General features: G+C 35.2%; 58 protein-coding genes (2 of these 58 cut by a window edge). 40 read left to right on the top strand and 18 right to left on the bottom strand.

The window, feature by feature from the left end; translation table 11 throughout:
* From EVJ48_00940 to maf, 6 genes are all read left to right on the top strand, one after another.
* Positions 1 to 949: the 3' portion of a hypothetical protein gene (locus EVJ48_00940; GenBank protein RZV40518.1), read on the top strand. The gene continues 113 nt to the left of window position 1, outside the view; the window shows 949 of its 1,062 coding nt (coding positions 114–1,062); the start codon falls outside the window, past its left edge; it ends in the stop codon at positions 947 to 949.
* On the top strand, positions 946 to 3,282 hold the full coding sequence (topA, locus tag EVJ48_00935) for a type I DNA topoisomerase (GenBank protein ID RZV40517.1): 2,337 nt from the start codon (positions 946 to 948) through the stop codon (positions 3,280 to 3,282). Before EVJ48_00940 ends, topA begins: the two co-directional genes overlap by 4 nt.
* A gap of 80 nt (positions 3,283 to 3,362) precedes the next feature.
* Complete coding sequence (locus EVJ48_00930; GenBank protein RZV40516.1) at positions 3,363 to 3,833, top strand: hypothetical protein; 471 nt, start codon at positions 3,363 to 3,365, stop codon at positions 3,831 to 3,833.
* The gene (locus EVJ48_00925; protein RZV40515.1) at positions 3,830 to 4,174 is read left to right on the top strand and encodes a HAMP domain-containing protein; all 345 of its coding nucleotides are present in this window, start codon (positions 3,830 to 3,832) and stop codon (positions 4,172 to 4,174) included. The genes EVJ48_00930 and EVJ48_00925 overlap by 4 nt, the downstream gene beginning before the upstream one ends.
* A complete protein-coding gene (locus EVJ48_00920; GenBank protein RZV40514.1) occupies positions 4,171 to 4,878 on the top strand; it encodes a YggS family pyridoxal phosphate-dependent enzyme in 708 nt (235 codons plus the stop codon). The genes EVJ48_00925 and EVJ48_00920 overlap by 4 nt, the downstream gene beginning before the upstream one ends.
* Positions 4,879 to 4,886: 8 nt before the next feature.
* A complete protein-coding gene (gene maf / locus EVJ48_00915) occupies positions 4,887 to 5,489 on the top strand; it encodes a septum formation protein Maf (GenBank protein RZV40513.1) in 603 nt (200 codons plus the stop codon).
* Here maf and proC read toward each other — a convergent pair.
* Together proC and EVJ48_00905 are read right to left on the bottom strand one after the other, a co-directional pair.
* Positions 5,486 to 6,340 carry a pyrroline-5-carboxylate reductase gene (gene proC, locus EVJ48_00910; GenBank protein RZV40512.1) on the bottom strand — a complete coding sequence of 285 codons (855 nt, stop codon included), beginning with the start codon at positions 6,338 to 6,340 and terminating at the stop codon, positions 5,486 to 5,488. The genes maf and proC overlap by 4 nt on opposite strands.
* Positions 6,341 to 6,378: 38 nt before the next feature.
* A complete protein-coding gene (locus EVJ48_00905; GenBank protein RZV40511.1) occupies positions 6,379 to 7,587 on the bottom strand; it encodes an MFS transporter in 1,209 nt (402 codons plus the stop codon).
* Positions 7,588 to 7,753: 166 nt separating this feature from the next.
* Between EVJ48_00905 and EVJ48_00900 the strand changes: the two genes are divergently transcribed.
* The 11 genes from EVJ48_00900 to nth all read left to right on the top strand — a co-directional run bounded on the left by EVJ48_00900 (position 7,754) and on the right by nth (position 16,514).
* A complete protein-coding gene (locus EVJ48_00900) occupies positions 7,754 to 8,782 on the top strand; it encodes a cation transporter (protein RZV40510.1) in 1,029 nt (342 codons plus the stop codon).
* An 85-nt stretch (positions 8,783 to 8,867) separates the two neighbouring features.
* Positions 8,868 to 9,707 carry a fumarate hydratase gene (locus EVJ48_00895; GenBank protein ID RZV40509.1) on the top strand — a complete coding sequence of 280 codons (840 nt, stop codon included), beginning with the start codon at positions 8,868 to 8,870 and terminating at the stop codon, positions 9,705 to 9,707.
* Between the two features lie 43 nt (positions 9,708 to 9,750).
* Positions 9,751 to 10,311, top strand: a complete 561-nt coding sequence (locus EVJ48_00890; GenBank protein ID RZV40508.1) for a Fe-S-containing hydro-lyase — start codon at positions 9,751 to 9,753, stop codon at positions 10,309 to 10,311.
* A gap of 42 nt (positions 10,312 to 10,353) precedes the next feature.
* Complete coding sequence (locus EVJ48_00885; protein ID RZV40507.1) at positions 10,354 to 11,517, top strand: ADP-forming succinate--CoA ligase subunit beta; 1,164 nt, start codon at positions 10,354 to 10,356, stop codon at positions 11,515 to 11,517.
* Between the two features lie 45 nt (positions 11,518 to 11,562).
* Positions 11,563 to 12,438 carry a succinate--CoA ligase subunit alpha gene (gene sucD, locus EVJ48_00880; GenBank protein RZV40506.1) on the top strand — a complete coding sequence of 292 codons (876 nt, stop codon included), beginning with the start codon at positions 11,563 to 11,565 and terminating at the stop codon, positions 12,436 to 12,438.
* A gap of 160 nt (positions 12,439 to 12,598) precedes the next feature.
* A complete protein-coding gene (locus EVJ48_00875; protein ID RZV40577.1) occupies positions 12,599 to 12,811 on the top strand; it encodes a 4Fe-4S dicluster domain-containing protein in 213 nt (70 codons plus the stop codon).
* A gap of 31 nt (positions 12,812 to 12,842) precedes the next feature.
* Positions 12,843 to 13,979, top strand: coding sequence for a 2-oxoacid:acceptor oxidoreductase subunit alpha (locus tag EVJ48_00870; protein ID RZV40505.1), 1,137 nt, complete (start codon positions 12,843 to 12,845; stop codon positions 13,977 to 13,979).
* A 26-nt stretch (positions 13,980 to 14,005) separates the two neighbouring features.
* On the top strand, positions 14,006 to 14,833 hold the full coding sequence (locus tag EVJ48_00865) for a 2-oxoacid:ferredoxin oxidoreductase subunit beta (protein ID RZV40504.1): 828 nt from the start codon (positions 14,006 to 14,008) through the stop codon (positions 14,831 to 14,833).
* 23 nt (positions 14,834 to 14,856) lie between these two features.
* The gene (locus EVJ48_00860; protein ID RZV40503.1) at positions 14,857 to 15,408 is read left to right on the top strand and encodes a 2-oxoacid:ferredoxin oxidoreductase subunit gamma; all 552 of its coding nucleotides are present in this window, start codon (positions 14,857 to 14,859) and stop codon (positions 15,406 to 15,408) included.
* Between the two features lie 35 nt (positions 15,409 to 15,443).
* Positions 15,444 to 15,857, top strand: coding sequence for a nucleoside-diphosphate kinase (locus EVJ48_00855; GenBank protein ID RZV40576.1), 414 nt, complete (start codon positions 15,444 to 15,446; stop codon positions 15,855 to 15,857).
* 12 nt (positions 15,858 to 15,869) lie between these two features.
* Positions 15,870 to 16,514 (top strand): endonuclease III, encoded by a 645-nt coding sequence (gene nth / locus EVJ48_00850; protein RZV40502.1) that lies wholly within the window; start codon positions 15,870 to 15,872, stop codon positions 16,512 to 16,514.
* Between the two features lie 78 nt (positions 16,515 to 16,592).
* Here nth and EVJ48_00845 read toward each other — a convergent pair whose 3' ends face one another.
* Positions 16,593 to 17,228, bottom strand: coding sequence for a 4Fe-4S cluster-binding domain-containing protein (locus tag EVJ48_00845; GenBank protein ID RZV40501.1), 636 nt, complete (start codon positions 17,226 to 17,228; stop codon positions 16,593 to 16,595).
* Positions 17,229 to 17,383: 155 nt separating this feature from the next.
* On the opposite strand from EVJ48_00845, the gene tatA reads away from it, so the two are divergent.
* Positions 17,384 to 17,752: a twin-arginine translocase TatA/TatE family subunit gene (gene tatA, locus EVJ48_00840; protein RZV40500.1), complete on the top strand. Its 369-nt coding sequence runs from the start codon at positions 17,384 to 17,386 to the stop codon at positions 17,750 to 17,752.
* Positions 17,753 to 17,757: 5 nt separating this feature from the next.
* Here the strand turns inward: tatA and gyrB are convergent, their stop codons facing one another.
* The 3 genes from gyrB to dnaA all read right to left on the bottom strand — a co-directional run bounded on the left by gyrB (position 17,758) and on the right by dnaA (position 23,051).
* Entirely contained in the window at positions 17,758 to 20,202 is a 2,445-nt protein-coding gene (gyrB, locus tag EVJ48_00835; GenBank protein RZV40499.1) for a DNA topoisomerase (ATP-hydrolyzing) subunit B, read from the bottom strand.
* A 22-nt stretch (positions 20,203 to 20,224) separates the two neighbouring features.
* Entirely contained in the window at positions 20,225 to 21,445 is a 1,221-nt protein-coding gene (dnaN, locus tag EVJ48_00830) for a DNA polymerase III subunit beta (protein RZV40498.1), read from the bottom strand.
* Positions 21,446 to 21,659: 214 nt separating this feature from the next.
* Positions 21,660 to 23,051, bottom strand: coding sequence for a chromosomal replication initiator protein DnaA (dnaA, locus tag EVJ48_00825; protein RZV40497.1), 1,392 nt, complete (start codon positions 23,049 to 23,051; stop codon positions 21,660 to 21,662).
* A gap of 368 nt (positions 23,052 to 23,419) precedes the next feature.
* Between dnaA and EVJ48_00820 the strand changes: the two genes are divergently transcribed.
* From EVJ48_00820 to EVJ48_00735, 18 genes are all read left to right on the top strand, one after another.
* The gene (locus EVJ48_00820; protein RZV40496.1) at positions 23,420 to 23,569 is read left to right on the top strand and encodes a 50S ribosomal protein L34; all 150 of its coding nucleotides are present in this window, start codon (positions 23,420 to 23,422) and stop codon (positions 23,567 to 23,569) included.
* 26 nt (positions 23,570 to 23,595) lie between these two features.
* A complete protein-coding gene (gene rnpA / locus EVJ48_00815) occupies positions 23,596 to 23,934 on the top strand; it encodes a ribonuclease P protein component (GenBank protein ID RZV40495.1) in 339 nt (112 codons plus the stop codon).
* Entirely contained in the window at positions 23,924 to 24,148 is a 225-nt protein-coding gene (gene yidD, locus EVJ48_00810; GenBank protein RZV40575.1) for a membrane protein insertion efficiency factor YidD, read from the top strand. Before rnpA ends, yidD begins: the two co-directional genes overlap by 11 nt.
* 71 nt (positions 24,149 to 24,219) lie before the next feature.
* Entirely contained in the window at positions 24,220 to 25,788 is a 1,569-nt protein-coding gene (locus EVJ48_00805) for a membrane protein insertase YidC (protein ID RZV40494.1), read from the top strand.
* Between the two features lie 18 nt (positions 25,789 to 25,806).
* Positions 25,807 to 27,210, top strand: a complete 1,404-nt coding sequence (mnmE, locus tag EVJ48_00800; GenBank protein ID RZV40493.1) for a tRNA uridine-5-carboxymethylaminomethyl(34) synthesis GTPase MnmE — start codon at positions 25,807 to 25,809, stop codon at positions 27,208 to 27,210.
* Between the two features lie 116 nt (positions 27,211 to 27,326).
* The gene (gene mnmG, locus EVJ48_00795) at positions 27,327 to 29,114 is read left to right on the top strand and encodes a tRNA uridine-5-carboxymethylaminomethyl(34) synthesis enzyme MnmG (protein RZV40492.1); all 1,788 of its coding nucleotides are present in this window, start codon (positions 27,327 to 27,329) and stop codon (positions 29,112 to 29,114) included.
* 326 nt (positions 29,115 to 29,440) lie between these two features.
* Positions 29,441 to 30,790 carry a divalent metal cation transporter gene (locus EVJ48_00790; GenBank protein RZV40491.1) on the top strand — a complete coding sequence of 450 codons (1,350 nt, stop codon included), beginning with the start codon at positions 29,441 to 29,443 and terminating at the stop codon, positions 30,788 to 30,790.
* Positions 30,791 to 30,846: 56 nt separating this feature from the next.
* Positions 30,847 to 31,056, top strand: coding sequence for a hypothetical protein (locus tag EVJ48_00785; GenBank protein RZV40490.1), 210 nt, complete (start codon positions 30,847 to 30,849; stop codon positions 31,054 to 31,056).
* Between the two features lie 10 nt (positions 31,057 to 31,066).
* Positions 31,067 to 33,127, top strand: a complete 2,061-nt coding sequence (locus EVJ48_00780; GenBank protein ID RZV40489.1) for a molybdopterin oxidoreductase family protein — start codon at positions 31,067 to 31,069, stop codon at positions 33,125 to 33,127.
* Positions 33,128 to 33,218: 91 nt separating this feature from the next.
* Positions 33,219 to 35,138 carry a hydantoin racemase gene (locus EVJ48_00775; protein ID RZV40488.1) on the top strand — a complete coding sequence of 640 codons (1,920 nt, stop codon included), beginning with the start codon at positions 33,219 to 33,221 and terminating at the stop codon, positions 35,136 to 35,138.
* 20 nt (positions 35,139 to 35,158) lie between these two features.
* Complete coding sequence (locus tag EVJ48_00770) at positions 35,159 to 36,133, top strand: formate hydrogenlyase (protein ID RZV40487.1); 975 nt, start codon at positions 35,159 to 35,161, stop codon at positions 36,131 to 36,133.
* A gap of 8 nt (positions 36,134 to 36,141) precedes the next feature.
* The gene (locus EVJ48_00765) at positions 36,142 to 36,753 is read left to right on the top strand and encodes a hydrogenase (protein ID RZV40486.1); all 612 of its coding nucleotides are present in this window, start codon (positions 36,142 to 36,144) and stop codon (positions 36,751 to 36,753) included.
* Positions 36,743 to 38,269 carry a hydantoin racemase gene (locus tag EVJ48_00760; protein RZV40485.1) on the top strand — a complete coding sequence of 509 codons (1,527 nt, stop codon included), beginning with the start codon at positions 36,743 to 36,745 and terminating at the stop codon, positions 38,267 to 38,269. The genes EVJ48_00765 and EVJ48_00760 overlap by 11 nt, the downstream gene beginning before the upstream one ends.
* 5 nt (positions 38,270 to 38,274) lie before the next feature.
* Positions 38,275 to 39,774: a proton-conducting membrane transporter gene (locus EVJ48_00755; protein RZV40574.1), complete on the top strand. Its 1,500-nt coding sequence runs from the start codon at positions 38,275 to 38,277 to the stop codon at positions 39,772 to 39,774.
* Positions 39,775 to 39,923: 149 nt separating this feature from the next.
* Positions 39,924 to 40,448: an NADH-quinone oxidoreductase subunit NuoB gene (gene nuoB, locus EVJ48_00750; protein ID RZV40484.1), complete on the top strand. Its 525-nt coding sequence runs from the start codon at positions 39,924 to 39,926 to the stop codon at positions 40,446 to 40,448.
* A 93-nt stretch (positions 40,449 to 40,541) separates the two neighbouring features.
* Positions 40,542 to 42,242, top strand: coding sequence for a mercury(II) reductase (merA, locus tag EVJ48_00745; GenBank protein RZV40483.1), 1,701 nt, complete (start codon positions 40,542 to 40,544; stop codon positions 42,240 to 42,242).
* Between the two features lie 258 nt (positions 42,243 to 42,500).
* The gene (locus EVJ48_00740) at positions 42,501 to 44,279 is read left to right on the top strand and encodes a formate dehydrogenase (protein ID RZV40482.1); all 1,779 of its coding nucleotides are present in this window, start codon (positions 42,501 to 42,503) and stop codon (positions 44,277 to 44,279) included.
* Positions 44,280 to 44,281: 2 nt separating this feature from the next.
* Positions 44,282 to 47,254 (top strand): formate dehydrogenase subunit alpha, encoded by a 2,973-nt coding sequence (locus EVJ48_00735; protein RZV40481.1) that lies wholly within the window; start codon positions 44,282 to 44,284, stop codon positions 47,252 to 47,254.
* A 30-nt stretch (positions 47,255 to 47,284) separates the two neighbouring features.
* On the opposite strand, the gene EVJ48_00730 is transcribed toward EVJ48_00735, so the two are convergent.
* The 6 genes from EVJ48_00730 to EVJ48_00705 form a co-directional block, all read right to left on the bottom strand.
* Positions 47,285 to 48,115 (bottom strand): hypothetical protein, encoded by an 831-nt coding sequence (locus EVJ48_00730; protein ID RZV40480.1) that lies wholly within the window; start codon positions 48,113 to 48,115, stop codon positions 47,285 to 47,287.
* 96 nt (positions 48,116 to 48,211) lie between these two features.
* Positions 48,212 to 49,111 (bottom strand): sulfite exporter TauE/SafE family protein, encoded by a 900-nt coding sequence (locus EVJ48_00725; GenBank protein RZV40479.1) that lies wholly within the window; start codon positions 49,109 to 49,111, stop codon positions 48,212 to 48,214.
* A 76-nt stretch (positions 49,112 to 49,187) separates the two neighbouring features.
* Positions 49,188 to 49,652, bottom strand: a complete 465-nt coding sequence (locus EVJ48_00720) for a DUF4149 domain-containing protein (GenBank protein ID RZV40478.1) — start codon at positions 49,650 to 49,652, stop codon at positions 49,188 to 49,190.
* A gap of 77 nt (positions 49,653 to 49,729) precedes the next feature.
* Positions 49,730 to 50,125 carry a heavy metal-responsive transcriptional regulator gene (locus EVJ48_00715; GenBank protein RZV40477.1) on the bottom strand — a complete coding sequence of 132 codons (396 nt, stop codon included), beginning with the start codon at positions 50,123 to 50,125 and terminating at the stop codon, positions 49,730 to 49,732.
* 2 nt (positions 50,126 to 50,127) lie between these two features.
* Entirely contained in the window at positions 50,128 to 50,841 is a 714-nt protein-coding gene (gene rsmG / locus EVJ48_00710) for a 16S rRNA (guanine(527)-N(7))-methyltransferase RsmG (GenBank protein RZV40476.1), read from the bottom strand.
* A 58-nt stretch (positions 50,842 to 50,899) separates the two neighbouring features.
* Entirely contained in the window at positions 50,900 to 51,415 is a 516-nt protein-coding gene (locus EVJ48_00705) for a hemerythrin domain-containing protein (protein ID RZV40475.1), read from the bottom strand.
* Between the two features lie 237 nt (positions 51,416 to 51,652).
* Here EVJ48_00705 and gcvH point away from each other — a divergent pair, with 237 nt between their 5' ends.
* From gcvH to EVJ48_00685, 4 genes are read left to right on the top strand one after another with little or no spacing between them, the layout of a single operon-like run.
* The gene (gcvH, locus tag EVJ48_00700; protein ID RZV40474.1) at positions 51,653 to 52,102 is read left to right on the top strand and encodes a glycine cleavage system protein GcvH; all 450 of its coding nucleotides are present in this window, start codon (positions 51,653 to 51,655) and stop codon (positions 52,100 to 52,102) included.
* Between the two features lie 25 nt (positions 52,103 to 52,127).
* A complete protein-coding gene (locus EVJ48_00695) occupies positions 52,128 to 52,391 on the top strand; it encodes a thioredoxin family protein (protein RZV40473.1) in 264 nt (87 codons plus the stop codon).
* Between the two features lie 56 nt (positions 52,392 to 52,447).
* Entirely contained in the window at positions 52,448 to 52,819 is a 372-nt protein-coding gene (locus tag EVJ48_00690; protein RZV40472.1) for a hypothetical protein, read from the top strand.
* Positions 52,820 to 52,865: 46 nt separating this feature from the next.
* Complete coding sequence (locus EVJ48_00685; protein ID RZV40471.1) at positions 52,866 to 53,084, top strand: heavy-metal-associated domain-containing protein; 219 nt, start codon at positions 52,866 to 52,868, stop codon at positions 53,082 to 53,084.
* Positions 53,085 to 53,104: 20 nt separating this feature from the next.
* On the opposite strand, the gene EVJ48_00680 is transcribed toward EVJ48_00685, so the two are convergent.
* The 6 genes from EVJ48_00680 to EVJ48_00655 form a co-directional block, all read right to left on the bottom strand.
* A complete protein-coding gene (locus tag EVJ48_00680) occupies positions 53,105 to 53,677 on the bottom strand; it encodes a TetR/AcrR family transcriptional regulator (GenBank protein RZV40470.1) in 573 nt (190 codons plus the stop codon).
* 129 nt (positions 53,678 to 53,806) lie between these two features.
* Entirely contained in the window at positions 53,807 to 54,157 is a 351-nt protein-coding gene (locus tag EVJ48_00675) for a hypothetical protein (GenBank protein ID RZV40469.1), read from the bottom strand.
* Positions 54,158 to 54,564: 407 nt separating this feature from the next.
* On the bottom strand, positions 54,565 to 54,825 hold the full coding sequence (locus EVJ48_00670) for a PqqD family protein (GenBank protein ID RZV40468.1): 261 nt from the start codon (positions 54,823 to 54,825) through the stop codon (positions 54,565 to 54,567).
* Positions 54,826 to 54,851: 26 nt separating this feature from the next.
* Positions 54,852 to 55,868 carry a radical SAM protein gene (locus tag EVJ48_00665; protein ID RZV40467.1) on the bottom strand — a complete coding sequence of 339 codons (1,017 nt, stop codon included), beginning with the start codon at positions 55,866 to 55,868 and terminating at the stop codon, positions 54,852 to 54,854.
* Between the two features lie 565 nt (positions 55,869 to 56,433).
* Positions 56,434 to 57,054, bottom strand: coding sequence for a hypothetical protein (locus tag EVJ48_00660; GenBank protein RZV40466.1), 621 nt, complete (start codon positions 57,052 to 57,054; stop codon positions 56,434 to 56,436).
* A 613-nt stretch (positions 57,055 to 57,667) separates the two neighbouring features.
* Positions 57,668 to 57,671, bottom strand: partial view of a hypothetical protein gene (locus EVJ48_00655; GenBank protein RZV40465.1) — the final stretch only. It continues 467 nt past the right edge of the window; the window shows 4 of its 471 coding nt (coding positions 468–471); the start codon falls outside the window, past its right edge; its stop codon occupies positions 57,668 to 57,670.

The raw sequence follows: 57,671 nt of genomic DNA, 5'->3' as shown, positions 1-57,671 counted from the left end.
TTATGAAAAGCTAAAAAACGATGCCGAAAACGAAATAAATTTATTAAGAGAATTAAAAATCAAACCTTTAAAAACTTCCCGCATTATAAATTACGGCCGCAAACAAAATATTTCCGTTTCTTTGCCTGAATTTTTGCATATATATGATCCGGAAGATTTATTTGAAAATTTTTATTCAAAAAATCCATTAAAAAAATTAAATGAAGGGTTATTTATTACGTCGTCCAGGTATGAAGGCACGAATATTTTTAAACCGGATTCTTCGTTAATAAACGAACTTTATCTTTATTGCAAAGATAAAGGCGGTAATCAAAAATTTTCTTCTTTATGCCTAGGAATACACGAATCTGCCGATAACGAATTTATGGAAAAATTATCGGATAAATTCACTGAAGATATTTTTATTTTAACAACTAAACCATATTCTCTGCTAAAATCGGCATATGCATATAAAAATAAGCAGAAACAATTAAATCTCAAATTTCCTCAAATTTCGGCTTTAGACCCTTTTGCAAAAAATTCAAAATACGGATTTGCCTTAAGAAACAGTCTCGCTTTTCATTTGTCGCAAGAGATGGCCGTACTTTATCTGTCGCATAATAGCTCTCTTGCAAGTTTAATAAAAAAATTTAAAGGCGCCGGCAAGAAAGTAAAAATTTTTCTCGGCAAAGAAAATTACAAAAAAAACATAACTATAACTGCAACTGCGAATGCAAATACCCAAAAAGACGCCGCCGCTTACGGAACGGACGTACCGGAAGAATATGAAGTTATCAGCAAATTTATAATAAATTCTTTAACAAAAGAAAATATTACTATTGACAATTTATTGAAACTAAGCAATATTAGATTAAAAGCAAATGAAAATGAAATTATTAGAGCGCTTTCTATACTTGAAATAAATTCGGAAATAGAAAGGCTGCCCGGAGGAATAATAAAAAAAATATGAAAAATTTAGTTCTCGTAGAGTCGCCTTCTAAAGCAAATACTATAAATAAATATTTAGGGTCCGATTTTATAGTCAAAGCAACTGTGGGTCATATTAAAAATTTACCCAAAAGTTCTATAGGGGTGGATATTAAAAACGGCTTCGAACCTAAGTACGAAATAATAAAAGGAAAGGAAAAAACCGTAGATGAAATTAAAAAACTTGCAAAAAAAGCAGATATTATTTATCTGGCTCCCGATCCCGACCGCGAAGGGGAAGCCATAGCGTGGAACATAAAAGAGATTATAGACGAAATTAACGGCAAAAAGCCGGATATAAAAAGGGTTCTTTTTCATGAAATTACCAAAGATAAAGTCTTGGAAGCCATAAAAAATCCCGCCGTCTTAAACGAATCTATGTACGAATCCCAAAAAGCGCGCAGAATTTTAGACCGTTTAGTCGGTTACAACCTCAGTCCTTTTTTGTGGGATAAAGTAAGAAGAGGCCTTTCGGCCGGCAGAGTTCAATCCGTCGCACTATATCTTATAGTAGAAAGAGAAAAAGAAATAAACGCTTTCGTCAAAGTAGAATTCTGGACGGTAACGGCTTTATTTGAAATTCAAGGCGGAGATAAGAAAAAATTTTCTACCGATATCGAAGGCGAACTGTTTAAAATAAACGGAAAAGACCCTGAAATTAAATCCGAAAAAGAAGCCGGAGAATTGAAAAACAGGCTTCTTTCGATAAAAAACGATTATTCTATCGAAGACATATCGAAAAAGCAGACTTACAGAAAAGCCGCTCTGCCTTTGATAACGAGCACCCTTCAGCAGGAAGCCGCAAAAATACTTCATTTTCCCGTAAAGAAAACAATGTCCGTAGCGCAAAAACTTTACGAAGGCATCGAAATAGGGGCGGTAGAAAACGTAAGCAAAAAATCTCTAGGTCCGGTAGGTCTTATTACATACATGAGAACCGATTCCACTAGAATATCTGACGAAGCGGCATCGGCAGCCAAAAAATTTATAAACGAAGTTTACGGCATAGACTATATTGCCGATAAAAATTCTCCCAAAAAAAGCAAAACAACCGCAAGCGCCAAAAAAGTTCAGGATGCGCACGAAGCTATCAGACCGACTAATATTTTATTGACGCCTAAAAAAATCAAAGCATACCTAAGCGCCGACGAATTTAAACTATACAATCTTATATGGACGTATTTTACCGCCTCTTTTATGAGCCAGAGTATTTACGACCAGTACTCGCTGACGTTAAAAGGAACATATAGCGTTAAAAATAAAGAAAAAGACGAATATATTTTTAAGACTACCGAAAGTATATTAAAATTCGACGGCTTTCAGAAAGTTATCAATGAAAATCTTAAAAACAAAGAAGTTTTAGAAGAAGGCAATATCGAACAAACGCAAAACGAAAACCATCCTTCTTCTATAATTAAAATATTTGAACTGCTTTCAAAAGGCGACCCTGCTTCCATAAAAAAAGCCGACGTTTTTCAGCATTTTACTTCTCCTCCGCCTAGATACACCGAAGCAAGCTTAGTCAAGGCTTTAGACGAAAACGGCATAGGAAGGCCTTCTACCTACCAGAGCATAATAGCCAACATTAAGACAAAAGATTACGTCGTAATGACCACTGAATCGGCAGATACCGCAAAAAAAGGGAGTACAACTCAAAAATTTAAACCTACGGAACTTGGAATGACCGTTTCCGATATTTTAAAATCCGGTTTTTCCGATATAATAAACTTGAAATTCACCGCTAATATGGAAAAAAAATTAGACGACGTCGAAAACGGACTATTAAACAGAAAAGAACTGCTTGCCGATTTTTACGACAAATTTATGAAAAACTTTAAAGACGCCAAAGTTAATATTAAAAACATAAAGGGTTCGTCGGAACCTACCGACGTTATCTGCGAAAAATGCGGAAAGCCTATGGTTATAAAAATGGGGCGGTTCGGCAAATTTCTTGCCTGCAGCGGATATCCGGAGTGTAAAAACACAAAAGAAATAAAAAAAATAAGTCAAGACGGCGAAAACATCAAACCTGAAAATGAAGAAACGGGAGAAATCTGCGAAAAATGCGGAAAGCCTATGGTTATAAAAACGGGCAGATATGGAAAATTTCTTTCATGCAGCGGATATCCGGAGTGTAAAAATATTAAACCGATTCCGGTAAAAGTTAATCAATCCAAAATACCTTGCCCTACCGGATGCGGCGGTTATCTTGTAGAAAAAAGAACAAAAAAGGGAAGAAAATTTTTCAGCTGTTCTAACTATCCTAAATGCGAATATGCATCATGGATGCTGCCGGAAAAAGCCGAAAAACAATAATTTGATTTTATAAAAAAATTAAACTATTATTATATTTTATTTATTAAATTATATTATTTTAATTATTTTAGAGGTGTCTTATGTCGCAAAGCATTTTTCAAGCATTTAAAGACGTATCTATCAAAACTAAAATTATCGTTCCCCTCTTATTATTAGTCATCATTCCGATTGCATTAATTGTTTTCAATACTTATCGGCTGGCTATTTCTTTAACGAAGCATGATGCCATAGTTACAGCAAAAACCACTCTTTCCAGCCTTAATGCAATGATGCTTAACGGAACTATAATGAAAAAAAGGGATAGAAAACAGCTTTTTTCTATTTATAAAAAAATAAAAGGCGTCAAAAAATTCCAGGTTATTAGGGGGAATGTAGTAAACATGGAATTTGGGAAAGGACTAAGGGAGGAAATGCCTAATTCTAAATCTAAGTTCGATGATAAAATATTAAACTCAAGCAAAATTCAAACTGAAATAATTTCAAAAAACTTTTTGCCGTATGAAATTAAAGTAGGCGTTCTTTCGTTGCAAAAACAAATTCAAGAGGCATAAACTGCCTTACGTGTCATACAAAAGCTTCTTCAGGGGATATTCTCGGCGGCATAAAGTTAGTTTATTCCTTAAAACCTGTTGCCGTTTCTATAACAGGAACCTTAATCATAGCTGTAATTTTTATAGTTCTTATAATTTTATTCCTTTATTTTATTATAAAAAGTGCAATAATTAAACCGATAGCAAAAATGTCTAAATTAGCCGACGAAATTTCTAAGGGGTATTTTGAAGAAGAAATCGAACATCCCAGAAACGACGAGATAGGTTCGCTTGCAAAATCTTTTAACAGGATGCAGGTCAGCCTGAAAAAAGCGATGGAACTTCTGAAAAGAGGCAGATGATAAATATTCCGATATCGGACAATATAAATAACGTTAAAGAGAAGATTAAAATCGCCGCCTTAAAAAGCGGCCGGAATTTTTCCGATATAACGCTCCTTGCGGCTTCAAAAACAAGAACAGCGGATGAAATAATTGAAGCCGCAAAGAGCGGAGTAAAAGTTTTCGGAGAAAATTACGTTCAGGAATTTTTGTCCAAATTTGAAACGCTCAGCCAAAAAAAAGATATTATCTGGCATATTATAGGACGCCTCCAAAAAAATAAAGTAAAATATATTATCGGAAAAGTTGATTTAATACATTCGGTGGACGGTATCGAACTTACAGAAATTATAGAAAAACATTCAGCCGCAAAAAATATAACCTCTAATATTTTAATAGAAGTAAATCTTGCCGGAGAAAAAACAAAAGGAGGAATATTGCCCGAAAAATTAACCGGTTTAATATCCGAAATAAATAAATTTCGACATATTAGAGCCGCAGGACTTATGACTATGCCGCCGCTTGAAAGCGGAAGCAGAAAATACTTTAAACATTTAAAAGAGCTTATCGACGAAATAAACTTAAAATCCGTTTATAAATATAAGCTTTCCGTTCTTTCCATGGGCACGTCCGGCGATTTTGAAGCCGCAATAGAAGAAGGAGCAACGATAGTAAGATTAGGCACCGTAATATTCGGCAGCAGGCCTACTAAATTAAAAAAATAAATTAAAAGATGGACACTGCATACGTTCTTGCTTCGTCTTCCCAAAGAAGAATATCGTTATTAAAAAAATTGGGGTTTAATTTTATTGCGGTAAATCACAATATAACCGATGAACCTAAGTTTGAAGATTTAAAATTAAAAGAAAATATTTCTATAGAAAATTTCGTCCGGCAATTAGCCTTAATGAAAGCGGAAAGCGTTGCCTTTAATTATAAAAACAGCTATATTATAGGTGCGGATACAGTTATTTTTTTTAACGGCAAAGCTTACGGAAAACCTCTTAATTTAGATGACGCTTTTAACATGTTAAAAGACCTTTCCGGAAAAACGCATGAAGTTTATTCCGGAATAAGCATAGTAAACGTAGATAAAAATATCGGCGTTACCGATTACGATAAAACCTTGGTTACGATAAAACCTTTAAGCGATAAAGAAATAAATTCTTATATATCCGACCATCAGCCTTTCGACAGAGCCGGAAGTTACGGAATTCAAGACGAAAACGGAATAGTAAAATCATATAGCGGTTCGTTTGAAAATGTTCTCGGCCTTCCGACGCAAAAACTTTTGCAACTTTTAAAAGAATATAATCTTCCGCAATATGATATTTAAACCAATCCTTTTGCCCTTAAATATGCCGCATTGACGGCAGAATCCAGAACATACTTAATGCGCCCTTCTTCTAGTTTTGCAAGTCCGTATGCAGTAGTTCCGCCGGGCGAAGTTACCATATCTTTTAAATCTTTCGTCGAAGTCTTAGAAAATTCGGGACTGTTTAAAAGTTCCGCGGAGCCTAGTATAGTCTGCACACTTAATTCTTTTGCAATATCCTTAGGAAGTCCAAGTTTAACTCCGGCTTCTATAAGTCCTTCCGCAATTAAAAAAATATAAGCGGGACCGCTTCCGCTAAGAGCGGTTACGGCGTCAAAATATTTTTCGTCCAAGCGAATGATTTTCGACGACAGCTCCAGTATTTCGGAAACTTCGGCTATGTCATCTTCGGATACGCCGGCGTTATAACACATTGCGCCTATTCCTTTTCCCGCTAAAGAATTTATATTGGGCATAATCCTGAATATTTTTAAAAAAGAATTGTTTTTAAGCGTCTTTTTAAATACGCTTTCTATAAAATCTATTTTTACGCCTCCGGCAATTGAAACAAACACGGGAATATTATTTCCGTTTTTCAATTTGTTTAAAGTCCCCGCCGCAACTTCGACGATGCTTTCCACCGAATAAGGTTTTACGGCTATAAAAACGATATCGCAATTTTCCACTACTTCGCCTACGCTGTTTAAAGAATTAACTCCAAGAGAGTTTTTTACAAAGTCGGCTCTCGACGGGTCGGTATCGTAAATAAAAATTTTTAAGTCGCGGGATTTCGATCCGGTTATTCCTTTTATTAGTCCGTAAGCCATGTTGCCGGCTCCTATAAAACCTATGGAAGTTTTCTTTGTTGTCATAATGTCCTCCTTATTTTTTTCATTTTTTTTATTTGAGTTTATTTATATATTCCTTCTTTAATAGCCGAAGACACTCCAAAAGATACAAGAAGTATAACTCCATACAGGACAAAAATCCAGTGAAGCGCAAATTTTTGGGCTATTATGCCGCCTATGGGAGCCGCGACCGAACCTATGCCGAAACCGGAAAAGAAAAAAACGCCGTATGCCGCAGCCCTGAATTTTTCATGTGCGTTTTCGCTTATCATAAGGTTTGAAATAGGGTTTATGGAGAAATTAAAAGCGGAAAATGCAAGAACAGAAATAAAAAGTAAAATATCGTGGGTAAAACCGGAAATTAAAAGAAAAATTCCGCTTATTAGCACTAAAAAAGCAAAAGCCCTGTTTGATTTATAATTCTTCGTTATTCTGGTACTGTTATATTGAAACAAAACTCCTACCAGAAGGGCAAAAGTTACAAAAAACCCTCCTGCCGCGGCGGCTTGATTATGAAAAAAGATATAGTTTTTAAGCTCAGTTCCTACATAAGCCGGTAAAAAAGAAAATACGCCCTGAAAAACAAATCCGTTCAAAAACTCGGCGATAAAAATCAGCATCAGGTTTAAATGAAAAAATTCATTAAGAAATGCTTTTATGTTTGACGAACTTTTTTTTATTTCTATACCTTTTGTTATTTCGGATGCTTCAGCGTAGTCCGAAGACTGCAGTTTCAGAATATAAGACCATGCCAACATCATTAAAAAAATTATGCCGAGTATCATGTACGGAAAATTATATCCGAAAAAATAACCGAGTATTCCGGCAAAACCCGCGCTTAAAGCTACTCCGAGAGTGCCGGCTATGCCGTGTATAGCAAACGCCCTGAGCTTATCGCTTCCTATAAACGACATCATGCTTAAACCTACAGGATGATAAATGCTCCCTATCAACCCCATAAGTATTATAGACAGCGAGAAAATAAAAAAATTAGGCGCTAAAGCCGCCGCAAAAGAAAATAAAGCCATTCCGCCGAGATAAACCCGCAAAATATGTTTCTTTTTTATTTTATCCGCTATAAAACCTACGGGCAACGATCCGGCGCCGAATAAAAAAAGGTAAATGCCTGCAATAGCTCCAAGCGTTTCATAATTTACGTTAAATTTAGTTTTAATAAGTATTAATATCGCCGGATATGTAAGTATTGCCACATGGCAAAAAAAATGGGAAAAACTTAAAAGCGAAATAGTTTCTTTTTCTTCTTTCTTCATTGTTTTGTTATTTTACTAAATTTATCCTGTCGTTAGCAATTACTTATTGCATTCCTAAATCCGGATGAAAAAATTTATAAATTTTAAATCGGCATTTGTTTATAACTTCTGCATCTGAATCGATTTTTTGGCGCTGCGGTTAAAAATATGCTATAATTCTTTCATTATGGCTAATATCTGTTCTTACGATGATAATGAATACGGCGTACATGGAGAGATTCATAATCATAGCGACAGCCGCAATCATAATCTTAACCATCTACATAATCATGACCATAGCAATTCATCAAACCTCTTTACGGAAACGTTTCAAACCGAAAAAAAACTTAAATTAGCTTTTTTGCTGACCTTGGTAATACTGGCGGTTGAATTTACGGGCGCCCTATTATCTAAAAGCATGGCTTTATATTCCGAATCTGGACATGTTTTAGTCGATGCGTCGTCGCTTTTTTTGGCATGGTTTGCACAGATACAGGTAAGAAAAAGCCCTTCGGAAAAAAATACTTACGGCTACCACAGAATAGGAATACTCGCCGCTCTTTTAAATTCCCTTTTACTCCTTATACTTTCAGCCATTTTAATATACGAAAGCTATTTAAGACTGATGCATCCCGAAAAAATCAATTCGCATATTATGATTATTTTCCCCCTTATAAGCTTAATTATTAACGGTTTTATAGGTTTTAAAATACACGGCGGAATGCATCATAATTTAAATCTTAAAAGCTCTTTTTTCCATATACTCGGCGATTCTTTGGTTTCTTTATCGATTATTGCCGGCGGAATAATTATTTATTTAACGGGTTATTATTATATAGATCCGATTATAAGCCTTATGATATCGCCTCTTCTCGCTTTAGGCGCATTTTCGGTGATTAACGAAACTATTAACATTTTGCTTGAAGGAGTGCCGAAAGAAATTGATTTTACCCAAGTCAAAGAGGAAATATTAAAAACTCCGGGCGTAAAAAATGTCCACGACCTTCACATATGGAGTATGTCAAAATCTTTTAAGCTTATGAGCGCCCATGTACTCGTCGAACCGACCGTCGTTAAATCTTCGGATATTTGCTGTATTATAAATAACATCCAAGACGTTATGGAGGAAAAATTTAAAATAAACCACACGGTAATTCAGCCTGAATTATCTGCCTGCGATATGACTAACAGTTTCTGCATTCATAAAAATTTATAATAACGGTTTATTTTTTACTTGAATTAATTTTAAAAAAATGTAAAATATTTATAACCAAAAAAAATAATTATAAATTATATCGACTATGAGGATTATAAAATCCGAAGAAATTTCAAACGCCGTTAAAAATTTAATAATTCACTCCAGCGTCAACTTGCCCGACGATACGTATAACGGACTTAAAACTGCCTTTGGACAAGAAATATCCGAACAGGGTAAAACGGTTTTGAACAAAATTTTATTAAATGCCGAGATTGCAAAAAACGAATCTAAACCTTTATGCCAGGATACGGGTCTTGCTGTTTTTTTCGTCGAAATAGGTAAAGAAGTTGCAGTTGAAGACAAAAACATCACTAATGCAATAAATGAAGGCACAAGATTGGGCTATTCGGAAGGATTTTTGAGAAAATCGACATGCGATCCGCTTTCCAGAAAAAACATCGGCGATAACACCCCCGCGATAATTCATTACGAATTTACGGACGGCGAAAAAATTAAAATAATGTATGCCGCAAAAGGCGGCGGCAGCGAAAACATGAGCGCCCTTAAAATGATGCGCCCTTCCGACGGAAAAGACGGAATAATCGACTTTGCGGTCGAAACAATGCGTTCGGCCGGACCTAATCCATGTCCTCCTAATATAGTCGGAATCGGCATAGGAGGAAATTTTGAAAGGTCGGCTATTCTTGCAAAAAAGTCGCTTTTTAGAAAATTAAACGAGCCTAATGCCGATCCGGAATTGGCGGAAATGGAAAAAATTATATTTGAAAAAATTAATAATATCGGAACGGGACCTATGGGATTCGGCGGAGTTTGCACCGTTTTAGGGGTTCATATAACAAAAGAACCTTGCCACATTGCCAGCATGCCGGTAGCGCTTAACGTCGAATGTCATTCCCACAGACATTCGGAAATTATTTTATAGTTATATTATTAAACTATTAATTAATTATAATAAATTTAAAAAAATGAGCCTAATAAAAATAACTGCCCCTTTAGACGACGAAATTATATCGAAGTTAAAAACCGGCGATGAGGTTCTTATCAACGGAACTATCTATACGGCGAGAGATGCGGCTCATTCCAGGTTAGTCAAACTTATCGAAGAAAATAAACCCCTTCCTTTTGAACTTAAAGGTCAGATAATTTACTACGTTGGTCCGACTCCTGAAAAACCGGGGGAAGTTATCGGCTCTGCAGGACCGACCACCAGCTACAGAATGGATAAGTATGCTCCGCTTCTATTAGAACACGGCTTAAAAGGGATGATAGGCAAAGGCAAAAGGTCTGCCGAAGTAAAAGAAGCGATAAAAAAATATAAAGCGGTTTATTTTGGGGCAATCGGAGGCGCAGGAGCTTTAATATCGAAAACGATAACGTCAAGTAAAGTTATAGCATATGAAGACCTGCTGTCGGAAGCAGTTAGAAAGCTGACCGTCGTCGATTTTCCGGCAATCGTGGTAAACGACGTTTACGGCGGAGACCTTTACGAAGAAGGCAGGGAGAAGTATAAAGATAAATATCGTTAATAAAAACAATAATTCAAATTTAACTATACGGGAACTATAACTATGGATATTCATGAATATCAGGCAAAAGAATTATTAAACAAGCATGGAATTAAAACCCTTAAATCTATTTTATGCTTTAAACCTGATGAAGTTTACAGCGCATATAAAACTTTATCGTCTTCGGTAGCCGTCGTAAAAGCTCAGGTTCATGCCGGCGGCAGGGGAAAAGGCGGCGGGGTTAAGATAGCAAAATCCGCCGACGAAGCAAAATCTATATCCGAAAAAATGATAGGGATGAATCTTGTAACGGCCCAAACCGGCAAAGAAGGCAAATTAGTCAAAAAAGTTTTGGTCGAAGAAGGTGCCGCAATTATAAAAGAATTTTATTTATCGCTTACCGTCGACAGAAAAAATGCGGCAATAGCATTTGTTCTGAGCGCCGAAGGCGGAATGGAAATAGAAGAAGTTTCTAAAAATCATCCGGAAAAAATACTGACGGTTTCGGTTAATCCGCTGTATGGTTTAAAATCTTACCATATTCTTGAAATGTCTTTATTTTTAGGTATAGATAAAAATTTATTCGGCGGGTTTTCCAAACTTATTAATCTTTTATACGGGGCATTTATAGCGGAAGATATCTCTATGCTTGAAATTAATCCGCTTATTTTAACCGGCTCGGACGAATTTATTCCGCTTGACGCTAAAATAATATTGGATGACAATGCAGACTTCAGGCATCCTTATTTTAAAGATCTAATAGACGAAGACGAAGAAGAGCCGCTGGAAGTGAAAGCAAAAAGCGTAGGGCTAAATTATATCAAGTTGGACGGAAACGTGGGATGCATGGTAAACGGGGCGGGTTTGGCCATGGCTACGATGGATACTATTAAAGAATTTGGGGCGGCTCCTGCAAATTTTTTAGACGTCGGCGGCACCGCAGACGCAAAAAGGGTTGAAACTGCTTTCAATATTCTTCTATCCGATAAAAACGTAAAAGGAATATTTATAAATATTTTCGGCGGCATAGTAAAATGCGATATGGTAGCCGAAGGCGTCGTATCGGCGGCTAAAAATATAGGCTTAAAACTTCCGGTCGTCGTAAGGCTTGAAGGGACTAACGCAGATGAGGCGGCAAAAATTATCGAAAATTCCGGCATGAATTTCGTATCGGCTGAAAGTCTTGCCGACGGAGCAAAAAAGATTTCAAAAATAGTTAACGGTTGATAACGTTTTTATTTTAAATAATAATTTATTAAAGGATTAAATTTTATGAGTATTCTCGTAAATAAAAACACGAATGTTTTAGTACAGGGTATAACCGGCAAGGAAGGTTCGTTCCATGCGCAAAAATGTATAGAATACGGAACCAAAGTCGCGGCGGGGGTAACTCCCTTTAAAGGCAAAACTTTATTTAACGATTCAGTTCCCGTTTACAATACTATAAAAGAAGCTAAAAAAGAGCATAAAATCGACGCGACTATGGTATTCGTTCCTGCAGGTTTCGCGGCGGCCGGAGTCATAGAAGCTATAGAAGCCGAAATTCCTTTAATAGTTTGTATTACCGAAGGAATACCCGTTATAGATATGCTTAACGTAAAAGCGGCGCTTAACTGCTCAAAATCGCTGATGATTGGACCAAACTGCCCCGGCATTATAACGGCGGATGAATGTAAAATTGGAATAATGCCGGGTTTTATTCACAAAAAAGGCAGGGTAGGAGTATTGTCGCGAAGCGGCACCCTTACTTATGAAGCCGTTAATCAGCTTACCAAAGCAGGATTCGGCGAAACTACATGCGTAGGAATCGGGGGCGACCCTATAATCGGTTCTCCTTTTATATCTTTCTTAAAAATGTTTGAACAGGATCCTGAAACCGATGCCGTGGTTATGATTGGAGAAATAGGCGGAACGGCGGAAGAAGAAGCTTCGGAATACGTTAAAAACCATATGAAAAAACCCGTAATTGGATTTATTGCGGGTAAAACTGCTCCGGCAGGCAAAAGAATGGGACATGCAGGCGCAATAATTTCAGGGGGGAAAGGAACTGCGTCGGATAAACTTAAAACTATGGAAAAAAACGGAATTTATATTGCCGATAATCCTTCCGTTATAGCTGAAACCGTAAAAAAAGCTTTAAATATTTAATTTTATTATTTTATTAACTTTTTTATAGGAGGTTAAAGTGCACGGAAAAGAAAATATTAAAACGAATAAAACCGAAAATAATACGGCGGCGTTAAGTCCTGCTAACTATGTTGTATGCGAAGGCATAGAAACCGAAGTCAAAACAAAAAATAATCTTACTATAAAGGAGGTTTCGGGGAAAGGAAAAAAAGAAGACGTAAAAATCGACATAATCGTTAATTACTGCAAAGGATGCGAAATATGCGTAGCGTTCTGCCCGGAAGGCGTCCTCGTCATGAATAAAGAAGTGGCCGAAGTAGCAGATATTTCAAAGTGCACAAAATGCAATATTTGCGAATACTTATGTCCCGATTTTTCTATTAGCGTAGAATAAAACATAGTTAACAACGGAGGGAAATAAAATTATGAGCAAGAATATAAAATTAATGCAGGGAAACGAAGCGGTTGCGGAAGGCGCAATCATTGCCGGATGTGATTTTTTTGCGGGATACCCTATTACTCCTTCTTCGGAAGTAGCGGAATTTTTATCAAGCAAACTGCCAAAAATTGGAAAAGTCTTTCTTCAGATGGAAGACGAAATCGCTGCTTTGGGAGCGGTTTTAGGAGCAGCTCTCGGAGGCGCAAAAGCTATTACGGCAACATCCGGACCAGGTATGTCTCTTAAACAGGAAAACATCGGCTATGCTTCTATGTGCGAAATACCTTGCGTTATTGTTAACGTTATGAGGGGAGGGCCTTCGACGGGACTGCCGACGCTTCCGTCTCAGAGCGACATAATGCAGGCTAAATGGGGAACCCACGGCGACCACGCAATAATTGCCATTACTCCTTCTAGCGTAAACGAATCTCTTTATGAAACTATTCGCGCATTCAATTTAGCAGTTAAATACAGAACGCCGGTACTTCTGTTAACAGACGAAATAATCGGACATATGAGGGAAAAAGTAGTAATTCCGGACAAAAGCGAAGTTGAAATTATCGACCTTAAATTACCAGATGTCCCGCCAGAAAAGTATAATCCTTATAATTATACTTCAGGCAAAGTAACTCCTCTTGCTCCTATGGGAGAAGGCTATCGTTATCATGTTACCGGACTTATCCACGGAGAAACAGGTTTCCCGTCTCAAAAAACCGATGTTATTCAAAATGCCGAAAACTGGCTTATAGATAAAATTTATAAAAACATTAAAGATATAGAAAAATTTGAAGAATTCATGACCGGCGACGCAGATATTCTTGTAGTAGCTTACGGCTCCACTTCAAGGTCGGTCAGACAGGCAATTTCTATGGCAAGAGCGGCAGGCATAAAAGTCGGAATGTTCAGGCCTATTACCATTTGGCCTTTCCCTGAAGAGCAGATTTCTAATCTTTCTAAAAAAATTAAAAAAGTATTGGTCGTAGAAATGAATATGGGACAGATAATATTAGAAGTTCAAAGAGCCGCATGCGGAAGCAAAGTTTACGGGTTGCATGTAACAAACGGAGAACCTATTACTCCGGATCAGATATTTGCCAAAATTAAAGAGGTATCCGAAAATTAATAATTTTAAATCAGGGAGATTTAAAAATGATAAAAACAAAATTTAATTATGATTATTATCTGCGAAAAAATACTTTGCCGCATATATGGTGTCCGGGATGCGGAGACGGAATTATTTTAAAAGCTCTTTTAAGGGCGATACATAAATGCGGTTATTCCAAAGACGAAGTCGTTATAACTTCCGGTATAGGATGCGCATCGAGGCTTCCCGGCTACGTCGATTTTAATACTATTCATACTACTCACGGCAGGGCACTTACTTTTGCAATAGGCATTAAGATGTATAAACCGAAACTTAAAGTTATCACTATTTCGGGCGACGGAGATGCTCTAGCTATAGGAGGAAACCATTTTATTCATGCCGCAAGAAGAAATATAGATATGACCTTGATTGTTTTTAACAACTATACATACGGAATGACGGGCGGACAGTATTCTCCGACTCAGCCTCTTGACAGTTTTGCTACTACGACGCCTTTCGGAAGTATCGAGCCTCCTTTCGACGTTTGTAATTTAGCTCAAGCCGCAGGAGCGACTTGGGTAGGCAGATCGACTTCTTATCATGCAGTTCAGCTCGAAAAATTTATGGTCGACGCATTAACCCATACTGGTTTTTCTGTGTTAGACGTAATAACAAACTGTCATATTTCATACGGAAGAAGAAATAAGATGAAATCTCCGGTGGAAATGATTAAATATCAAAAAGAAAAAGCGATTCCTGCGCGTTCCGCCGAAAATATGTCTCCGGAAGAACTTACAGGAAGATTTAAAACGGGAGTATTGTTTGAAACAAAAGACAACCCTGAATTTTGCAGCGAATATCATAAAAAATTAGAATTATTAAAAACAAAATAATAATTATAAAAGAGGTTATAAATATGAGCGACAGAATAGAATTCAGGTTTTCCGGCTCCGGTGGACAGGGTTTGATATTAGCGGGTATTATTTTGGCGGAAGCAGCTGCAATTTACGAAAATAAAAATGCTGTTCAAACACAGTCTTACGGACCTGAAGCAAGGGGGGGCTCTAGTAAATCGGAAGTTATCATATCCGACGCCCCCATAGAATATCCTAAGGCTACGAAAGTTAATTATATGGTATCGTTAACTCAGGAAGCTTTTAATAAGTATATAAACGACGTAAAAGACGACGGTATAGTTATAGTCGATAAAGAACTCGTAACGGATTTTTCTAATGCAAAAGGCAAACTATATGTGCTAGACATGGTTAAGTCTGCCAGAGAAGAACTCGGAAAACTTTTAGGATTAAATATTATATCCCTTGGAGTTTTAGTCGAAATATCGGGAATAGTATCTCACGATTCCATTGAAAAAGCTTTAATGAAAAGAGTGCCTAAAGGATTTGAAGATTATAACAAAAAAGCATTAGAAATTGGTTTCAGGCTGGCAAAAGAAGTTAAGAAAAGTTAAAATATTTAAATTAAAACATTAAAGGAGCATTAATGATTGAGCAAACGCTTTCTATAATTAAACCCGACGGCGTAAAAAAGGGTTTATGCGGAAAAATTATTTCAGTATTTGAAGAAAACGGTTTTGAAATTAAAGCTATGAAAAAAGTTCATCTTACAAAAAAACAAGCTGAAGGCTTTTATTATATACATAAAGAAAGGCCTTTTTTTGCCAGCTTGGTAGATTTTATGACAGAAGGACCGATTATTCCTATGGTGCTATCATGCGAAAACGCAATATTAAAAAACAGAGAAATAATGGGTGCTACAAACCCTAAAGATGCGAAAGAAGGAACCATAAGAAAAATGTTTGCGGAAAGCATCGAAAGAAACGTCGTTCACGGTTCGGATTCTATAGAATCCGCAAAATTTGAAATTTCTTATTTTTTTAACGTTTTTGAAATATTATAAAATTAATTATTAATAATATTGAAATATCGATATACCGATAAGGTTATAAATCTTTTTGAAAAGAACTACGGCGAGTTAAAGCCTTTTTTAAACTTTAATAATGCCTTTCAGCTTTTAATAGCCGTAGTTCTTTCCGCACAGTGCACCGATAAAAGAGTCAATATAATAACGGATAAACTTTTTAAAGTTTACGTTAAACCCTCCGATTTGGCCAAAAAAAATCTGCAAGAATTTGAAGAAGAGATTAAAACATGCGGCATGTTTCATAATAAAGCAAAAAACCTCATTGAAACATCAAAAATTCTCTCCAAAAAATATAACAACGGCGTTCCGGAAAATTTTGATGCGTTAGTTTCACTGCCGGGAGTCGGACGAAAATCGGCAAACGTTATTCTCGGCACATATTTTAACGAAGAACGTTTTCCCGTGGACACCCATGTTTTTCGCGTTGCAAACAGAATAGGGCTTGCCGATTCCAATACGCCGGAAAAAACCGAAAATGACCTAACCGAAATAATACCTTCCAATCTATGGATGAAAATGCACAGATGGCTGATACACCACGGACGCACTTACTGCATGGCAAAAAATCCGAAATGTTCCGAATGTTTTTTAAAAAACTACTGCCGATATTACGAAAATTTAAATAATAAATAAATTAGCAGGCATCCGTATTTTCGTTTTTAATAACATTATGACGCTCTCCGGTAAAGGCGACAGGATAATATCTTAGGACTATTTTAATCCTATAATCTTGTGGAGTTGAACTCCCAGCCGGACGTTAAGTCCGTCGTTTAATATTTTCCCTGCAATTTCGCCGTGCGAAACGGCGCCTTCGACGGGAGAGAATATCAGCTTAAGCGAGTAAAGAGAGTATTCCGTTATAAAATTTTTTGCATAATCATAATCGTCTTTGCTTCCTATAACAAATTTTATTTCATCGTTTCGACCTATATATTTTAAATTTTCAAAAAAAAATTCTTTTGAATGACCGCTTGACGGGCATTTTACATCTATAATTTTAATAACGCTATGATGTACTTTTTTCAGGCTTATAGTTCCGTTTGTTTCTAATAAAACCGTATATTTTAGTTCGATCAGTTTGTTCATAAGTTCAAGCGATTCGTTTTGCATCATAGGTTCGCCGCCGGTAATTTCAATAAGTTTTATACCGGCAGGTCCTGAGCCGCATGCCGATTTTATTATATCGTTTATACCAAACTGTTTAGAATTTTTTGTGTCCAGCGCTTCTTGCGTATCGCAGTAACCGCATTTAAGGTTGCAACCGGCAAGCCTGATAAATTTACAAGGGTATCCCGAATATGAAGATTCGCCCTGAATGCTGTAAAAAATATCGTTTACGTATAACATAAAATTATTAGAAAAAGGTGTTTCACCTTTTTCTTAATCATTATAACATATTCGGGAGGTTTTTTTGTTCTATTGAAGGATTAAAGTAAATAATAAATTTGAATATTTCGATTAACTGTTATATAATTAAAAAAGAAAGAGAGGTATATAATATTATGTTTGGAATAGGCGCACCTGAATTAATCATTATAGCGGTAATAGCATTGCTCATATTCGGACCATCTAAACTTCCGGAACTCGGAAAAACTTTAGGTAAAGGATTGAGGGAGTTCAAAAAAGCTTCGTCCGATTTAAAAGAGCAGATAAATCCTCTTAACGATATTAACGAGCATGACGCCGAAAAACCTGAAAGCAAATTAAACGCTAATAGTTCTAATCTTCTTGAAAATACAACGCAAAAAACAAAAAAAACCGTTAAAAAAAGAACGACGGTTAAAAATAAAAAATCGCATGCAACGGATTCAAGCACTAAGACTCAAAGAAAATCAAAAACTACGGCAAAACCTAAAGCTTCCAAAAATTAAAATTTTTAAATATCTAAATTAACGACCTGAAGCGCATTGTCTTCTATAAATTTACGTCTCGGTTCAACCCTGTCTCCCATAAGAATATCAAATATTCCGTCTGCTTCTATTAAATCGTTTATATTTACTTTTATAAGCGTTCTTGTTTCTTTATTCATGGTAGTCTGCCATAGCTGTTCGGGGTTCATTTCTCCAAGCCCCTTATATCGTTGAATAGATATATTTTGGGGTGCCTTTGATTTAATAATATCGTAAAAATCGTCCATATTTTTGATTTCGTATTTTTTCGATTCGGCTACGACAACTACGTTTGATAATTCAAGGGATTTTATATCTTTTCCTAAACTATATACTGTTTTATAATCTACCGATTCCAAGAATTTTTTATCTAAATAAACGGAAGAGATAAAATTTTTAAATTTTACTGTTATTTTATTATAATCTTCAAAATCTTCATCGTTTTTTACTTCTGCAGTATATCCGGTATCTTTTAGAAAATTTAAGACGGCGGATAACTTTTCCTGCTGTCCTTCTTTTAGCAAATCTTTTGAAGATATATCGTTATCGATTAAATATTCGATTATATTGCTGGATATATGTGTTTTATTTAATTTATCTAAAAGATTTCTGTAATTTTTAATTTTATTTATAGAGTCTTTTATCCAGTTTTTGTCTAAAATAATATCTGAGGCATTTTCCTGCTTTTTATATACGCTTATAGAATTTAAAGATTCGTTAATAATAAAGGCGTCTAAACTATCGTCGTCCTTAAGATAAACTTCGTTATTTCCCTTTTTTACCCTGTAAAGAGGCGGAAGGGCAATATAAAGATAACCGTTTTCTATAATTTCTTTCATATACCTGTAAAAGAAAGTTAAAAGCAGAGCCCTTATATGCGAACCGTCCACGTCTGCATCCGTCATTATTATTATCTTGTGATAGCGAAGTTTGGCAAGATTAAAAAAACTTTCTTCTTTTTTTGAAGTCCCTGAAGTAATTCCTCCGCCTAATGCCGTAATTAATATTTTAATTTCTTCAGAACCGAGCATTTTTTCGAGCCTTGCCTTTTCTACGTTTAAAATTTTACCTTTTAAAGGCAAAATAGCCTGATATTTTCTATCTCTGCCCTGTTTAGCGCTGCCCCCTGCGGAATCTCCTTCAACAATATAAATTTCGCACTGCGAGGGATCTTTTTCCTGGCAGTCGGCTAATTTTCCGGGCAAGGAAGAAAAATCAAGCAGGCTTTTTCTTCTTACGAGTTCTTTTGCTTTTCTTGCAGCTTCTCTTGCCCTTGCGGCATCTAAAGCTTTTTCTACTATAATTTTCGCGGTTTGAGGATTTTCGTCGAAAAATTCGGTTAATTTTTCGTTCAATAAAGATTCTACTATGCCTTTTATATAACTATTGCCTAGTTTAGTTTTAGTCTGCCCTTCAAACTGAGGATTTGGCATTTTAACGCTTATGACCGCCGTTAACCCTTCCCTTACGTCGTCACCGGATATCTGAATAGTTTCATTCCGTTTGCCGCCCCTGTCTTTAAAGTTATTCGTATTGGCGATGTAATAATTATTAATTACCCTTGTTAATGCGGATTTAAAACCTACTAAATGAGTTCCACCCTCTCTTGTATTTATATTATTAACATATGAATATAATATTTCCGAATAACCGTCGTTATACTGCAAAGCTATATCGGTGATAACGTCGTCTTTTTTTGCCGTAATAAAAATAGGTTCTTTAATTAAAATATTTTTATTTTGATTAATATATTCTACAAAAGATTTAATACCTCCGTCATATTTAAAATCATGGGATTTATCGTTAATTTCGTCTATTATATTTATGTGTATTCCGGCGTTTAAAAAAGCAAGCTCTCTTAACCTATTAGATAAAATATCGAAATCGAAACTGTTCCGTTCCATAATTTCAAAATCGGGTATAAACGTAACGGATGTTCCTCTTTTATTTGTTTTTTCGCTTTTTTCAAGTCTGCCAAGCGGCTTGCCTTTACTGTAACTTTGTCTATAAACATAACCGTCGCGATAAATTTCTATATCTAACTTTTGAGAAAGCGCATTAACTACGGAAATACCGACTCCATGAAGTCCTCCTGAAACTTTATACGACTTCTTGTCAAATTTTCCGCCTGCATGTAAAACAGTAAGAACTACCTCGGCTGCCGAAACTCCCTGAGGTTCATGTATATCTACCGGTATTCCCCTGCCGTCGTCTTCAATGGTAACAGAACCGTTTATATTAATTCTGACTAATATATTTTTGCAGTAACCTGCAAGGGCTTCGTCTATACTGTTATCTACAACTTCATAAACCAAATGATGAAGTCCTTCTATACCGGTAGAACCTATATACATTCCAGGCAGTTTTCTGACCGCTTCCAATCCTTCTAATACTTGTATATCTGAACTTTTATACTCTTCTTCTGTATTCATTAATAACCTCTTTTTATTATTATCAGTATCTCATCGGCATAAATATGCCTATTACGTTTTGAATTAAATTTTCTTTGTTTTCGTCTTCTTTAGCAATTTTTTCCGATGCTATATACGGCTCTATTACTAACGGAGTATAAATAGTATTAAATCTTACTTTTAAATTTTCTTCATTTATATTCGAAATAAAATCCAATATATACCTCGAATTTAATTTAATACTTATAGGTTCTCCTTTATAATTAATTTCTAATTCGTCGTTCCCTTCGCCGACGTTTGTATTAACTGTTTTAATAGACAGATTATTTTCGCTGAAACTAAGTTCGATAGAATGGCTTTTTTCTTCTGCAAGAAGCGACACCATTTTAATAGAATTATACAGTTTTTTGGTATTTATTATTGAAATTTTATATCCGTCTTTAGGAAGTACCGTATTATAATCGGGAAATTTACCTTCTATAAGCCGCGATATAAATTTTGTATTTTTACCTGCGTTTTCCGTTTGGTTTTCAAATTCGAAAATTACGTTATTTGAATTAATCATAATTTTAATAATAATATCTTTATCTAATTTTATAATCTCAGACAATATTTTTTTTGGAATTATTATTCCCATTTTTAATAATTCATAAATTCCGCCGCTTTTTTCGCCTTTATAATTTATTTCGTTTTGCGCTATAGACAGCCTGTGTCCGTCGGTCGCAACCAGCCTTATATAGTCTTTATCTTCTACTTCCGTTAAAACAAAGTAAACGCCGGTAAGGTTTCTTTTCGTATCTTCCGAAGCTGCGGTTGAAAAAATTACTTTGCTAATAAGATTTTTAAGGATTTTAAAATCTATATTAAAACTGTCGTCGGATTTAAAATCTAAAATATTTGGAAAATCTCCGACTGGAACCGTAGTCAGCTTAAAAATAGATTTTTTATAATTAATTACCGCTATACCGTTCTCGTTCTCGCCAAAATTTATCGATAAATTTTGGCCGTCTTCAGAAAATTCTTTAATAATATTAAATAACTTTTTTGAATTTACGGTTGTTTTCCCTTCGGATATTATTTCCGCGTTACAGTAGGCTATAATAGAAATTTCCAAATCAGTCGCGCTAATTTTAATGAAATTATTATCTGTATTTTCTATTAGAATATTAGAAATAATAGGCATGGACCCTTTCTTTTCGGAAATACCCTGAGTTAAAGACAGACATTCAATAAAATTCTTTTTTTTAATATTAAAATTTAACATATTTTAGGCCGTTTATTATTATATTATAATTAATTTTAAAAACATTAATAGTAATAGTATGGTTTAAAAAGTTTAAAAACGACTAAGTAATTAAAACTATAAGTAATTTCTTGTTTATAAATATGTGTTATTTTAGACGCCTTTTTTTTAAAAAATGTTTAATTCTTTTATTATGAAAAAATTAAACATAAAATTAACATATTTTTAAACATAATTACTTTTTAATTATTTTAATAATATTATTTAAAGTTTTTTCTAATCCTTCATTATTTTTAAGATTCTTTTTTACTTTATTAACCGCATAAATTATAGAAGAATGATCTTTTCCTCCGAATTTATCGCCTATTTCTGGAAAAGACAGTTCGGTATAAGTTCTTATTAAATACATGGCGATTTGACGCGGTTCGACGAATTCTTTTAATTTTTTATTTGATTTAATATCGGCTATTTTAATATTAAAATAATTGCATACTGATTTTATAACGTTTTCTGCAGTAATAACTTTCTCGTTTTCTTTTAATAAATTAGAAGTAGCCTCAATTGCAAGATCGATATCTATTGGTCTTCCGGTAAAAGAAGAATATGCAGATATTTTAATCATAGCCCCTTCTAATTCTCTTATATTAGAATTAATTTTATTGGCTAAAAGATTTATAACTTCGTCCGGAAAATTTATATTGTTTAAAATAGCTTTCTTTTTAAGGATTGCAACCCTTGTTTCAAAATCAGGAGGCTGAATGTCCGCTATTAACCCCCATTCAAATCTAGACCTTATTCTTTCTTCTAAACTTACGATATCTTTAGGTATTTTATCGCTTGAAACCACTATCTGTTTTTGGTTTTCATACAGTGCGTTAAAAGTATAAAAGAATTCTTCCTGAGTTCTTTCTTTACCGGCTATAAACTGTATATCATCTATAAGTAAAACATCTACGTTTCTATATCTGTTTCTAAAATCTACCATCTTATCGTCCCTAATGGATGTAATCATTTCATTGGTAAATTTTTCGGAAGATACTAGATAAACGTTTAAATTTTTTTCTTTTATTATTTTATTGGCTATAGCGTTAAGCAAATGTGTTTTTCCAAGTCCAACGTCGCTGTATATAAACATTGGATTATAAGTCTGTCCTGGCAGATTGGCTACGGCGACGCTTGCCGCATGAGCAAACTGGTTTCCCGAACCTATTACGAAATTTTCAAATGTATATTTTTCGTTTATATTAAGATATTCCTTTTTTAAACTTTTTTTGTTTTCTTTTTCCGTAGTTTTTTCTTTAACTTCATTTTTTAAATTTACCGGAGATAAATTTATATTTATATTATCCTCTATGTTGGTATTGTTTTTAACTATGAAATTATTTTCGGAAGCTTCGTTAATATTATAAATCATATTAAGATCTTCCGTGTTGTTCAAATTTTTCCATATATTTACAATAATTTCACGGTAAGATTCGTTAATAATATCCTTAAAGAATTTATTCGGCACGGAAAATATAAGCGTATTGTCGTTTAAAGATATATCGGCAGGATTAAACCATATATTAAAATTGCTGTCGCCTATTTCTTTTTTTAATTCGTTTAATAGAGGTTCTATTTTATCCATAATAAATTAAACAATGTTATCAACAGTTGTTGATAACTCAAATATATCTTTAATTACAATAACTTATACTATTAATTTAGAGATGAATAGAGCTTTATTTTTTAATTTTTATTGGAAATATTTTCAGTATAAAATTTAACAAATCAACATTATCAAATTTTAAAATATATTTCAATTATATTTCAATAATTTTTTTCTTATAAAATCAATGCATTAAATATTTTAATATCACTTATAGCCTTTTGTTACCTCATGTTGAGAAATAAATTAAAAATAAAAACTGCTTGACATTAGTATTATTATTTGTTTTAATTAAAATTTATCTCATAAAAAATTTTATTATTAATAAATAAAACGGAGCAATAGTTATGAAAAGAACTTTTCAACCAAGTAAATTAAAAAGAAAAAGAACGCACGGATTTTTAAGCAGGATGAGCACTAAAAACGGAAGATTGGTTTTATCGAGGCGCAGAAGAAAAGGCAGGAAAATACTTGTTCCAGTAATAAGCTCTAAGTAGTTTTTTATTTTAAGCTTTATATAATAATGTCTGAAAAAAAATTTAAATTAAATGAAGACATTAAACTAAATGATAAAAGCAAAATAAATTATATTTTCAAACAAGGACTTAAAAAACCGCAAAAAATTTCGGTAATTTATTATGTTAAGTCAGATAGTTTCAAATTTTTAATTACGTTTAAAAGAAAGCTCCTTAATTCTGTTAAAAGAAATAAGTTTAAAAGAATCATAAAAGAATTTATAAGACTAAATCAGTATAATCTTAGAAAAATAGATTGCGCAGTATTATTAGTCAAAATTCCTCCTTCTAAAATTCATCTGTTAAAAGAGCTTGAATTTTTAATACAAAATGAAAATTTTAAATAAATTTTTTATCGTACTAATAAATTTTTACAGAAAGTTTATATCTCCATTATTGCCACAAAGCTGCAGATTTTACCCTACTTGCTCCGAATATGCCGTAGAATGTTTTCAAACTTTCGGTTTTTTTAAAGCTTTTTTTTTATCTATATACAGGATTATCAGATGTAATCCTTTGTCTAAGGGCGGATACGACCCTGTCGATAAGCATGCACATTAAAATATACTGCCGCATCAGAATTATTTGTTAAGCAATTTGATTTAAATTTTATATACTGTAAAGGAGTTTTTTTGGAAAAGAGAATAATTATAGCTTCAATATTATCGGTAATCTTAATAATAGCATGGGGCTATTTTATGCCTCACGGGCAAAAAGCGCCGGTAGTAAATAAACAAACGACCGCATTAACTAAAGTTTCAAATTTAAAACGCAAAGAAAGCGTTAAAAATTTGAAAAAAATTATTCCTCTTAAACAAAAAAAAATAAAAAAATTAATTTCTATATCAAATTCGCTTAAAAGCCTAAAAACCCTATCCTATAAGGGAAAGAATATTTATGTAAAGTTTAATAAATATACGGGAGCAATAGATTCTTTAAATCTTTTAAATTATTCTTACACCGAAAAAAATTATAAAAATAAGGTTAATCTTGCCAATTCTAAAAATATTCCGGAAGTAATTAACTTTGTACCAAAAAATCAAAACGTTCCAATAAAATTAGTCAATATAATAAGGAAAAAAGATTCTGTAAAGTTTGTCTATAATATAAACGGCAAGGTCATACTGACTAAGGAATATAAATTTTACGAACATAAGTATCTTTTGACGGCGACGGTTTATATTAAAAATATCAGCAATAAACCGTATAATCTTAAGGGCAGGTTTATTTTGTCTGCGGGTTTAAAGCCGGCTTCGTCGAAAAGCCCAAATTTTGTTAATTTTGCTACTGCGGTTTATATTAATAAAAACTTTCAAACCCCGTCTATTACTAATAAAGAAAAGTTTACGGGGGATATTTCTTTTGCCGGTTTTAACTCTAAATATTTTTTGCTTTCGGTATTATCGCCAGGACTTAGCATAACTGCAGAAAAGAAAGGTAATATAATTTCTTTTATAATTCCTAAAACGTTGCATGCAGCTTCCGGTAAAACAGTAGAAACGTCTTTAAAATTTTACGGCGGACCGAAAAAATTATCCCTGTTAAACCCCTTGAAGCATAACCTTAGCTCAACTTTAAACTTCGGCTTTTTCGGCTTTTTTTCAATAATATTACTTCATATACTTGAATTTTTCTACGCATATGTTCATAATTATGGAGTTGCTATTATACTTCTCGTTTTAGTAATAAGGTTAGTGTTTTATCCGCTTACCTATACAGGTTTTAAATCTATGAAGCAGATGCAGAAATTAACGCCTAAGATTAACGAACTGCGCGAGAAATACAAAGACAACAAAGCCGAATTAAACAAAAAAATTATGGAACTTTATAAAGAAAGCAAGGTAAATCCTTTCGGCGGATGTCTTCCTATGCTGTTGCAAATTCCTGTTTTTTACGGTTTGTATGAAGCGCTTTTAATATCGATACAGCTCAGAAACGCACCTTTTATATTCTGGATACATAATCTATCCGTTCAGGATCCTTATTATATCCTGCCTATATTAATGGGCATATCCATGCTGATTTCGCAAAAAATGAATCCTATGGTTGGCGACCCCGCCCAGGCTAAAATTATGCTTATACTTCCTATTGTTTTTACGTTCATTTTTATTCATTTTCCCGCAGGTCTTCTTTTATACTGGACTGTCAATAATATTTTAACCATTGTCCAGCAGTATATTATAAATAAAAAATTTGCTTAACCTTATTTTTACTGCGTCATGTCTTTTTTAAAAAATGAAATAGATACTATTTGCGCTATTTCTTCTCCTTCAGGCGAAGGAGCAATCAGCATTATCAGGGCATCCGGCGCAGACTGCCTGCATATACTTAAAAAAATTTTCAGGCCTTACCGCAAAGATTTATCCGATATAAAATCCCGTTTTTTATATATAGGACGCATTTTCGATTTTCAAACCGAATCTTTTGTCGACGAAGCGGCATGCGTTTTTATAAAAGGTCCGAATTCGTATACCGGAGAAGATATGTTTGAAATATATCCTCACGGCGGAGTATTTAACACCAAATATATACTGGAAATAATATTAAAATCGGGCGCAAGGCTTGCATATAACGGAGAATTTACCAAAAGAGCCTATCTGAACAATAAAATTAGCCTTGTAAAAGCAGAAGCTATTCTGGAAATAATCAAAGCTAATTCTTTAAAAACCTTAGTTATCGCAAACAACGAACTCAGCGGATTATTAGAAAAAAAAATTGAAAAAATTAAAGAAGATTATCTTTATATGCTTGCTTCCGTTGAAGCGTTGATAGATTTTCCGGAGGAGGAATTTGAAAATATTAATGCCGATTTTCTAAAAAAAGCAGAGGAGTCGGCGGAATTAATCTTGGAGCTTATAGAATCTTACGAGAATTACGAGCTAAACAAGAGAGGTTTCAGCATAGTAATAGCCGGACAGCCCAATGTAGGAAAGTCTAGTATATTAAACAAACTTTTAGATAAAAATAGAGCCATAGTTTCGGATATTCCCGGTACTACGAGGGATTATATCGAAGAAAATCTTTTTTTATCCAATAAACCCGTTAAAATTATAGACACTGCCGGATTAAGGGAAACGGAGAATGAGATAGAATATGAGGGAATAAAAGTCAGCTACAGCCAGATTAAAAATGCCGATGCCGTTTTATATGTTTTCGACGTTAACGATTTAACGGAGAATGAAATTTTAAAGGAAATATTGGAAGAAAAAGAAAACGTTGTTCCCGTAGTTAATAAATTAGATACCTTAGTTGTTAAAAACTTAAAAACGGTAGAAAATAAAATTATTAAGGAATTTAAGTTTACTAATAATCCTGTTTTTATAAGCGCCAAGACCGGTGAAGGTTTTGAGTCGATGAAAACGGCTCTGTATGATATTATCATAAAGTCTGAAAGCGGCGTTAAAGACGACGTCGGTATTACGACTATCAGGCAGAAAAACTTGCTTTTAAAATCTTTAAATTTTTTAGAAAGAGCAAAAGAAAAATTTAAAGAAGGTTCTCCTTTAGAACTGGTATCGATAGATTTAAGAGACGGCATTAAATCTCTTGATGAGATAATCGGCAGCGTAACCAACGAAGACGTTTTAGACGTGCTTTTCAAAGAATTTTGCATCGGCAAATAAAAACCGGCCGTTAAAAATTTATCGTTTCTATATTATAATAATATAGAAACGATAAATGAAAACTTTAAAACATATAATTTTGAATTATAATTCCGACTATGGAAAATAAAAATAGTATGAATAGTTTTGACGTAATAGTTGTAGGAGCGGGGCATGCAGGCATAGAGGCTTCCCTTGCTTCGGCAAGGATGGGTCTGAACGTTGCCGTTGTTACGATTAATTTGGACAACATCGGGCAGATGTCTTGCAATCCTGCTATCGGAGGGCTTGCAAAGGGGCATCTAGTGCGCGAAATCGACGCTCTCGGCGGCGAGATGGGTAAAGCTACAGATAAAACAGGAATTCAGTTTAGAACCCTTAATACGAAAAAAGGTCCGGCGGTCAGGTCGTCGCGTGCTCAGGCGGATATGTTTAGATATAAAACCTATATGAAAAAGGCTTTGGAATCTGAACAAAACCTTACGATTATTCAGTCTATGGTTGATTCGCTTATCGTAAAAAATGCAAAAGTATTAGGAATAGTTTTATGGACGGGGGAACAACTGTTTGCCGATGCCGTCATTTTAACGACAGGAACTTTTTTAAGGGGTCTGGTGCATATCGGTCTTTTTAACTATAATGCCGGAAGGGCAGGCGATTTTGCTTCTAATAAACTTTCTTTGAGTTTGATTGAAAGCGGTCTTGAACTCGGAAGACTTAAAACGGGAACTACGCCGCGATTGGACGGAAGGACTATAGATTTTTCAGAGCTTGATGAGCAAAAAGGTGAAGACGATTTTATTCCGTTTTCTATAGCGGATAAAAAGATAAATAACGAGATAAGCTGTTATATTACATATACGAACAAAAATACGCACGACGCAATTTTAAAAGACTTGGATAAGTCTCCTTTATATTGCGGCGTTATTAAAGGAATTGGCCCCAGATACTGCCCTTCCATAGAAGATAAAGTAGTCAGGTTTAAAGACAAAGAAAGGCACCAGATATTTTTGGAAAGAGAGAGTCTTGACTCGGTAGAATATTATCCTAACGGACTTTCCACCAGCCTGCCTTTAGATACCCAACTTAAATTCTTAAGGACTATAAACGGGCTTGGAAACGTAAAAATAATGAGGCCAGGTTATGCAATAGAATACGATTATATTTTACCTACCCAACTTAATTATTCTTTGGAAACTAAAAAAATAGAAGGACTTTTTTTGGCGGGGCAGATTAACGGAACATCAGGTTACGAAGAAGCTGCAGTTCAGGGTATAGTTGCCGGAATTAACGCCGCTTTAAAGATAAAAGGAGAAGAACCTTTAATATTAAGAAGGGATGAGGCATATATAGGCGTTTTGATAGACGATTTAATAACTCTCGGCACTTCAGAACCATACAGAATGTTTACGTCTCGCGCCGAATACAGACTGCTTTTAAGGGAAGACAATGCGGATTTCAGGCTGTGTGAATTCGGTAAAAAAGCCGGCCTTTTAGACGACGAAAGATATTTTATATACAAAGAACGATTAGACGGTTTTAACAAACTACTTTCATTTTTAAAGACTTACGAAAAAGGAAAGTATTACGACCTCTTGAAACGTCCGGACATTTATTTGGAAAGTATCGCTCCGCAATTAAACGAAGAACTAAATAAATTTAGCAAAGATATAATGAACAGAGTAGAGCTTTTTGTCAAATACGAGGGTTATATTTCAAGACAGAAAGAAGAGATAGGCAGGTTAAAAAAATTTGACGATTTTAAGATTGAAAGCGGTATGGATTTTAATTCTATTCCTGGATTGTCCATAGAAGTAGTTGAAAAACTAAATAAAATACGTCCCAAAACTATTTCGGAAGCAAGCAGGATTTCAGGTATAACTCCCGCGGCGGTCGGTATTTTATTAATGAGATGCCGAAAATAAAATTAAATTAAAAAATTAAATATGTTTCACATGAAACATAAAGCATTTTTATAATATTTTTTTCTTGACATATTTTTTTTAAAATAGCATACTTATCTTATATTATGTAAAAAATAAGTTAATTAAACACAGGAGGCTGTTTATGCGAAGTGAGCCCGACAGTAGCGATTATTGTTTAAATTCAAAAAAAATCGATAATGGCTTTAATACTTCATTGGCTTTAGAGTGTTTATTTAATTTTAACTTTCCTTTATAAACTTTGTTATCTTAATATTTCTCTCTTTCTAATGAACGGTTAAAGCTGTTTATTAAGAAGGAGACTAAATATGAAAGATATTTACAAAGAAAAACTCGACAATCTTCCTGTAGATATTAAACTTAGAGCGGCAGACAGGCTTAAAATCCATCTTATGAGGCAAAAATACGGGTATTTTTCCCGTTTGTGCCTTTTAATGGCGCTTATCGGTCCAGGAATACTCGTTATGATCGCCGACAACGATGCCGGCGGCGTTATGACTTATGCTCAGACCGGTTCAATATTCGGAATAGGTTTTTTTATTCCGTTTATGATAATAATGCTGCCGGTAGCTTATATTGTACAGGAGATGACCGTTAGGCTGGGTGCCGTAACTCACAGAGGGCATGCCGAAATGATATGGAAAAGATACGGAAAGTTCTGGGGGGCTTTTTCTTTAATAGACCTTATCATAGCAAACGTATTGACGCTGATAACGGAGTTTATAGGCATAACTATAGGTATGCGCGTTTTTGGAGTTCCGCCGCTTATTTCTTCGGCAGCGGCCGTTATTATTATAGCTTCCATTCAGCTTTTTTTACGTTATTGGGCATGGGAGTGGATTAGTTTAAGTATAGCAGCGTTTAACCTTATATTCGTTCCCTTAGTTTTTTTTGTTCCTCATTTGCACTGGGGAGCGGTTGCGAGAAGTTTTGGAACATGGCATATACCCGGAGGCGTTACCTCGCTTTTTATATATGTAGTTCTTGCAAACTTAGGCACTACTATAGCTCCATGGATGCTTTTTTTCCAGCAGTCTTCCGTAGTAGATAAAGGCCTTACGGTCAAAGATATAAGGGACGGACAGTTAGACACGTTTATAGGTTCCGTATTTATGGTAATAGTCGCTATAGCCATTATACTTATTACGGCGGGAACCGTTTACGGTATGACTAATACGCCTAATTTAGACATACAAACCATTCTTTCGGCAATCTCTTCAAAAATGGGACCTCTTGCTATGAGACTTTTTGCTCTTGGATTAGTAGAGGCCGGTCTTATAGCAGCTATAGCAATATCCGCAAGCACTTCCTGGGCTATGGGGGAAGCTTTCGGCTGGCCTAAAAGCATCAATATGCCGCCGCTTCAAGGCTGGAAATTTTATCTTCCCGGTATAATAAGCCTTTTGATCGCAGGAAGTATAGTTTTAATACCGAATGCGCCTTTAGGTTTTTTAAACTTAACAGTCCAGGTAGTTGCTACTATTTTTATGCCTGCGGCCATGATGTTTTTGCTTTTGCTTTTAAACGATAAGGAGATAATGGGCGTGCATATAAATAAACCATGGCAGAATATATCGGCGTTTACAATAGTCGGATTTTTAATAATAATGAACTTCTTGTATGGTTTAACGGTGGTATTCCCGCATTTATTAGGATGACTGTAAATAAATTCAATAAATTGATATAATTTAATTTTAATTGTAAGAGGCGCAATATGAAAAATAATAAAAAAAATTCTAAAGATATTGATCTCGACGAAGACTGGGAAGATTTTATAAAGGAAGAAGGGTTAATAGATTATAATAAAATACCGGTACAAAAAGCCGAAATTAAAGGATGGGTGCAAATAGCCTTTTGGTTTCTTAGAATTTATATACTCGTAATGATTATAATGGTAATTATCGGATTTTCAAGAATACATTAAGGACGATTAAATGGAAATAAAATATTCGGTGTGTCCTCACGACTGTCCGGATACATGCGCTTTAAGGATTGAAATCGAAGACGGTAAAATCGTAAAAGTGGCGGGCGATCCATCTCATCCCGTAACAAAAGGGGTTATCTGCGAAAAAGTAAGAGCTTATCCTGAACGCATTTACGGAAACAGGATACTTTATCCGATGCGCAGGACGGGGAAGAAGGGTGTCGGCGCATTTAAAAGAATAAGTTGGAATGATGCCATAGATGAAATTACCGGACGTTGGAAAGAGCTTATTTCTAAATATGGTTCTGAAAGTATTTTGCCCTATTCCTACGGCGGGACGGAAGGCATAATTAACAAAGCAAGTATGGACAGGCGTCTTTTTAATAAAATCGGCGCTACGGCTCTTGACCGCACTATATGTTCAGCTGCGGGAAGTCTGGGGTATCAGCTTGCTTACGGAGAGTCTAAAGGGGTAAATCCTTTAGACTCCGTTAATGCAAAATTGATAATATTCTGGGGAATAAACGCTTTAGAAACAAATATGCATCAGGCGCTTTTAGCCGAAGCTGCCCGTAAAAACGGCGCTAAAATTATAGCCGTAGACGTTCACCGCAATAAAACGGCAAAATGGGCAGACGATTTTTATATGATTCTGCCGGGTTCGGATGGAGCGCTTGCTCTGGGAATTGCGCATATTATATTAAGAGATAATTTGGAAAATAAGGAATTTTTAGAAAAGTATTCTTTCGGATTTGACGAATTTCGCAAAAAGGCGCAGGAATATCCGCCAGATAAAGTAGCAGGCATTACCGGTCTTTCAAAAGAGCGAATCGAACATTTAGCAAAATTATATGCAGAAACTAAACCGTCGTTTTTAAGAATAGGAAACGGACTTCAGCATCACAAAAACGGCGGTATAAATACATGGCTGATTTCTTTACTTCCGTCTTTAACAGGGGCATGGTCGGATAAAGGCGGAGGAGCGTTAAAATCTAATTCCGGATATTTTCCTTTAAACGAACAAGCGTTAAAAAGACCGGATTTAATGAAAAATGCAAGCAGAACGGTAAATATGGTTCAGCTTGGAAAAGCATTATGCGAACTTGGCAGTCCTCCTATTATGTCGTTGTACGTTTATAACAGCAATCCTGCAGTTGTAGCTCCCAATCAAAACTTGGTTATAAAAGGTTTTGGAAGGGAAGACCTTTTTACGGTGGTTCACGAGCAAACCATGACGGATACCGCAAAATGGGCGGATATTATACTTCCGGCAACTACGAGCTTTGAACATTCAGACCTTTACGTAAGCTACTGGCATACTTTTATTCAGTGGGCAGTTCCGGTTATACGGCCTTTAGGAGAGGCTAAGCCTAACATTGAAGTATTTAAACTTATTGCTAATGCTTTAGATTTTAACGACGAATGTTTTTCGGATACGGAAGAAGATATAGCGCGCATGGCTCTTGACCTTCCTTACTGGAAAGAAAGAGGAATAACTTTTGATAGGCTTAAAAAAGAAAGAGTTATTAAAATCGAGACGGAAGACTATCCTTTTAAATTCGATAAACTAAAAACTTCTTTTTGTAAAATAGAGTTTAAAAGTACAAAAGTTTCGGCTTACGGACTTTCGGAAATACCGCAGTACAATCCTATAAGAAATTATCCGGAAAAATATAGCAATGAAAACGCCTTCAATAAAATAAATTCTAATTACCCTTTAATCTTCGTCAGTCCTCCAAACCACTTTTTTTTAAATTCGTCTTTTGCCGGAGTCGCTTCTTTAAAAGCAAAAGCCATCGAGCCTTTTTTAGAAATTAATCCTGAAGACGCCGAAGCCAGAGGCATTAATGACGGAGATTTAGTAAGGGTAGAAAACGAGCGGGGCGGGGTGTCTATAAAAGTTAAAGTCGTAAATTCCGTTCTGCCCGGAGTAGTCGTTTCGGCAGGTTTATGGTGGAAAGACGATTACGCAAACGGTTCGGGCGTAAATGCTCTGACTCCCGACGATTTATCGGATATAGGCGGCGGCGCCGTTTTTTTTTCCTCACTTGTCGAAGTTAAAAAAATCTAAAAAATGTTCTTGCTATTTTTTAAGCATTTGCTATAATTAAAAAGTTTTGACTTTAAATTATACAATATGGAGGATTAAGTTTTGATATTAAATGGATAACCTTAAGCATAAAGGGATATTCAGGTATTTTTTTAGTTTTCTGACCATTTTATCCGCCGCGTTTTTTACGGTTTTAAGCATATACTATTTTAAAAGCGAATTTATACTGCAATCCTCTTTTATAAATTTTTCCTTCAAATTTGACGCTCTTTCCCTGTTTTTCGTAATATTCATATCTTCTATTTCACTGTTTATTTCTATTTTTTCTATAAAATACGGGGATAAATACGACGATAAACCTTCACTGTTTATATATTCTTTTTTATTTATAATATCCATGCTTATTCTCGTTATAAGTAACGATATGCTGACCTTTTTGATTTTTTGGGAATTGATGTCCATTTTTTCTTTTCTTTTGGTTATTTATGAAGGAAACGAAGAATCCAGAAAAGCCGGTTTTTTATATTTTTTAATGACGCATATAGGCACTATTCTTATAACCGCCGCTTTTATAATGCTTTATTTAAAAACGTCGTCTTTTTCTTTCGATTATTATAAAGGCGCGGCGGGAATTATAATACTGGCGGCGGCAATAACCGGATTTTCGATTAAAGCGGGCATTATACCTTTTCATACATGGCTGCCTTACGCCCATCCTGTTGCGCCCGCCAATATATCGGCCGTTATGTCAGGCGTTATGGTTAATATGGCTATATACGGTATTTTAAAATTTTTATTCGTTTTCAGTTCAGGGTCTGACTCGTTTCTTGGAATCATACTTCTCGTTATAGGCGCTTTGTCCGCTCTTTTGGGGATTATGTACGCCATGGCGCAGAAAGATATTAAAAAACTGCTTGCTTTTTCCACTATAGAAAATATGGGAATAATTTTTATGGGAATCGGCATATCGTACTGGGCGCGTGTAGAAAATTTTAAATCGCTGGAATATATTGCAATGATAGCAGTACTCCTGCATATAATTAATCACGGCTTAAGCAAAAGTTCACTTTTTATGGGTGCGGGCTTGATAGACAAATATACGCATACTAGAAATATGGAAAAACTCGGCGGACTTTCAAAAAAAATGGCGCAGTTGTCGGTGCTCTTTCTTATCGGTATAATGTCTATTTCGGCCATGCCTCCTTTAAACGGTTTTTTAAGCGAGTGGTATTTATATATTTCTTTAATAGGTTCGGTTTTTACGGGCAACCTGTATATGGTTTATTTTTCGATAATATCCATAGCGCTTCTGTCACTTGCAGGAGCCGCCGCAGGCGCCGCTTTTACAAAATTATTCGGAATAACTTTTCTTGGGAAACCGAGGACTGCTAATGCCGAAAATGTAAAAAAATCCCATATTGTAGAAAGAATAGGAATTGCCCTGCCCGTTGTTTTATGTATTTATATAGGAGTTTACCCTTATCAAATAATATCGAGCTTAAACGCCGTAATATTTTATCTGACGGGAGGAACGGTAAATCCAAATCCGTTTACCGCAGTCAGCGCCGTAAAAGTTCATTCGTTTTCCTTATATGCGCCGTCTATTATAGCCGCTGCGTTTATCCTCCTATTATTAATAATTTTTTTCTATTTTAAAATATTCGCTTCCGATAAAAAAAGAGTGTTTGAAACATGGGCATGCGGGCTCGACGAGAAGAATCCTAAAGCTCAGTATTCCGGCAGCGGATTTTCCTCGAGCATAATGAAAGTTTTTTCCTCTTTTTACTCGTCGGTTTCGGAAATAGATTTTGAAAGGGACGTAAAAAAGTATTTCAGGTCTAAGTCGGTTTATACCGAAGAAGTGAACGATATAGTCGAAAAATATATATATATTCCGGCGGGAAAATTATATTACAAGATATCCGAAATTTTTAATAAAGCGGTTAATTCGGCAAATATAAACGTTTCGCTGGGATATTTATTTTTAACTTTAATCGTCTGCATTATCATTTATATATTTATAATAAGATAAAAGATAAAAAAACAAAAATTATGAATTTTAACGCTCAGCATTTAATAATAGGCTTAATTCAATTTATTATAATAGTTATGCTTGCGCCCTTTTTTGCAGGTTTCATTCATAAATTAAAACAGCGTGCAAGAGGTCAGAAAGGAATAAATATATTTCAGTTTTATATAAATTTTAATAAATTATTAAAAAAAGAGCTCGTTTTATCAAAAGACGCGACATTTATATCTAATATATCTCCTTATATAGTTTTTGTAACGTATTTAATTATATTATTAATGCTGCCTGCATTTTACAGATATTCTTTGTTCGGCATATCTTCCGACGTAATTTTAATCGCTTATTCTCTTGCTCTTGCGACTTTTTTTATGACTCTTTACGCTATGGATCAGGGCAGCGCTTTCGGCGGGCTCGCCGCCAGCAGGGAATGGTTTTTAACGGTCCTTTCGGAGCCTTCTTTAATATTCATTTTTATATCGCTTGCCATCTTCACAAAACAGGGCAGAATTACCGATATTTTTTACGTAATACAGAAAGGAGCGGAAAACGCCTTTTTGACGGGCGCCGGTTCAAGCGCCGTATCCGTTGCTATACCTTTTTTACTTTTTATTTCGCTTTTTATCGTAAGCATATCGGAAAACGCAAGAATTCCTATAGACAATCCTGAAACCCATCTCGAACTTACCATGTTTCATGAAGCAAACATTTTAGAGGCAAGCGGAAAACATCTGGGACTTTATGAATACGGAAGCTACTTGAAACTTACGGTTTTTTTAACCATAATGTCTCTTATCCTGTTTCCTTATATGGCCGTAAATATTTATCAAATCCCGTTAGCTTTTATAATTTACGTTTTGAAGATGATAATATTATGTATATTTATTGCCGGCGTAGAGATAGTTAACCCCAAAATGCGCGTTTTCAGGGTGCCGAACATTCTTTCCGTCTCGTTCATATTGTCTTTGATAGCGATGATATTGTCGATTAGGAGATTTTAAAAATGATAATGGAAAAAATAGCAGAACTTTTTATTATTTTAATACTCGTTTCGGTCGTATTAAACGTAAGTTCGCCTTTTATAAAATTTGCCATAAAGTTGTATTCTTTTCAGTCTCTTATGCTTGCATTTTATATTTTAATGGGGGCGGTTCATTTCAACTCGATAAATTTATACGGTTCATTTGCCATTACAATAATTTTTAAGGTTATTTTAATTCCTTATTTTTTATTCAAAACCCTTAAAAAGGTTAAAATGGATAAAGAAATAAATATGTATATAGGCATACCGGAGGCTGTCGTCTTTGCCGGTTCTTTAACTTTGCTTTCAAATTTGATAGCTCAAAAAATTATTAAAACGGGCATTACTTTCGGTTCTTTCGTGTTTACGATATCTCTTGCTACGTTTTTAATAGGAGCGATGCTTATGATAACAAGAAAAACTTTATTTTCGCAGATTCTAGGATTTTTAACGATTGATAATGCAATTTTTTTGGCGGCAAACAGCATTACTCACGGAATGCCGCTTTTAGTAGAACTGGGCGTACTTTTCGACCTTTTCGTCAGCATACTTATATTGTCGCTTCTAATATTAAACTTAAGGAGAAACGTTGCATCATAAACTTTTAGATTTAATATTAATACTTCCTGCGGCGGCCTTAATATTTTCAATTTTTACCGACGTATTATGGATGTCTTATCTTCAGCTGGCGATATCCGTCCTTGTATTCTTGACGGTCGGCGTAATCGCAGTTTCTTTTAATTCAATCGCGTTTTTTTTAGGAGGGTTTTTCTTTGTAGATTATATTAATTTAGTCATACTAATAACCGTTTCTACGCTTGAACTATTCGTAGCGTTTTATTCTTTTGGATACGTCAGAAGCGAAATAGCCGGCGGCGTATCTAAAAGAAAATTTAAATTTTATTATTTTTGGAAAAATTTATTTATTTTCAGCATGATGGTTTCGATATTGTCTAATAATCTGGGTATTTACTGGACGGGACTGGAAGCCACGACGCTTGCTACGGCATTATTGGTTTCTTTTAACAGGACGAAAGAATCTTTCGAAGCTACATGGAAATACGTTATTATGTGTTCTGTCGGCATTGCCATAGGGCTTTTTGCCATAGTTATTTTATATTTTACTACTTCGCAGGTTTACGGCGAAAGTATGCGCTCTTTATCTTTTATTAATATTATGCAGGCGGGCGCAAAATTAGACAAAAATTTTCTTATGCTGTCTTTTATTCTTGCGCTTGTAGGATTTGGAACGAAAGTAGGTTTTGCTCCTATGCACAACTGGCTTCCGGATGCGCATTCGCAAGGTCCAAGTCCGGTCAGCGCTTTATTGTCGGGAGTTTTGCTTAATACCGCGCTTCTTGGTATTTTACGGTTTTATCAGATAAACGCCGCCGCCGGCATACATTACCCTAGGTATTTTTTAATCTGCTTCGGGTTTTTAACAATTTTCGTATCGGCTTTTTCGATAATAAAGCAGACCGATTACAAACGGCTTTTTGCATTCTCTTCAATGGAAAATATGGGTATTATAGCGCTTGGTTTCGGCATAGGCGGAATTGCGGTTATAGGAAGCCTGCTGCAGATTTTTTTTCACGCCTTGAATAAGGGGCTGCTTTTTTTATCTTCGGGAAACGTTCTTGCGGCTACCCATGAACGAAGAATAGATAAAATAAGAAATTTATCCAAAAATTTTCCTATTACGGGAATAGTTCTTCTTTTCGGGGCTATGGGAATCAGCGGCATGCCGCCTTTTGCTATGTTTCTTGGAGAAATCTACATTATGACCGGCGTTTTTAGAACAGATATCTGGTTGGGGTTTTTAGTTTTTATCCTGCTTATTTTCGTTTTTATAGGACTTTTCGGCAAGGTTCTTAAAATGTACGTCGGAAAAGCAAATACAGGGGACGAAGAAGAAGGCGGCGAACTAAAAACCGACGGTGCGGGCGCATCTCATAAAGCGGTTAGCGAAGCGGGATTGCATCCTTTTATAGTCTATGTTCCGTTAATAATGTTGCTGTTTTCTTCTTTTCTGCTATTTTACATTCCGTATCCATTTTTGCATATAATAAAATCTGCGGCGGTTGAATTTGGAGGTAAAGTTAATTTTTTTAAATGAGCAATATGATTATTATAGATAAACACGATATAAAATCGGACGATTTTATAAATTCGGCGGAAAATATTAAAACTTCGGGAAAATATCTGCTTGGTATAGCGGTTGCGGATGAAAGAGTTGTTAATTCTAAATTCAGCGTCAGATATTTTTTTGGAGGAACGGGGGGCATAGAGGAATATTGCGTAAAAACCGAAGATAGTTTTCGTTCTATATCTAAAATATGTCCTGCGGCAAAAATGTACGAGCGCGAGATATACGATTTATTCGGACTTTTACCGGAAGGACACCCTGACCTAAGGCCGTTAATGCTTTATCCCGAAAACTGGGATTCCTCAATTCATCCTTTGAGAAAAGATTATAACGGCGTAATTCCCGAAATGAAAAAATACGGCGAGTATAAGTTTAAAGAGGTTCTGGGGGAAGGCATTTTTAACGTATTGGTAGGACCGGTCCATGCGGGCATTATAGAGCCGGGACATTTTAGGTTTTCGCTCGCGGGAGAGCCGGTTTTACAGTTAGAAATAAGGCATTTTTGGAAACACAGGGGCGTTGAAAAAATTTGCGAAGGCAAAGATTTCAAGGAAACTCTGGATATAATTTCAAAAATTTCAGGAGACAATAACGTCAATATCGCCATAAGCTACCTTGAAGCCGCTGAAAGCATCTTAAATATAGAAATAACCGAAAGGGTTAAATATATCAGGGTAATTCTTGCGGAGCTCGAAAGAATGTGGAACTATGTGCGGGACGTTGCTTGGATTTTTATGGATATAGGATTTGCCCTGCCGGCGCAGAATTTGTTTGCTCTGCAGGAAGAGCTGATGAGGCTCAATAAAAATTTAAGCGGACACAGATTTTTGTTCAATTCACTAACGGTAGGCGGCGTAAATTTAGACCTTGATTCTAAGAAACTTAAGTCAATAGAGGAAGCAGTCGGGAAAGTAGAAAATATTATAAAAGAATCGGAAGAATTTATTTTAAGTTCTTCTTCGGTTTTAGACAGGCTGGAGTTTACAGGAAAAATTAACAAAAAAACGGCCGAAGAACTTTCTCTTTGCGGTATTAGCGCAAGGGCATCCGGATTGTCGCGCGATACAAGAATTGAATATCCTTATCTTGCATACGGAAGTTTAAATTTAAAGCCTGTTATTCTTGAAGGCGGAGACGTTTTTTCGAGAACCGCTTTAAGAATTAAAGAAATTTATCTTTCAAAAGAAATAATTTCGAATTTAGCCTCTAATATGCCGGAAGGAAATATTTGCGTTCAATATGAAAGCAAACCTGAAGCATACGGTTATGCAATCGGCAATTCCGAAACTTCAAGGGGCAACGCTTTTTTTTATATAATGGCAGACGATAAAGGGAAGATATTCAGGCTTAAATATATAGACCCGTCGTTCAGGATTTGGCCTTCTATTCAGTACGGAGTATTGGGAAATATAATTGCGGACTTCCCTTTAATAAACAAAAGCCTGAATCTTTCATACGCCGGAAACGATATGTGATAGGAAAAGGTGTCAGATAAGAAGGAGATTGATAAGGAAAAGGTGTCAGATTTATTTTTTTTACGAAACAGTCGTTTAGCATAGAAAGCGAAAGCGTTTGCAAAAAAAATTAATCTGACACCTTTTCCGCAGAAGGAGATTGATAATATATGTTTTTTAAAAAATTGTTATTTAAAAATAAGACTCAGAATATAGCCCCTGAAAGCGAAAACGGATCGGTTTTAATTAAAGGCGATGAATTAAAACGTACCGTCGACGAAATATTCGGGAGAAGTTTATTCGTCAGGCTTGTGGACAGCGGTTCCTGCAACGCCTGCGAAACCGAACTTTCCGCGCTTTCAAATCCTTATTACGATCTGGAAAGATTCGGCATAAAATTCGTCGCTTCCCCTAAACATGCGGACGTTCTTATAGTAACGGGATGCGTAACCAGAAATATGCTTAATCCGCTTTTAAAAACATACGAAAATATTCCTTCGCCTAAGTTCGTTATTACCGCAGGCGACTGTGCCGAAACCGGCGGACCTTTTAAAGATTCATATTCCGTTTGCGGTCCTGTTTCAAAATATTTAAACGCCGCAGTTCACGTCAAAGGATGCCCTCCTGAACCCGAAGCGGTAATATCGGCATTTTTAAAATTCATGGATATCCTAAAGTCCGGCAAAAATTCCTAAAAAACTCTTGACATTATACCTAAGTATAAGGTGTACAATAATTATAATGAGTATAATAAAGCTGCATCTTAACTTAAGTAAAAGGAGAAAAAAATGAAAAAGATTAAAATTAACGTCGAAGGTATGACCTGCGAACACTGCGTTACGTCTTTAAATAAAGCGGTAAATAAAGTAGGGGGGGTTATTAAAGTAGATACGTCTTTAGCTAAAAAAGAAAGTTTAATTTTAGCGGCGGACGACATAAAGATCGAAGATATCAAAAAAAGCATAGAAAATGCCGGATATAAACCGTTATCGCATGAAGCCGTTAATGTTTCGGAAGCCGAATTAGAAGCAAGCGGAACGGAAACCGGCAATAGTGCCGAAAAAAACCATAATTACGATTACGATTTGATAGTAATAGGGGGAGGTTCCGCCGCATTTTCCGCCGCTATTAAATTTGCTGACGAAGGCAAAAAAGTTTGCGTTATCGAAAACTGGGTTATAGGCGGCACATGCCTTAACAGAGGATGCGTTCCGTCGAAACATCTTTTGGAAGCCGCCAGAATATATTACGAACCGATAAACAACAAATTTAAAGGCATAGAAACAAAAAAGGGGCGCATTGACGTAAAAGAACTTATAAAAGTTAAAACCGAACTTCTCGACGAGCTCAGGGAAATGAAATATTATAACGTATTAAAAGGTTACGGCAATATTACATTTATAGAAGGAAGAGGAAGTTTTGCGTCAAAAAAAACTGTGAAAGTCGTTCCAAACGATAAAAATAAAAAATCTTTCAATATTACTTCGGATAAGTTTATTATCGCTACCGGTTCAAAAAACCAGATAATAAATATCGAAGGCTTAGAAGAAGTAGGCTATATAACGAATGAAGAGATTTTAAAACTTGATTATTTGCCGGAAACTTTATTAATACTGGGTACAAGGGCTGTATCTTTAGAATTTGCGCAGATGTTTAGAAGGTTCGGTTCAAGAGTCGTAGTGATTGGGCGTTCATACAGAATTTTGCTTAACGAAGAGCCTGAAATTTCGGAATCGCTTATAGAAATTCTAAAAAAAGAAGGAATAGAATTTTTACTGAATTCAAATATTAGCAGGCTTTATAAAGAGAACGGCAAAAAATTTGCAGAAATTAAGACCGAAGCAGGTATTAAAAATATAAATTTCGACGAATTTTTAATGGCGACAGGAGTTATCGGCAATACCGACGGTTTAAATTTAAATATAGTCGGCGTGGAAACAGACGAACACGGTTTCGTAAAAGTGAACGACGAATTGCAAACGGCTAATCCTGATATTTATGCCTGCGGAGACGTAACCGGTTTAACGAGGTTAGTTACGACTGCAGCTTACGACGGAAAAATTGCCGCAGAAAATATGTTGCACGTGAAACATTTAAAAGTCGATTATTCTGCAGTTGCCCATACGATATTTACTGATCCGGAAGTGTCGTCCGTAGGGTTGACCGAAGAAGCGGCGCTCAAAGCGGGATACGAAGTAATAAAAACCGTTTTTCCCGTAGAATACGTTCCAAAAGCAAGGTCTATTTTTAAAACCGACGGAGTAATAAAGATGATAGCCGATAAAAAAACCGGCAGGGTTTTAGGCGTCCATATGGTTGCGCATAACTCGTCGGAAACTATTCAGCAGGCAAGCGTTTATCTCCAAAACGCTTACACTATTCAGCAGATAGGCGAAGAAATAGGCGTTTATCCTACTATGGCGGAAGGACTTAAGTTAGCGGCTCAAACATTTACGAAAGACGTCAGCAAACTCAGCTGTTGCGCGTAAATAAATAATTATGTTGCAAGTTTTGGGTTTACATGCTAAGTTTACAATCGCTTTTATTTATGATATTATACTCCTTAAATTTTAAGGAGTATAATCCTTGTTTTTTAATAGAATCATTTTAAATCATCTTAAGAAGCGTTTAAATACTTTCCGATAGTCATGCTTACCTAATCGACACTTTCACGCATTTATGTTATATAATTATATTATTATTCTTGCTATAAAAATAAGAGAGTAAAAAATAAATATTTTAGCCAGATGGAAAAGACGGATAAATTGATTTTGCGTTTGACCGAAGAAGCTAAAGGCAGGCAGGGTTCTTTGCTTTATATATTGAACGGCATAAACAAAGAGCTGGGTTATATACCCGAAGAAGCCCTGCTGCATACGGCTGAAAACCTCAATATCTCTAAAGCTGAAGTTTACGGTTTCCTTAGCTTTTTCAAGAATTATAAAACGGATGCCGAAGTTGGCGATATTTACCGTAAAATAGTCGTTTGCCGGTCCGAAAGCTGCGAAGCATCCGGCTCAAAGCAATTAATAGAGCATATAAAAGCAAGCTTAAATCTGGATTTTGGCAAATACAGTCCCGACGGAAAATATTTTTTGGATTATGTTTATTGTTTCGGACATTGCGCCGCTTCCCCCGCAGTAGAGGTGGACGGCATACTTTACGAAAAAGTAAATCCAAAGGTTTTCGATAAAATTATTAAAACCTTTGATTCTAATAAATTAGAAGAACCTGCCGAACTTAAAGCTACTGACGTCGTAAAAAAAGAAGCACCGGTCAAATCTCTTATATTTAAAAGGTGCGGATATATAAATCCTTTGTCCGTGAGCGATTATTTAAATAACGACGACGGATTTAAGACATTAAGGAGAGTCATAGAAGAAATTAAATCTAAAGGGGACGAAGGAAAATTATTATTAATTAACGCACTAAAACAGTCGAAACTCAGAGGCAGGGGAGGAGCGGGATTTCCCGCAGGTATTAAATGGGAAACGGTGTTTAAAGAAAAATCAGACGTTAAATATATAATATGTAATGCCGACGAAGGCGATTCCGGCGCTTATGCCGATAGGATGATTCTTGAAAGCGACCCAATGTCCATTATGGAGGGAATGATTATAGCCGGATTAATAACGGGCGCAGAATACGGCTATATTTATTTAAGGGCAGAATATGCGGCGGCTAAGTCGGTAATCGAAAGCGCCATTGCTTTATTGAAAGACGGCGGCTATCTCGGCGACGATATTTTAGGTTCAGGCTTTAAATTTTATATAGATTTAATAACCGGAGCAGGAAGTTACGTCTGCGGAGAAGAAACCGCCCTTATGGAAAGCATAGAAAATAAAAGGGGAACGGTAAGACAGAGACCGCCTGTGCCGGCGGTCAGCGGCTTATACGGGAAGCCCACCGTTATTAATAACGTATTGACGTTTGCCTATGCCGTTTATATTCTTAAAGGTAATTCTAATTTAGAATACTTCCTATCTTTAGGTACGGAAAATTCTAAAGGTACTATGCCTTTTCAGGTTTCGGGAGCGGTTAAAAATCCGGGAATTTTTGAGATTCCATTCGGAGTTACATTGAAAGAACTTTTAGAACTTGCGGAAGCCGATGTTAATGCCAAAGCAGTTCAGGTAGGAGGACCTCTCGGCGCTTACTTTCCTTTAAGCGAAGAGTTTTTGGATTTGAATCTTTCCTATGAAGGCGTATCTATGAAAAACGGACTGCTTGGACATGGAGGAGTCGTGGTTTTTGGCGGCGAAACCGATTTTAAATACAGGCTGTTAAATGCTTTGGATTTTTTTATCGACGAATCGTGCGGAAAATGCGCTCCTTGCAGAATAGGAACGGTACGGCTGAAAGAACTGCTTGATAGAGTTTTAAAGAAACAAAATACGGAAGAGAATTTAACAATAATAGACGAAATTCTTGATTCTATGAAATATTTGTCTTTGTGCGCTTTCGGAGCAGGAGTTCATATGCCCGTAAAGAGCCTTTTAACTTATTTTAAGAATGAAATTATATAATAATGAATGGCGAAAAAGAAAATAATTCCGAAAAAATAACGATAGAAATCGACGGTAAAACCGTTAAAACAGATAACGGGATTACCGTGCTTCGTGCGGCAAAACAAAACGGAATTTATATTCCGGCGCTTTGCGATTATAAAGGTTTATTGCCGTACGGCTCATGCAGGCTTTGCGGAGTTATAGTAGAAGGAAGAAAAGGATATTTTGCTTCGTGTTCTTTATACGCCGAAGACGGCATGAAAATTAAGACTGTTTCCGACGAACTTTTTTCTTTAAAAAAGACTTTAATGGAACTTTATCTGTCCGACCATCCGAACGACTGCCTGACATGTTTTAAAAACGGCCTTTGCGAACTTCAAACTGCGGCATCTTATTTCGGATTAAACGGAATAAGATTCAGGGGTAAAAGCCATTTAAATCTGCCTATAGACGATTCAAATCCATATTTTTTATTTGACCCTAAAAGATGCGTAGTCTGCGCAAGGTGCGTCAGGGCTTGCGCAGAAATTCAAGGTAATTTTGCCCTTACCGTTGCGGGAAGAGGTTTTAATTCCTTAATAAAAGCAGGCTGGGGTAAAGAAAATAGCTTTTTCGACTCCGAATGCGTTTCTTGCGGCGCCTGCGTAAAAGCATGTCCTACGGGCGCTCTTATCGAAAAAGGAATAGCGGATTACGGCAAGCCTTTTAAAAGTACCGGAACTACATGCGGTTACTGCGGCGTCGGATGCTCGTTTAACATAGAAACGAAAGGAGATAAAATTATTAGGGCGGTTCCTGCCGACGATAGCCTTTCAAACTTCGGACGCTCCTGTATTAAAGGCAGGTTTTCTTTCGGCTACGTCAAAAGCGCGGATAGGCTTAAGCGCCCGCTTATAAGGGAAAATATAGATTTGCCTTTCAGAGAGGTTTCGTGGGAAGAAGCCTTTAGCTTTATCGCCGAAAGATTTAAAAATATACAACTTAAATACGGAACAAATGCTATAGGCGCAATCAGTTCGTCGAGATGTACAAACGAAGAAAACTACTTAATGCAAAAACTTGTAAGGGCGGTTTTTCATAATAACAACATCGACACTTGCGCAAGGGTATGTCATCAGCCTACCGGTTACGGCCTTGGCGTAGCTTTTGGAACCGGCGCGGGAACGCAGGATTTAAGCTCTGTTTTACATTCGGACGTTATAATGGTAATAGGTTCTAATCCCACGGAAGCTCATCCCGTAGTGGGTTCTTTTATCAGGCAGGCAGGACGTTCCGGAGCAAAACTTATAGTAATAGACCCAAGGAAAACGGAGGTTGCAAAATCGCCCCACATAGCAGCGCGTTATCATTTAAGACCGCTTCCCGGAACTAACGTAATGCTTCTTAATTCTATGGCGCACTATATTTTAAAAGAAAATTTAATTAAAAAAGATTTTATTGATTCAATGTGCGACGAAGAATCCTTTAAGTTGTGGGCTGATTTTATACTTGACGAATCGAACTCTCCGGAAACCGCGTCGAAAATTAGCGGCGTTCCTGTTGAATATATCGAGGGAGCTGCCCGGCTTTATGCGGAAGCGTCAGCCGCATCTATTTTTTACGGTCTCGGCGTAACCGAACATCTGCAGGGTTCTACCGGAGTTCTTGCAATAGCGAATTTAGCTATGGCGACGGGGAATATCGGCAGACAAGGCACGGGCGTCTCTCCTTTAAGGGGGCAGAACAACGTGCAGGGAGCGGCGGACATGGGAGCGGAGCCTTCGACCCTGCCAGGTTACAGACATATTTCCGACGAAAAGTCGAGGACTTTATTTGAACGAATATGGAACGTAAAATTGGACGATGTATCCGGCATGAGGCTTCCCGATATGTTAAGGGGCGGATTGGACGGCAGATTTAAAGGCATATATATTATGGGAGAAGACATCGTTCAAACGGACCCCGACTCAAACAGAATAATAGAATCTTTAAGAAATATGGATACTGTAGTCGTTCACGATCTGTTTAAAACCGTCACTGCCGAATACGCTCATGCCATACTCCCCGGCTCATCCTTTTTAGAAAAAGACGGCACTTTTACAAACTGGGAAAGGAGGATGCAGAGGGTAAGAAAAGTAATAGAACCCTTAGCCGGTTTGCAGGACTGGCAGGTAATAGCAGGACTTTCAAAATCACTGGGTTATAACATGTACTATTATAATCCTGCGGAAATAATGGATGAAATTGCAATTACTACGCCACAGTTTTCGGGACTCAGCTATGAATTGCTGGATAATAAAGGCTCTGTCCAGTGGCCGGTCAATTCCGAAAATCCGCAAGGTACGCCTATTTTACACACAGAGAAGTTCGTAAGGGGCAAAGGCAGGTTTTCTATTACGAAACATATCGGTTCCAAAGATGCTATATCGGAAGAATATCCTTTTATTTTAACGACCGTAAGAAATCTTTACCAGTATAACTGTTCAAATAATACCCGCAGAAGTTTTAACAGCTTATGGTATGGGCAGGACATATTGGAAATTTCCCAAGAAGATGCCGAAAAGTTATTAATAGAAGACGGCAGTTTAGTTGCCGTAAAAAGCAAAAAAGGTTCGGTTACGCTTCACGCAAAAATCAGCAAAAGAGTTATGAAAGGAGTAGTTGCCACCACTTTTCATTTTCCGGAACTAAAAACCAACGTTTTAACCAGCGAATATGCCGACTGGTCAACAGAAACTCCGGAATATAAAGTAACTGCGGTTTCTATAAGCAAAGCCGATACGCCTTTTGCTTCAAGGAATTATAATCCTTTATTTAAAGGGGACGAAGAAATTAAATCGATGTTTTTAGACATCTGCAGGATTTTTGCTCCGTATCCCCCCGAAATTGCGGCGGAAGAAATTCAAAACCACGTTAATAAATACTGGGAGCCGTTTTTACGCAAAAAACTTTTTGAAATTTACGCCTGCGACGAAAGCACTTTTAAAACCGCTATAAAAAAAGCTATAAGCTAAAATAAGATTTAACTTCAATCCAAAATGCGGTTATTTTGCAAAATTTAACTTCTTTGATTGTTTTTTAATAATATCAAATTGCCAGGCAAGTTCAGTGATTATTTGGCTATTAGACGTGATAGTGATTTTTCCCAATAAATCTTCCCTATGTGAAATTATCCCTATAGATAATTCTTCGGATATTGCAAAACTGGCATACGGCAGCATTTTATCTAATTCGTTTTGAAAAACGTAAAATACATTAATATTGTTTTTTGCTTGTTCCTCCATAATTTCTTTCATTTTGGTAAAATCGTCCTCATTCTTTAAAATAAATATTCGTTCGATATGAACGCCTCTTTTTGCCTGCCTGTAATTTTGTTGCGTATGTTCGGTAACATCCTTGCCGTATCCCCAATAAAACGGTTCTATAAGATTGCTTGCAACCTTAAACGACTGCCCTGGTTTTAATTCTTTCAATACAATTAATTTAGCGGCGTAAATATCGTGAAAAATAAAATCTCCGCCTTTTTCAGCCTGTTTTAAGAGGATATGAATTTTTTCAAAATCTTCTATAGCTATTTTAGTCGGAATATCCGATTTTTTCTTTTTGAGTTTATTATACAACAATATAGTTTCATTAATTGCGATTTGTTCCCTGAGGGGAAGCTCCAGCGACGGAAAAGCCGCTTTTAATCTTTTTTCAAGATTATCGATGGCTATTACAATTTCCGCAAGGATAGCGGCTAATGCAAAAGCCAATACGATTACTATTTTTGTGGAAACGTTTAAATGGAAATATGCGCCTAACCAAAATGTGAGAACTATAAACAAAATACCGAATATTCCTATTAACAGGCGCAAAAATAAAATCCTTGACATTACATTATCCTCTTAATATTTAATAAATATATACTATTAAATGATAATACGTATATTATGCAAGATTTATTTATTATAATAATTTAAACAATTTCATTAAATAACCGAAACCGCAAACATTAAAATGCCGAGTATAATTATAAACGTACCTTGATAAATTCTCAATGTTTTAGCTGCGGAATTTTTTGAAATATAAGCTCCGGCTTTAGAGCCGATTAATGCACCTATTCCTAATGGTATAATATAAACCGCAAGGTTAAAAGGGTTTTTAATGTAGTAAAAATGAATTAGTCCTCCGATTAAAGAAATTATCGCCATAATCGATATTATAGTTGAAAATGCAATTCTTGGCGGTATCTGCTCAACGGCAGTCAAAAAAGTTCCCGTTATTCCCCCTATGCCGATTCCTATAAATCCAGAAACTAATCCGGCGATTAAGGAAAAAACATTTATTGCAAGAGGGCTTTTTATTTCATAATCATATGTTGTTCCATTCGTTTCTTTATGTTTTTTTCTAATATGCCCGCTAAAATAACTTTTACTTTTTATTTTACTATTATTTAACGTATCTTCAGCTTGTTTATCGGAATAATTAGTTTTAATTGCCGCCTGTTTTTTTGTCGCAATCAGAGAAAATATTCCTATGCCTATTACTATTATCGAAAAAATCCATTTAAATTGGTTTGTCGGAATGTAATTGCTTAAAATTGAACCTGCTATAATGCCCATTAACGCAGGAATTAAAACCATTATAAAAAGATGCTTGTCTAAAGCCCCGTCTTTGTAAAAAACGTATGAGCCTCCGGCAGTGCTTATCATTATCGTAAAAAGAGACAAGCCGCTTGATTCTAACGGCGATAAATGCATATAGAATATAAAAAACGGAACTAATAATATCCCGCCCCCGATGCCTATAGTGTTTCCGACGACACCGACTAAAAGAGCGGTTATGAAAAGCGTGAAATATATAAAAATCAGATTTAAAGAATAATACATATTTATATTCTTCTGCGAGTATTCAATTTATAGCGCAAAATAATTATTGCTTGAATTTGTCAACTAAACTATGAAATTATTTAATTAATATTAAGTAAAATAACAGAAGGCAAAGCAGTTCGTTAAGTAAAAACAGTTTTACCGACCACTTATGCAGACTGTTAAATCCTTTTCTTTTCGGGTCGTCTTGCGGCGTTTCGTCTATTGAGCCCATTTGTTGTTTCAAAATATTTAATTTTTTGGAAACGAAGTTTTCGGAAAACAGAAGTATAATAAGTATTATTAAAGGAAGAACGAAGATGCTTAATGAGGCATCATTTTTTGCGTATAATATATAGCCGGTAACTATCATTACAGCCTGAGTAATATATCCGAGTATGGAAAATTTGCCGAGAAGGGCGCCTACCATATTGCCGGCTTCGTGTCTCGATTTTAGCGTTTTAAAGATATACGGCGCGGCTATATAGCCTATAAATATACTTGAACCGAAAAAAATCGATAAACATAAAGAATAAACATATAATAAAATATTTAAATACATTTGTTGCCTCCAAAATTAATTATAGTAATTTTTAAAATCATGCCGAAATTATTTATGCTTAATTAATTGTCTATTTATCATTGAAATTTTAAAATGTTTAGCATTGGACAATCGTCGTTATCCGTTTTTTTTGCTTCGCATTGGGATATAAGATTTAAAAGCTCTTTTCGTATGAGGTTTAACGAATAAATTCTTTTATCGATTTCAGCTACTTTTTCCTGAGCCAGTTTCTTGACTCTGGCGCAGGTATTGTTTTTGTCATTGTCTATCGAAAAAATTTCAGATATCTGTTTTAGCGAAAATCCTATTTCTTTCGCATGTTTTATAAAACGTAAAACTTCTACCGATTTTTCCGGATATATCCTGTAACCTGCTTCGTTAGTAGCCGGTTTTTCTATTAATCCTATCCGCTCGTAATATCTTACTGTCTGAACGTTTAAGCCCGCCTCTTTTGCCAACTGTCCTATAGTCATTTTTATTTAGATTTATTTATTATTTTAAATTTTGCTATCAGCCTGAAATTATCTTTTTTGCCGTCGATATAATCCGTTTTATAATAAAGGGTTTTGTCTAAGATAGCTCTTTTCGATTTATATCTAAAGGATTCTATATTTTTAATTTCTTCAGTTTTTGACAGAAATAAATATATATAGGTATCGTTTTTTAAGTCTATATTTTCTATTAAGCGGCTAATTTCTCCTGCGTTAAAAGCGGCACGCGTTATTATAGCCGATACTCCTTCATAATCTTTATAATTAAAAATATTAACATTTAAACATTTAAAATTGTTAAGACCCAATTTTCTTGCCGCGTTTTTTTGAAAATTGCACTTTTTTAATACAGATTCTATGGAAATAATTTTCAAATCAGGCATTAATAAATTAATAATAATTCCTGGAAAACCTGCTCCCGAACCTATATCTAAAATGTAACCATTTGTATTTAAAATTTTTAATAAATATGAACTGTCTATAACATGCTTTTTAATAAAACCTTCTATATCGGTTACGGTTGTTAAATTTATTTTTTTATTCCATTCCAAAAGCTCTTCGTAGTATAAATAAATTTTATCGATTTTTTCTTTTAAATTTTCGATATTGTATTTATTGCCTGAAGGTAAAATACCGTAAGTTAATAAATAATCGTAAACTCTATCGGTAAATATATCCTTTGAAGAAGCATAGCTCATAATTTAAATAATTTAAACGCCATTATATTATACATAATATCAAATACTGCAATCATGTTTATGTTTCACGTGAAACTGATGAAATATTAAGAAATTTTTGCATTATTTCATATTTTTCTTCTTTGGATAATTGCATGTCCGCCATGTTAAACAATATCTGCTCTTCTTTATCTATATGCTCGGATAAAAGTTTAAAAAAAGCAAATCCGTCGTTTAAAAGCGAATTAAACTCTTTTGTATTTTGATAATCCTTAATTTTAGATTTAAATTCCGAGGAAATTTCCCTGCTTTGTTTATGTTCTAACAGCATTACGTGAATTGGACCTGTTTCAATTCCGATATATTTTCCGAGAACGGGAAACAGACCGTCCTCTTCTTTTTTAAAATGAACTTCTAAGTCTTTGTCTATAAAAGCGGTTATTTCGTTAAGCTGATTTATTAAGTTATTTCTTAGACCTTCGGATGATACTTTGCCTATTTTTTTTAAATATTCTTCAAGATTATTCAATACGCTTCTTACGATTTCATGATCGCTCTTTAAGGCGACAATGGGATCAATTGAAGAGGTTTCCATTATAATATCCTCCTATAGAATTTTTTTTAGGTGTCGGTTGTTGATAAAAAAGTTTATCTTTTGCTAATTTATTTGTGCATACGACTACAATATAATTAGTTTATATAATTAATGATACATCAAAGATTATATTCTATCAATAAAAAATTAAAATAAAATTTTATTACCTTTATCCGTATAAATTGTGATATAATTATAAATAATTTATTTATTAAATTTAATTTGAGGAATTAAAACATGGCTGAAGTACAGGGTTGCGAACTTCCTGAAGATTTATATTACGACGTCGAAAAAGATACTTGGGCAAAACCTTTAGGAGATAATATCGTTATGCTTGGAATGACGGACGTTGCGCAAACGCAGGCGGGCAAGATACTACATGTTACTTTCAAAAAAGTCGGCAGTATAGTTCAAAAAAGAGGTAATACCGCTACGATAGAAAGCGGAAAATGGGTAGGACCTATTCCATCTCCGGTATCGGGCGAAATCATCGAAGTAAACGAAGCGCTCCTGAAAGACCCTCTTTTATTAAATTTATCTCCATATACCGATGCATGGGTAAGCAAAGTAAAAGCTTCGGACATAAACGAATTAAAAACTTTACTGACAGGAAAAGAAGCCGTGGAAAAATACAAGGAAAAAATAATAAAAGATCAGATTCAGTGCATGAGATGTTCAAGCCAGTAATAAGATTAACTTTATAAATTTTTTTATGGAGAATAAAAAACACGACGTCATACTGCTCGTTTCAAAATGGTGCGAGGAATGTGTTCCCGCAGATAACGCTTGGAAAAGATTGGCAGAGGAAAGAAAAGATTTTAATTACAGGTCGTTAGACGTTTCTGAACCTGAGGGGAGGAGGCTTTCTATAGAATTATATGTTAGAAGCGTTCCTACAACGTTAATTGACGGGAAACTTGCATTCGTCGGCATACCTACTAAGGAAGAGGCATCGGAATTGATTGATTTGTCATAATTGCCGTATAGATTAATTTGATATAATTATTTATTTAAAATCTTGGGAGTTTTAGAATGGCGAAAATAGCTATTATAGTTTTAGAAGGACCGTCGCAAGAAGAGTCGGTCGCAAAAATAAGGCATGCTATGATTTATTCCAAAGAGATAAAGTTATCAGGAAATGAAATAACGCTAATCTTTGACGGCAACGGCACAAAGTGGCTCGATATTATTTCAAACGAAACCTCTAAATTCGATTTTCTGAATAAACTTTTTAAAGAAATCACAGAAATGGGTATTATATATAAAGCATGCGGCTTTTGTTCCACAAGGAAGGAAGTCAAAGAAAGCTTGTCCGCAAAAAATATTCAGTTTTTATCGGAGTTCGAGGGGCATCCCGACGTAGGAAAACTTATAAACGACGGTTGGCAAATAATCGTTATTTAAAGACTTTATAAACATAAAATATTATAATTTAAAACGGTGATTAAAAATGAAAAAAATAAACATAGAAGTCGGCGGTATGACCTGCGAACACTGCGTAGCAAGAGTTACTAAGTTTGTAAAAAACGTAAAAGGCGTAGTTGACGTTAATACATCGTTGAAAGAAAATAAATCTTATATAGAGGCAAACGACGACGTATCGGTTGATTCTATAAAATCGGCTATAGAAGATGCCGGTTATAAGCCTGGCAAATATGAGATTAAATAAAGTTGATTAAATAAAGTAAATTATAAATTCAGCAAATAACTTTTAAGATTAAGAAAACAGTCTTTAAGCAATTGTTGGCTATGTGAAGATTTGGAAAGCATAATGCATCCTTCAAACGATGCTATTATGAAACTTGCAAGACTTTTAACGTCGGTATTTTTATCTATTATTTTTTTTGATACGGCGTTTTCTAAAGCTTTTTCTATATAACTCCGCCATAAATCTATAACTTCGTTTATATGTTTGGCTAAAATATCGTCTTTTGCGGACAGTTCAAGCATTAAATTGCCGACGGGGCATCCGTTTTTAGCTAAATTTTTAGCATTTTTATTATAAATGTCGTCGATAACTTTAATTATGGCGGAAATCGGATTTTCCGTATTGCTAATACCGCCCCAATTGTCCGCATATGCGGGTTTAATGACTTCTTCTATTACCGCGGCGGCAATATCCCGTTTTGATATAAAGTAATAATAAATGCATCCCTTGGTTGCATTAATTTTATCGAGTATATCTTGAATGCCCGTGCCTTCATACCCTTTTTCTAAAAGAAGGTTGTATGCGGCATCTATTATTTCTTCTCTTTTAAGCAATTTTAATTTCCTAAAAATGTCTAATCCGCTTTAATTTTAGTTAAGATTTCCAATTATAAACTTAAAAATAACTTTATACTAAGTTTGTTATAATTTTATAATTATATGCGGATTAGACGTAAAAATAAACTAAAAAGTTATCGGCTGGTATCCGTCGGCCATAAATCCGGCTATTGCCTGTCCTGCGTGAACTAGTTCCATTTTCTTGCTTGTCAAAATAGGAGCGATGCCGTATCCTTCGGCTATTGCAACGCATGCATGAGGCACGATATTATTGGCGAGAACCTGTTCATACGCTTCAAGTATTTCTTTGTCATCCGTTTTTGCGATAAATTCTTCTACCGGACCGAAAAATACGAGTTTCACGTCTTCAAACGCTCCGCCGTTTTTTGTTCTCCATGCAAAATTAAGCCCTACTTTCACTTTTGCTGAATCGTTGCCGCCCGATAAGATCATTACTAAAGCTTTTGCTTTCGACATAATAAATCCTCCTTTAAATTATAATAAGTTTTGTTTTAAGCAGGTAATACAAACATACCAACCAGTCTGTATTATATATCGGTAATATAAAAAAGTCAAATTAAATTTATTATGAAATTATTATAGAACGTAAAAAATTTAAAAAATAAGAAAAGGACGGTTACAATAGGTTTACAAATATACAATATAGATTTCAAAATAATTCTCCGACCGTTTTTTTAAAATAATGCCGAACGGTCGGAGAATTTTTAATTAAGCGCAAACTGCGCTTATTTGCACTCCTTTCAGGAATAGCAAGAATCCTTTAAGCCGTAATCTTTGTTAATTAATGAATAAAATTCTTCTGCCGGAATTTCTGCGAACATCGGCGCATCATACACCTTTTTCATAAAAGTCACCTCCTTTTGTTATTCGTTGTTATAAATATATTTTTTGCTTAAAAGCGTTTGAATTAATTTATCAAAGTCTTTTTTTGCTTCCTGGTAGGTTACGTTAAATTCCTGCATTATAGTTGACAATATATCTTCGTTAGTCGTACTTCCGTCGCATAAAGATAAAATTTTATAGGATATTTCGTTAAGTTTATAAATATCGCCGGTTTCGTTATCAAAAAAAATATAGTACGTTTCGTCTTGTTTTATCGACACCGTATCCGCAAGTTTTAGCATTTCGTCATTCCTTTTGAGAATTATTTTTATATCCAGCACTGAGGGTCTTTTGAATTGAAATCGTGATTATAATAATAGCTTATTGCTTTGCATCCGCCGCATCTATCGGACTTAGCGCAATTATTGCATTCGTTTTCACCGTTCCTTTTTCTTAAATTCCATAAGATATCTGAATTATACCATACTTTAAATAGTCCGTCCGTTAAGATATTTCCGAGCGGAAGATAAAGCCTTCTGCATGGGAGCATCGTGCCGTCATGCAATATACATAAGGACGATAAACCTATAGGACAATATCCGCCGGTATTTTCGTCTATCAGGTTCCATAACGGACGCGACGTCGAAAGTTTGGTATTGGAATTTTTGAATTCGATTTTCGATTTTTCGTAAACGTCGGTATATATTTTTTTTAACTCTTCCGCTTCGATGAAAAATTCGTCTTTTTCCTTATCGTTCATAGTAGTCATTCTTTCTACCGTTAAAGCGTCTATATTAAGCGAAGCTGCAAGTTCCGGCATTTTAGAAGCCGATGCGGTATTTTTTTTATGAAGCGTAAACATCAAAACCGTTTTTATTCCCGAATTTTTTAACATTGTAACCGCGCTTACCGTTTTTAAAAAAGTTCCCTCCCCCCTTATTGCATCATGTGTTTTTTCATCGTGACCGTCAAGCGACACCTGAATTTCTGATAATTTTTTATAAGTTTTCAGTTTTTCGATTAACTTATCAGTCATTAAAGTTCCGTTTGTCAGAACTGCGATGTTTTTAAAATTATCCGAATTTTCAATTAAATCCATTAAATAGAAAAGTCCTTCAGGTTTTAAAAAAGGTTCGCCGCCGGTCAGAGAAACATAACATTTCATATTCCATTTAGCCATTGCTGCGTCTAATTTTTTAAATATAGCGTTCAGAATATCGAAATCGATGTTTTTATTGCTGTAACCGTTTTGATAGCAATGTTTGCATCTTAAATTGCATGAATCTATAAAATGCCATTGCACGTAAAATTCTTTATCAGGTTTTTTATTATTATAAACATCCATATTTAAATAATACAGTATATTTTTAAATTTTCAATTCATCTAAAATATTTCAAATTATTTTCAAATTTACATTGCAAAAAAAATGAATATCCCAAATCCCGATTAAGAAATTTAATACCACTAAAACCTAACTTATTTTTTTTATTTTTATATGCGGTACTGTAAAAATAATTTTATTTTGACTCAAAAAAAACTGTTAAAGGAAACAATGTTTATAGACACGAACATAGGCCTTCCTTATCGCTATTGGTTGCTTTTTTATACCGGCAAGCATGTTCGTATCATGTGCCGAATTGTCAAAAATTGATACGAATTGATTTTGTTAAGACGCCTTATCCTTTATTATTTTATTTCGGAAATATTGTCGTCATAAAGGATAAGGCGTTAGTTTTGTATGCGCAAACTGCGCATTAAAAACAAGCTCTGCAAGTATGACATGAATTTATATTTCCATAGTTTTTCATAAGGATGCAGTTGAACTCTTCCGCCGAAATTTCCTGAAACACTGGTGCTTCATATCTGCTTTTCATAAATTAATTCACCTCCTTTTTCGTTTTTTATTTTTTTATGGATATACTGGATATGACACATTTACAACAGGCCAGTTAATTAATAATTTGCGGAGGATATTTCTTTGTGAAGCAGTCAGTAAGCGGGTAGCCTTAATATGTGCGCGTATTATGTTTTCTCCAAGTATTTTTTCCGTATTTTCGAATGTTTTTTCATAGCTGATTAATTTACTTGCACTTGGATTGTTTTTATTGACCTCCATATAAAACATTTTTCTCGACCTATTTAAAATATTCAATAGAGATATATTTTCCCTAAGCACTTTTTTGACAATCATAGCTTCTTGTTTTAGTTGGTAAGGGGTTAGTTTTAAAATGTTGCTATTCATAAATATTAGATGGGCGCCTGGATATACCTTGTAAAAGAAGGGCATAATCATTATCGCATGAATGTAAGGCTGCATGAACGGTATCAATCTGTGTATTTTCATTAAGGTGGTTCTATTTATCAGCGTATTCATCAAGGCACTCCTCTTTCCCGCCATTCCTGCGTTATGAGCGTTGCGCGTGTTGACGCCGCAGGGATTTTTCATCATAGCGGCGTTTGATTTTGGAATGCCGAAACTAAAAAACATCAGTAAAAGCACTAATACGAAAGGCATAATTTTTTTAATCATGGTAAAACCCTCCATTTACATTTAATTAAATATTAATTTATAATTATTATATTGCAGGCAATATGCAGGTTTCCTGACGATATAATGTTTTGTACCCTATTTATCTTATTTATATTTAATTATAATTTATAAAAAAGATTGTAAAATTCACTTAAGTGACAATAAGGCATAAGTTTTATAATAAGTATTATACTTGCTCGCCCGCTTAAAGCTAATTTATCTTAAAATTATTGACAGGAGATTTTTTCCTTTTATTCGGCGGGTAATGGCAGGAAAATTGCTTTTCCGAGTGATCCAAGATGAATTATGGTAAAGCTAAGGGTATTTGAACAATCCACCCGCCTTTCTTATTCGTTATGAGGCTGACGAAGGCGGGTGAGTAAAATAGCGTCGACCGCGCTTATTTGCAGGATTTGCAGGAATAGCACAAATCTTTCATTCCGTAATCTTCCATGATTAAACTATAAAATTCTTCAGCGGGAATTTCCTGAAATAATGGGACATTATATGTCTTTTTCATAGGTTTCACCTCCTTATTTTATTGACATGCAAAAATTATTCCCAAAGCAGATTTGAGTCACCTTATAATGCATGAGATGCCTTTCTTCCAGTTTTAC

This window comes from Candidatus Acidulodesulfobacterium acidiphilum (assembly GCA_008534395.1).
GTDB lineage: Bacteria > SZUA-79 > SZUA-79 > Acidulodesulfobacterales > Acidulodesulfobacteraceae > Acidulodesulfobacterium_A > Acidulodesulfobacterium_A acidiphilum.
The sequence above is the reverse complement of the archived record's forward strand: the minus strand, read 5'-3'. Positions and strand labels throughout refer to the sequence as shown.

Coding starts and splice junctions, on each gene's coding strand:
- topA (RZV40517.1), top strand. CDS start 946: ATGAAAAATTTAGTTCTCGTAGAGTCGCCTTCTAAAGCAAATACTATA.
- EVJ48_00930 (RZV40516.1), top strand. CDS start 3,363: ATGTCGCAAAGCATTTTTCAAGCATTTAAAGACGTATCTATCAAAACT.
- EVJ48_00920 (RZV40514.1), top strand. CDS start 4,171: ATGATAAATATTCCGATATCGGACAATATAAATAACGTTAAAGAGAAG.
- maf (RZV40513.1), top strand. CDS start 4,887: ATGGACACTGCATACGTTCTTGCTTCGTCTTCCCAAAGAAGAATATCG.
- proC (RZV40512.1), bottom strand. CDS start 6,340: ATGACAACAAAGAAAACTTCCATAGGTTTTATAGGAGCCGGCAACATG.
- EVJ48_00905 (RZV40511.1), bottom strand. CDS start 7,587: ATGAAGAAAGAAGAAAAAGAAACTATTTCGCTTTTAAGTTTTTCCCAT.
- EVJ48_00900 (RZV40510.1), top strand. CDS start 7,754: ATGGCTAATATCTGTTCTTACGATGATAATGAATACGGCGTACATGGA.
- EVJ48_00895 (RZV40509.1), top strand. CDS start 8,868: ATGAGGATTATAAAATCCGAAGAAATTTCAAACGCCGTTAAAAATTTA.
- EVJ48_00890 (RZV40508.1), top strand. CDS start 9,751: ATGAGCCTAATAAAAATAACTGCCCCTTTAGACGACGAAATTATATCG.
- EVJ48_00885 (RZV40507.1), top strand. CDS start 10,354: ATGGATATTCATGAATATCAGGCAAAAGAATTATTAAACAAGCATGGA.
- sucD (RZV40506.1), top strand. CDS start 11,563: ATGAGTATTCTCGTAAATAAAAACACGAATGTTTTAGTACAGGGTATA.
- EVJ48_00870 (RZV40505.1), top strand. CDS start 12,843: ATGAGCAAGAATATAAAATTAATGCAGGGAAACGAAGCGGTTGCGGAA.
- EVJ48_00865 (RZV40504.1), top strand. CDS start 14,006: ATGATAAAAACAAAATTTAATTATGATTATTATCTGCGAAAAAATACT.
- EVJ48_00860 (RZV40503.1), top strand. CDS start 14,857: ATGAGCGACAGAATAGAATTCAGGTTTTCCGGCTCCGGTGGACAGGGT.
- EVJ48_00845 (RZV40501.1), bottom strand. CDS start 17,228: ATGTTATACGTAAACGATATTTTTTACAGCATTCAGGGCGAATCTTCA.
- tatA (RZV40500.1), top strand. CDS start 17,384: ATGTTTGGAATAGGCGCACCTGAATTAATCATTATAGCGGTAATAGCA.
- gyrB (RZV40499.1), bottom strand. CDS start 20,202: ATGAATACAGAAGAAGAGTATAAAAGTTCAGATATACAAGTATTAGAA.
- dnaN (RZV40498.1), bottom strand. CDS start 21,445: ATGTTAAATTTTAATATTAAAAAAAAGAATTTTATTGAATGTCTGTCT.
- dnaA (RZV40497.1), bottom strand. CDS start 23,051: ATGGATAAAATAGAACCTCTATTAAACGAATTAAAAAAAGAAATAGGC.
- EVJ48_00820 (RZV40496.1), top strand. CDS start 23,420: ATGAAAAGAACTTTTCAACCAAGTAAATTAAAAAGAAAAAGAACGCAC.
- rnpA (RZV40495.1), top strand. CDS start 23,596: ATGTCTGAAAAAAAATTTAAATTAAATGAAGACATTAAACTAAATGAT.
- mnmE (RZV40493.1), top strand. CDS start 25,807: ATGTCTTTTTTAAAAAATGAAATAGATACTATTTGCGCTATTTCTTCT.
- mnmG (RZV40492.1), top strand. CDS start 27,327: ATGAATAGTTTTGACGTAATAGTTGTAGGAGCGGGGCATGCAGGCATA.
- EVJ48_00790 (RZV40491.1), top strand. CDS start 29,441: ATGAAAGATATTTACAAAGAAAAACTCGACAATCTTCCTGTAGATATT.
- EVJ48_00785 (RZV40490.1), top strand. CDS start 30,847: ATGAAAAATAATAAAAAAAATTCTAAAGATATTGATCTCGACGAAGAC.
- EVJ48_00780 (RZV40489.1), top strand. CDS start 31,067: ATGGAAATAAAATATTCGGTGTGTCCTCACGACTGTCCGGATACATGC.
- EVJ48_00775 (RZV40488.1), top strand. CDS start 33,219: ATGGATAACCTTAAGCATAAAGGGATATTCAGGTATTTTTTTAGTTTT.
- EVJ48_00770 (RZV40487.1), top strand. CDS start 35,159: ATGAATTTTAACGCTCAGCATTTAATAATAGGCTTAATTCAATTTATT.
- EVJ48_00765 (RZV40486.1), top strand. CDS start 36,142: ATGGAAAAAATAGCAGAACTTTTTATTATTTTAATACTCGTTTCGGTC.
- EVJ48_00755 (RZV40574.1), top strand. CDS start 38,275: ATGATTATTATAGATAAACACGATATAAAATCGGACGATTTTATAAAT.
- nuoB (RZV40484.1), top strand. CDS start 39,924: ATGTTTTTTAAAAAATTGTTATTTAAAAATAAGACTCAGAATATAGCC.
- merA (RZV40483.1), top strand. CDS start 40,542: ATGAAAAAGATTAAAATTAACGTCGAAGGTATGACCTGCGAACACTGC.
- EVJ48_00740 (RZV40482.1), top strand. CDS start 42,501: ATGGAAAAGACGGATAAATTGATTTTGCGTTTGACCGAAGAAGCTAAA.
- EVJ48_00735 (RZV40481.1), top strand. CDS start 44,282: ATGAATGGCGAAAAAGAAAATAATTCCGAAAAAATAACGATAGAAATC.
- EVJ48_00730 (RZV40480.1), bottom strand. CDS start 48,115: ATGTCAAGGATTTTATTTTTGCGCCTGTTAATAGGAATATTCGGTATT.
- EVJ48_00725 (RZV40479.1), bottom strand. CDS start 49,111: ATGTATTATTCTTTAAATCTGATTTTTATATATTTCACGCTTTTCATA.
- EVJ48_00720 (RZV40478.1), bottom strand. CDS start 49,652: ATGTATTTAAATATTTTATTATATGTTTATTCTTTATGTTTATCGATT.
- EVJ48_00715 (RZV40477.1), bottom strand. CDS start 50,125: ATGACTATAGGACAGTTGGCAAAAGAGGCGGGCTTAAACGTTCAGACA.
- rsmG (RZV40476.1), bottom strand. CDS start 50,841: ATGAGCTATGCTTCTTCAAAGGATATATTTACCGATAGAGTTTACGAT.
- EVJ48_00705 (RZV40475.1), bottom strand. CDS start 51,415: ATGGAAACCTCTTCAATTGATCCCATTGTCGCCTTAAAGAGCGATCAT.
- gcvH (RZV40474.1), top strand. CDS start 51,653: ATGGCTGAAGTACAGGGTTGCGAACTTCCTGAAGATTTATATTACGAC.
- EVJ48_00695 (RZV40473.1), top strand. CDS start 52,128: ATGGAGAATAAAAAACACGACGTCATACTGCTCGTTTCAAAATGGTGC.
- EVJ48_00690 (RZV40472.1), top strand. CDS start 52,448: ATGGCGAAAATAGCTATTATAGTTTTAGAAGGACCGTCGCAAGAAGAG.
- EVJ48_00685 (RZV40471.1), top strand. CDS start 52,866: ATGAAAAAAATAAACATAGAAGTCGGCGGTATGACCTGCGAACACTGC.
- EVJ48_00675 (RZV40469.1), bottom strand. CDS start 54,157: ATGTCGAAAGCAAAAGCTTTAGTAATGATCTTATCGGGCGGCAACGAT.
- EVJ48_00670 (RZV40468.1), bottom strand. CDS start 54,825: ATGCTAAAACTTGCGGATACGGTGTCGATAAAACAAGACGAAACGTAC.
- EVJ48_00665 (RZV40467.1), bottom strand. CDS start 55,868: ATGGATGTTTATAATAATAAAAAACCTGATAAAGAATTTTACGTGCAA.
- EVJ48_00660 (RZV40466.1), bottom strand. CDS start 57,054: ATGATTAAAAAAATTATGCCTTTCGTATTAGTGCTTTTACTGATGTTT.